Below are 57,671 nucleotides of genomic sequence, written 5' to 3' on the forward strand. Positions count from 1 at the left end.
GCAGATTACCCGAATATTAAAGCGCTGGGCGTTGGATTGCCGGGTGTGGTGGTGAAAGGCACCGTCGCGACCTGCGATATCACGGTGTTTGCCGGTGTTGCCATCGAACAACAACTGCGTGACCGTTTTGGCCTGTACGTGCAAGTCGATAACGACATGAACTATACCGCCTGGGGTTTTTACCGCAGCAGTTGTGCCGGCGTCACTGCGCCGGTTGCCTATGTATTTAAGCCGGATGTCCCTTGTCTCGGATGCGGGATGGTGATTAACGGACAGGTATTACAGGGCGCAAGCCAGTTTGCCGGTGAAGTTTCCAACCTGCCGTTTGAGCATCTGAACACGCTGCCGGTGGCGGAGGAGATGGCAAAAGTGATTGTCTCGCTGACGGCGATTATCAACCCGGTCACCATTGCACTCTCCGGCCCTAAAATCAGCGAAGCGCTGATCCCGCAACTGACGGTACTCTGCCAGCAGTATATTCCCGCGCAACATATGCCTGAACTGACTTACCGCCCCTCCATGCGTAAGGATTATCTGCAAGGCATCACCGAACTGACCCTGCATAATTACAATCTGTACGTCGCTTTCGGTGAGTAATCCGTATTGACTTTTTTTTGCCCTCACCTCTATACTCGCCACTTATTAAAAGTCTTTTAATAATTAATTTTCTGCCGGGGGAACCTGATGTCACTGTCATCTGAAATGGAAAGTGTAAACGCGCATGCCGGAAGTCCTGCCCGACGTGTCGCCACGCGGGCTATATTTTTTGTTACCGGCATGGCGATGGGGTTGTGGGCGGCGCTGGTGCCTTACGCGCAGTTGCGTACGCATTCCGAAGCGGGTGATCTCGGATTACTGTTGCTGTGCCTGGGCGCGGGGTCACTGTTGTCGATGCTGGGTTCCGGTCGGATTATTGGCCGCTTCGGTTGCCGGGCAGTGATTGTGGCCGCCGTGGTGCTGTATTGCCTGATGTTGCCGTTGCTGGCGGTATTCAGTGATATCGGGTTGCTGGCGCTGAGTCTGTTTATTTTCGGCATGGGAATTGGTCTGGCTGATGTTGCGGTCAATGTGCAGGGAACGCTGGTTGAACAGGCAGCGGATAAACCGCTGATGTCTGGCTTTCATTGCCTGTGGAGCGTCGGCGGTATTGCCGGGGCCGGTGGCGGCGCGTTACTGCTCAGTGCCGGTATTTCGCCGCTCGGCAGCACGTTTTTTGCCGTGGCGCTGGTTGTCATCGTGACTGCCTGGTCTTTCCGCGGCATGTTACCGTTTGGCGCGCATGAGGAAGAAGGGGCTGAGGGCAAACCCAAAGCGAGGCCGAATTTTCGCCTTGCGCTGATGGCCGTGATGGCGATGATCTGTTTTATGGCTGAAGGAGCGGTGCTCGACTGGGGTGGCGTATTTCTGACTCGTGAGCGCGGCCTGGCGCTGGAACATGCAGGCTGGGGCTTTGCGGTGTTTGCTGTCGCGATGTCGCTGATGCGCCTGACCGGCGATGCCATTGTCAGCGCGCTGGGACGCAAAAGAATTCTGGTGGTGGGCGGTGTGCTGGGGATCGCCGGTTACCTGATGGTGGTGCTGTTACCGGGCTGGATCCTGCCGTTATGCGGGTTTGCGCTGGTCGGTATCGGTGCGGCCAATATCGTACCAGTACTGATTACCCTCGCAGGCCAGGAGAAAGTGATGCCGGTGAATATGTCTGTGGCGATGGTTGCCACACTTGGGTATCTCGGTGTGCTCGGTGGCCCGGCAGTCATTGGCTTTATCGCCCATTTATCCAGTTTATATGTGGCATTTTCGGCGGTAGCTGCCGCGTTTCTTATCATCACGTTTGGCGCATACAAACTGAAGTATTGATTGTTTTCAAAGATCAAGGTTTTATAACTGAGTAGCAAATTTGCCCGCTGGCGCCTCAACCCCGTCAGCCTTCTTTTACTGTTAATGATAAAAATCCGACCCTGCAAGGAGCTGTGATGGCCGTAAAACTTATTGCCGTAGACATGGATGGAACCTTTCTGAACCCGCAACATGAATACAATAAAATCCGTTTTCGCGAGCAATATCAGCAACTGCTGGCGCGCGATATCAAATTTGTGGTGGCCAGTGGTAATCAGTATTACCAGCTTAAATCTTTCTTCGATGACATCGATGAACAGATTGCCTATGTGGCGGAAGGTGGGGGTTATGTCGTCGACAAAAAAGAAGAAGTTTATTGCGGCAAACTCGAACCTGAACAGGTCGCTGACGTACTGCACTGGATCAGCCGGACACCGGGCATTAACACCATCGTTTGCGGCAGAAAGGGCGCGTATGTACTGAACGGCACCGATGAAGCCTTTATCAGCCGGATGCGTCGTTACTATCACCGCCTGAGCAAAGTGAGCGATTATGCCGAAATCAACGACACGATTTTCAAATTCGCGCTTAGCTATAGGGAGGATGACGTTTATCCGCTTATGGGCGAAATTACCCGCCATCTGGGCAATATTGTTGCGCCGGTTACCAGCGGGCACGGTTCGGTGGATCTGATCATCAGCGGAAATCACAAAGCCTGCGGCCTGCAAAAAATCCAGAAAATCTACGGTATCCGGGATGAGGAAGTGCTGGCCTTCGGTGATAGCGGAAATGATCTCGAAATGCTCAGCTATTGCGGATTTGGTTTTGCGATGGAAAACGCCTCGGCAGCGGCCAAAGCTGCCGCAAAATACACGGCACCATCAAACAGCGATGAGGGTGTGCTGAACATTATCGATGATGTGCTTAATGACCGTGCGCCGTTTGCCTGAACGACGAAAGACTGAAGAAAAGTGAACTGAAACAAAAGGCTGCCAGAGAACGGGCAGCCTTTTTAATTGTGCAAAAACTTAAGGTACGTAATCCGGAGGAACATCGTTGTTTCCCGGCGGGGCCGGATAGTAGTCCGGTGGCACCTCTGACTGTGCCTGAGGTTGCGCACTGTAACCATAGCTGGCATCGACCGGCACTTTATTGCCTTTGGCGTACATGCACTGGGTGTAGACGGTATCGTACTGATCCTGCAAATTACCGCTGCTGGCACCTGCGCCGTTACTGCCCATCGCGCTGCCAATCAACAAACCACTGCCTGCGCCAACCAGCGCGCCCGCTCCGGCCTGATGAGACGCCGCGCCTAGCAGCGCACCCGCCGCTGCACCTACAACGGTGCCTGCCGCGGCGGTATTGACTGCGTTATTGTTGGCTGTTTGTGCGCCGCCGTTAACACTGTTGTAGGCGTCATTCCGGCAGGCCATTTCATCCATACGGAATTGCTGATAATCCTTACCGGTGCCGGGTAACACCATCACATCGGGCCGGGTGGGAGGAGAAACGCAGCCGGAAAGCGCTGCAGTCAGGGCGATAACCGCCAGCGGAGTGAACCTGTTCATGAAATTATCGCCTGTTAACGCGGTGCGGAATCACCTACAACCACCTTCATCCAGCCGCGCGGACAGCGCTGCACATGCGGATAGTAGCCCGCAGGATTTTGGCAGTAATAGGCATAGTCAGGAGTTTTCTCAACATATGTCTGCGGTTGTGCTGGTGTAACGTAGACCACCGGCGGCGGCCCGTAATACACCGGAGGCGGTGGTGGTCCCCAGGGGATGCCGACGATAATGCGCGGTCCACCGTATCCACCGTGATAGTAGCCGTGACCATAATAACCATGCCCGTAATAGCCATAGGCAAACGATGCAAAGCTGGCAGACATCAGCACGCCAGCGGTCAGCATCAACAACAACCTTTTCATAACAACCTCGACGCGCAATGATCGGATACAGGGAATGGCTTAAATGCCACCATTCCTGAGCGTAACGATACGCCCAAGTGTGGGAAAAGGTTGGCGGGAGATCAGGGTGAATCTGACAAGGTAACGCCAGCAATTGTGAGCAAAAAATTCACGGGAAAAGATTACTTTACGAACATCGGAGAGGGCGTGGGAATATCGGGGAAAACCGCCCGGTTCTGTTAAAAAACCAACCCGGCGGCGGATGAGATGCGGCGTTAAATCAGGATTTTTTCTCTGCCGTAAAGCGTCTGAACGCTTCAAGCGTTTCATCGCTGACGTGATGCTCAACACCTTCTGCATCGAGGCGCGCGGTTTCGAGGCTGATCCCAAGGGCAATAAAGAACGCTTCTACGACGTTATGACGCTCGCGGTTTTCCGCTGCCAGCCGCTCACCTTCAGGCGTAAGGAAGGTTCCGCGATAGGGTAACTGATGAACCAGCCCGGCATTGGCCAGCCGTTTGAGCGTTTTTGCGACGGTAGGCTGAGAAACCCCCAGCCGCGCGGCCAAATCGACCTGACGCGCTTCGCCAAATTCGTGGATTAAGTCTGAAATCAGCTCAACGTAATCGTCCATTAATTCCCGGCGATGTGCCTCGCGCACCTGTAAAAAACCCTGAGCGTGTTCTTCCACATCCAGTAATGGATTTATTTTTTTTTCTTTCACTACGCCTGCCTCTTTCTTGCTCAACGGTTTTTACCGTTGCCGCGTACACCACGGCAACTCACGCATTGTAAACCAAGTACACACATCTACCAATTTCTGAAAACTTTGCCTTGGCTATGGAGTATAGCCTGTGCTATACCTGAATAATAAACCGCCGGTTAATGCGCAGAGTGACAGGAGAAATTTCATGGAAAAAGGACAAAGCATTTTAAAATTATTCAGCTATTCGCCGTTTCGTTTGCGACTGATGCTGGTCGGGATGATCGTGGCGCTGATCACCGGAAACGTGCAGGCGGCCGAAAAAGACAAAAAGAAGTTTAAAGTCGTCACCACTTTCACAGTGATCCAGGATATCGCGCAGAACGTTGCCGGTGATGCGGCAACGGTAGAATCCATCACCAAACCCGGCGCAGAAATTCACGATTACCAGCCGACGCCGCGCGACATCGTGAAAACCCAGTCGGCGGATCTCATTTTGTGGAACGGTTTTAACCTTGAACGCTGGTTTGGTCGTTTTTTTGCCAACATCAGGAATGTGCCTTCTGCGACAGTGACGGACGGCATCGCGCCTCTGCCTATTCAGGAAGGACCGTATGTCGGCAATCCAAACCCTCATGCCTGGATGTCCGCGAAAAATGCGCTGGTTTACGTCGAAAATATCCGCGCCGCGCTGGTGAAATATGACCCTGAAAACGCCGCCGTTTATGACCGCAATGCTAAAAATTATGCCGAAAAAATCAGCCTGCTCGATGCGCCGCTGCGTGAGCGTCTGGCGAAAATCCCGGAAGGACAGCGCTGGCTGGTGACCAGCGAAGGCGCGTTCAGTTATCTGGCGAAAGATTATGGATTGAAAGAAGCCTACCTGTGGCCGATCAACGCGGAAGAACAGGGTACGCCGCAGCAGGTGAAAAAAATCATCGATCTGGTGCGTCAGCAAAATATCCCGGTGGTATTCAGCGAAAGCACAATCTCGGACAAACCGGCGAAGCAGGTCAGTAAAGAGACGGGCGCGAAATATGGCGGCGTGTTGTATGTCGATTCACTGTCTGCCGCTGACGGGCCGGTGCCGACTTACATTGATTTGCTGAAAGTCACGGTGAGTACCATCGCAGAAGGGTTCGGACAATGAGTGACACCAGGCTGCATCTCAAGGTTGATGATATTTCGGTGACCTACAACAACGGGCATACCGCGATTGAGAATGCCTCGTTCACGCTGCACGGCGGCTCGATTTGCGCACTGCTGGGCGTGAACGGCAGCGGTAAATCCACGCTGTTTAAAACCATTATGGGGATTATCCGTCCGACGCACGGGCGGGTGACACTTGATGGTCTCAATGTCGCCAAAGCACTGAAACAAAATCTGATCGCGTATGTGCCGCAGTCGGAAGAGGTGGACTGGAATTTCCCGGTGCTGGTGCGCGATGTGGTGATGATGGGGCGCTATGGCAAAATGTCGTTTCTGCGCATTCCCTCACAGGAAGATAAAAAACAGGTTGCTTCCGCGCTGGCGCGTGTTGGGCTGACGGAGCTGGCCCACCGCCAGATTGGCGAGCTTTCCGGCGGTCAGAAAAAACGCGTTTTCCTGGCGCGTGCGCTGGCACAACAGGGGCGGGTGATGTTGCTTGATGAACCGTTTACCGGCGTGGATATCAAAACTGAAAACGCCATTATCGAATTGCTGCGACAACTGCGCGAGGAAGGACATCTGATTCTGGTGTCGACGCACAACATCGCCAGCGTGCCCGATTTTTGTGATCGCGTGGTGCTGATTAACCGCACGGTGATGGCTTCCGGTCCGCTGGAAACTACCTTTACCCATCAGAATCTTGAAAATACCTTTGGCGGTGCGCTGCGTAATATCGGCTATCTGGTGCCACAAGAACCGGTGAGGCGGGCGGTATGACCGAACTGTTGCTTGAGCCGTTTCAGTACAACTATATGGTGAAAGCCATCTGGGTGAGTGCGGGGGTCGGTGCAGTGTGTGCCTTTTTATCGGCGTATCTGATGCTCAAAGGCTGGTCACTGATGGGCGATGCGTTGTCGCATTCGGTAGTGCCCGGTGTCGCAGGCGCTTACGCGCTGGGCTTTCCCTACGCGATCGGCGCATTCGGGACTGGTATTCTGGCCGCACTTTGCATGACACTGTTGCGTCACTTCACCAAACTGCGGGAAGACGCGATTATCGGTTTCGTGTTCTCCACGTTCTTTGCCCTTGGCCTGTTACTGGTGTCGCTTAACCCGACATCCGTTAACGTGCAGTCGATTCTGTTCGGCAATATTTTAGGGATTGATGACGCCGATATTTTACAGGTACAAATTATTGTCGGCGTTTCGCTGCTGGTGCTGTGTCTTATCTGGCGTGACCTGCTGGCGGTATTTTTCGACGAAGCGCATGCGGTTTCGGTCGGCCTTTCGCCGCTGTGGCTGAAAGTGATTTTCTTCACTATTTTCAGCGCGTGCAGCGTAGCGGCGTTACAAACTGTCGGCGCAATTTTAGTGATCGCAATGGTCATCACACCCGGCGCAACGGCCTATCTGCTGTCAGACCGTTTTTCACATCTGCTCATTATTTCTGTGATCATCGGTGCAGTGACCAGTGCAGCGGGGGCATGGCTGAGTTATTTCCTCGATGGTGCAACCGGCGGGGTGATTGTTTGTCTGCAAACCACCGTCTTCCTGCTGGCGTTCTTGTTCGCGCCGAAACATGGCTGGCTGGTGAATCATTTCCGCATTAAAAACCGGAGCCGCGCATGATGTCCTGGTTTGATGTGCTGATGGAGCCGCTGAGCTTCGATTTTATGCAACGTGCTCTGCTGACCGCTGCGGCCACCAGTATCGTCTGCGCAATGTTTTCCTGTTTTCTGGTACTCAAAGGCTGGTCGCTGATGGGGGACGCCATTTCTCATGCGGTCCTTCCGGGCGTAGTGCTGGCCTATCTGGCAGGAATCCCGCTGGTGATTGGCGCGTTCGGTTCCGGCCTGTTTTGCGCGGTCGCGACGGGTTTCATCAAAGAACATTGCCGGGTGAAAGAAGATTCGGTAATGGGGATCGTATTCTCCGGTATGTTTGCCGGTGGTCTGGTGCTGTTCTCGCGGGTGAATACCGAGCAGCATCTCAGCCACATTTTGTTTGGCAACGTGCTGGGTGTGACCGACAGTGAAATGTTGCAAACCCTGATCATCGCCGCTGTCGTGACGCTGGCGATTATCCTCAAATTTAAAGACCTGATGCTGTTTTGTTTTGATCCTGTACAGGCGAAAGTCATCGGGCTGCCGGTACGTTTTTATCACTATGCGTTGTTGTGTATGCTGGCACTGACCATCGTCGCAGCGTTACAGGCTGTCGGTGTGGTGCTGGTGGTGGCGATGCTGATTACGCCGGGCATTACGGCGTTTCTGCTGTGTAAGACGTTGACGAAGATGCTGGTGGTTTCCGTGACGACGTCACTTTTTGCAGCCATCTCAGGCACTTTTATCAGCTTCTATATTGATGCTGCGACCGGGCCGACAATCGTTCTGGTGCAGGCGGCCATTTTCCTGCTGGCGCTGACGGCGAATTTACTGCGCAAATCGATTAAGCCGCGTCAGGCCGCACCGAATACTTAGTACCGGCGCGTCAGGACGCCGTATTCCCTTTTTGAGCGATTCTGATGACGCCGCTGGCTACCTGCCGCATAAAAGCCTACCATCGATCAGCAACACACGGGTTTATTGAAGTTCAATGAAGTAAGAGTTAAGGATTGTTATGAGCGAAGTTGCAAGTTCCATCAGTGTTGGCGATAGCTTTACTGTCAAGAACGGCTCAACCCATGAAGTCACTGGCTTTGTGAAGAAAGGCGAAAGAATTTACCCGACGATCAAAACTGATCACGGCGATTCGAACTTCACCTTCATCAAAGAAATTGTTTCAGTGAATAAAGCGTAACGTTAACGACCTTCTCTATGATCGCGGCCTGTTTGTATTAAGCAAAGAGCAGGCTGCGTGATGTGATTGCCTTCAGAAATCCTTCCTGCCTCACCTCTGTCTTTGCTATACCCTATGTCTTTTGATGCACCAGCTCTGTCCGACGGACAAAACGGGTGGAAATCATTTAACGATATACCGGCAGTAAATTTACGCTCGACAGAATGTGCACTACCGCATTCAGTACGCCAAACAACAGCACCAGCACAATCATTTTATTGCCGCCCCATACACGGTAGAGCGGGCTGCCGAAGCGCTGGCGTGATGCCCGTGCCATCAGTGCCGGAACAATCACCGCCCAGACCGTGGCGGCGAGACCGGCAAAACCAATCGCGTAAATAAAACCATCCGGGTAGATCACACCACCAATGATTGGCGGCACAAAAGTGATCAGTGCGGTTTTAAATCGACCGGTACGGCTGTCGTCGAATTTGAAAAGGTCAGCCAGATAGTCGAATAATCCGAGCGTCACGCCCAGGAATGAACAGGCCACGGCGAAGTTGGAGAAAATGGTCAGCAGCAAATCCAGCCCCGCACTGTTGAGGATCTGACTCAGCGATTGCACCAGCACATCAATATTGCCACCACGTTCGGCGATGCCAATAAACGCCGTGCGTGGAATGTTACCCATCGTGCCCAGCATCCAGATGACATACAGCCCGAGCGCCATAAGGGTACCCAGCAACAGGCATTTTTTGATGATCTGCGGGTTCTTGCCGTAATATTTCATCAGGCTCGGTACGTTACCGTGATAGCCAAACGAGGCGAGACAAAACGGCAGCGTCGCCAGCACATACGGTGTGTAACTCGGGTTCAGCTCCACGCTGTTAAGCAAATTTACCGGTTTGATGTGCCACAGTAAGCTGCCAAATGTCAGGAAGAAGGCGATGATTTTGGCACCCAGCACAATTGCGGTCATGCGACTCACGGCGCGGGTGCTGAGCCAGACAATAAACGCAACTGCCAGTGCGGTCAGCAGGCCGCCGAGGCGGGGAGAAAAGCTCACTGCCATTTCGCGCAGCGTATGTTGAATAACCGAACCGCTGGCAGAAATATAAGCGTAAGTCAGGATATACAGCACGAACGCGATGGTCATGCCATTCAGCCGGTTCCAGTTTTTCCCCAGCAAATCGCCGGTGACGGTATTAAAACTCGACCCTACAGGATAGTTAAGATTCGCTTCGAGGATCATCAGGCCGGAGTGCAGCATACAAAACCAGGTAAAAATCAATGCGGCAACTGACCAGAAAAACCAGGCTCCGGACATCACCACTGGCAAAGAAAACATCCCTGCGCCGATGATAGTTCCACCGATAATCATTGCGCCACCCAATACAGAATGCTGCGGAGCGGTCACGGAAAGCGTCGCCATAGTGCGGATCCTCGCGTGGCTTTTATCACGATTCGTTAAGTGAATTGCTGTAAAAGATTTGATATGAAAATTGTCCGAAAATCGCGCGTTTATGCTGCGGTCAGGGCCATGAGCGCAGCAATATAGTGGATTTGAGCACTGATGTACACTGTTGAACTAGCTTGCTGGTACAAAAGTAGTTGTTATCACGTTCAGCGGGGCGGGGAGGCAGGAGATGTGCACGCAGGATTATTTTTATTCGACTTTTTGGTTACTTGCCTTATCAATATCTTTGGTATAGGTCACAGATTTCATTATGTTTTCTAATATGGCATAGATTAAAAAACCTGTTCGTAAATACAGGGTTGACACACGATTTATAACGAGTAGATTAGAACTCAGCACCAGAGAGAAATGGGATGAAAATTTTATTTCGCGGTGCATTTAGCAGGTTGATAAACTTGCAAGTAATGAGATGCGATAAAGGCCACGAAGTATTTTAGTTTGGGTGATTCAACACCGGATTGTCATTTAAAATCCGTGAGATGATGCTTTAAGGCCATGCAGTAAAGCTGTAAAATCGCATGATGTGGAAGAAAACGCGATGATGTAACGCCTTGTTAGTCAGAGTAATGTTCGCGATTTGGGTACGTTAAGTCTGAAATCGAGAATATCGCGACGAGAGTAAGGTCACGCATCAAAGAGTATATATCGCGAGGGTGATGTACTCATTTATTCCGACTGAAAACCGGTATAAGTGAAATTAACAGGATACCGATGTTATTCCACAAAATTATAGGAGGATAGCGTTACCTGGCTTCAAAATATATCCTGTGAAAATATGTGCATCTTTAGAAGTTGTAATATGTAATTAAGTTGATGAATGTTAAATATTAATTTGGTAGTACCTTAAAAGCCCCGGTTTAACGACTGGGGCTTTTATATTTTAACTGCCAGATTTTAATTACTTTCCGCTAATCGCCCCTTCCAGAATGGCTTCCGCACCCAGACAAACGAGGAAACACACCAGGGTGGTTTCTTTTTTTGCCGAGGCGGCAGGCAATGCACTTTCCTCATCACTGATCGCATCACCTTTTGACAGGCTGACGTCCGCAATGCTGATTTCGCCATCCATGACATACAACCACTGTGCAAATCCCGGATGTGCCGGAATTTCCGTGGTGGTATTTTCATCCATGCGGATGTCATAAACATATACTGCCTGACGAATTTCCAATGGGGATTCAATCCCTTCCGGCGCGGCCAGCAGCGTCCATTCGTTTTGCTTTACGCCGTCCGGACGTTCCATGAACTGCACACGACTCTCGAGATTTGCTTTGCGCGGACGAATGAAAATCTGCAACATTTCGGCGGGCACCAGCGGTGTGGATTCTTCATGCCAGAAGCTTTCTCCGGCATTCATCATCATCAGCTTTTTCGGTGAGAGCGATATCCGATGACCGGCAGAATCTTCGTGCACCATCGAACCGCGCCACATATAGCTGAAGATTTCATCGTTGTTATGCTCATGCATTTTCACCAGCGTACCCAGTTCCAGGTTGGCATGATCGATAACACTGAGCGGTCCGAATGCATCATCGCTATTTTCGGGCAGAATTTTCCCGGGGCGCATGCGGCGGATACGGAACGGGCCGTATTCGAAGGTGGTTTTAGGCTCAGCACGTAAAACGTTAAACATAATTTCTCCGGCAGGAACAGCAATGCGTTGTGTAAGTAAAAATCAATATACAGTTTCTTAACATATGTCTTTAAAGCAGATCCAGCAACGCATTCAGTTCATCAATCTTTTGTTGCCACTGGCGTTGCAATTCCGGTTTCTGATGCTTTGGTTTGCGCGCCAGGTCGTCTTCCAGCTTGTTTTCCAGCGCCATCAGTGTCGCCAGCAAGCGTTCCTCTTCAGTTTCCTGAATCACCACGCTTTCCAGCCTCACGTCCGACACCGGCGCGTCGGCACGAGGAACCGTGCCTGCCAGAATCGCATACACCGGCGCGGGGGAATGCCATTCTTCCAGACGCTGCTGGTCTATCAGCCAGAAGCGATTGCAGCTTTGCTCGATCAGCGTCCTGTCATGGGAAACCATCAGCACTGCGCCGCTGAAGGTTTTCAGCGTTTCCGCCAGCTCCTCTTTACCTTCCAGATCCAGATGGTTGGTCGGCTCATCAAGTAACAAAAGGGAATAGTTCGCCAGCGTCAGGCCGATAAACAGCAGCCGTGAACGTTCGCCACCGCTGAGCGTGCTCACTTTTTGCTGATGACGGATATACGGAAATCCCGCGCCAATCAGCGCCATTTTTCGCTGTTCTTCGGTCAGCGGCGCGAAATGCGCCAGGGCATCAGAAAGCGAATCGTTATCCTGCAATTGATGTTGGTTCTGATCGTAATAACCCATTCGCACGCGCGGGTGGAAAATCACGCCTTTGACCGTCGTTTCCGGGCAGATAAACGCCTGCCACAAACTGTGCAGAAGGGATGATTTACCGCAACCGTTACGCCCGACCAGCGCGATACGATCGCCGCTCTTCACCCGCATTTCATCAAGGGTGAACAGCACCGGGGCATCAGGCGCCGGTCGCACCTGTAAATCAGCCAGCGCCAGCACGCGATCCGCCGCCAGCGCTTCGCCGTTCAGGCGAAGTTTCCACTGATTGCCTGCGGTGACATCAGTTTGATCTTCCTTCATGCGCACCACGTGTTTTTCCATTTGCTTGGCCTTGCGCGCCAGTCCCTCATTGTCGTAAACGCTGCCCCAGACGGCCAGCCGTTTGGCGCTCAGTGTCACGCGGTCAATTTCCTTTTGCTCCGCTTTACGACGCAGTGCGTCGGCAATGTCTTTTTCTTCCAGCGCCTGACGTGCCTGGGTACAAGGCAGGCGGATAAATTGCAGCGTTTTATCGCGCAGGATCCAGGTTGAGTTGGTTACGCTGTCCAGCAGACTGCGGTCATGGGAAACCAGCACAAAGCTGCCCGCCCAGTTTTTCAGAAACTGCTCCAGCCACAGTAATGTCGGCAGATCCAGATGATTGCTTGGCTCATCGAGCAGCAGTAAATCCGGCTGGTGGATCAGCGCCCGCGCCAGCAGCAGACGGGTATGCTGGCCGCCACTGAGCGTACCCGCCGTCAGTTCCCAGGCATTTTCATCAAAACCCAGGTCCGAAAGCAGCACCTGCGCCTGCCAGGGTTCGGGCTGATGAAGGCTGCCGGGCAGATGACCGAGCACCGATTCCAGCAGGGTACAATCATTGAGTTCTGCGGGAAGATGCTGTTCGACGCGCGCCATCAGGCATTGATTCGCCAGTGTCACGGTGCCGGAGGAGGCCGCCAGTTCACCGCTGAGGATTTTCAGCAAGGTGCTTTTGCCGCAGCCGTTATGGCCGATGAGACCAATGCGGTCGCCTTTTTTCAGGCCGAAGGAAATCTCAGCCAGCAACGGGCCGAAGGCGTTATCGAAAGATAAAGATTGTGCGGATAATAAAGTCGTCATGAATGCTTACTCAGGTTTTCAGGCACAAAGATGCCTGTCGTCAGAAAAGCCGACGATAACCGGTAAGCCGGAGGGAAGTTCTCAGGTTGTCAGTTAGCTTCGCTCAAGCAGGTTATCGCGGCACGGTGCCGGAAATGCCTGAGCAGTGACGATCGCTAAGGACGAGTGAAATTAAAAAAACTTCACGGGTCAGCATGGCAATCCTCCTTATATAACGTTGGTGAATGAATGAGCTGATTATATTGGGGATTATTGAATTATTCCAGTCAGAGCAACTCGTTAAAACGCATAACGCCATCCCAGCCGTCTACTCATGAGAGGGACGGCGCTGATTTGCGTGTCGTGATGCGATTAAGCTTCAACGACTTCATTTTCCAGCTTCTGCCTTTTTCGCAGGCCGGGGAACCAGGTCATCCACAATCCGACCACGATCAGCGTGCCGACACCGCCGATGGCTGCGGCGGGAACTGCGCCAACCCAGGCGGCCAGCAGACCGGATTCAAATTCACCGAGCTGATTCGAGGTGTTGATGAAGATGGAGTTCACGGCGCTGACACGACCGCGCATGTCATCCGGTGTATCAAGCTGTACCAGCGCACCGCGGATCACCATGCTGATCATATCGAAACCGCCGAGAGCAAACAGCGCCAGCATCGATAACCAGAGCGAAGTGGAAAACGCGAAAACCAGTGTGGCGGCACCGAAACCGGCGACGGCGGCGAACATAATTTTTCCGACATTACGGTTGAGTGCGCGGTGGCTCAGCCAGAACCCGACGATCAGACCGCCGACCGCCGGTGCGCCACGTAGCAAGCCTAATCCCCACGGACCGGTATGCAGAATGTCGTGAGCGAAAATGGGTAGCAGGGCGGTTGCGCCACCGAGTAAAACCGCGAACAAGTCGAGCGAAATCACGCCCAGCACGTCCGGGCGGGCGCGGATAAAACCAATGCCTGCGAACAGCGTTTTGAAGGTTGCTGGTACACGATGTGGCTGTGCCTGTTCATAGCGTAAACGGCTGACCATTACGATAGATAACAGATACAGACAGGCGCACACGGCGTACGCCACACCCGCGCCCGCGACATACAGAAAGCCACCCAGCGCCGGGCCAACCATCGACGCGGCCTGTCCGGAAACGCTGGTGGCGGCCATTGCGCGGGCCAGCAAATTCGGTGGCACCAGCGCGGGCAACATCGACTGTAAGGAAGGGGCTTCCATCGCTTTGGCAGTCGAAATCACGAAAATCAGTCCGAGCACGACCACTTCATTGACGTGATGTGTCAGCGTCAGATAAGCCAGCGAGCCAATCGCCACCCATTCGGCGATTTGCCCGAGCAGTACCACGCGGCGGCGGTCAAACTGATCGGCAACGTGGCCTGCCACCAGCGCAAGCGCGACGGAAGGTAAAAACTGCACCAACCCGATCAGCCCGAGATCAAACGCCCTGCCGGTGATCGAATAAATCTGCCAGCTCACCACGATGGAAAGCATCTGGAAACCAAAGCTGGACGCTGCACGGGCGATCCAGAAAGCGACAAACGAGCGGTGCCGTAACAGTGAGTCTGAATTACCGGAAGCAGCAGACATGACAAATCCCTGAAAAATGAAAGATGCCGTGTCTGTGGTTTTTGAAAACTCGTTAGCCCGGCAATTATTGTGGATACAAATTATTAACAAACAATCCGAGTTGTATGTTTATCATAAAAAGTTCAGCAAATCTTCATCTCACATTGTGAAGAAACTATGCAGGTGACGGGCTAAGACTTCCGGTTGTTCCTCCGGAATGAAATGGCCGCTGTGAGGGATGATGATGCCGGTGACATTTTCAGCGAAAGCGCGCAGGGGAACGGCCATATCCGGGATCGAACCCTGATCGGCGCTGACCGCCAGTACCGGCATTTTTAATTTTCCGGCACGGTTAAGTGTGCGGTTCTGTTCCGCAGATTCAGTAACCGAACGATAATACGCCAGCCCGGCGCGCAGGCCGCCGCTTTTGAGGAACACCCGCAGATACTCGCTGATATCGTCATCTGTGAAGGCATCCGGCGCAGCGGTTTTCCGGCGCAAAAACCAGTCGAGATACACACGTTCGTTACCGGCGATCAGCGCTTCAGGCAAATCAGGCAATGTGTGGAAGGCAAAATGCCAGGTTTTCCACGATTTGTCCGGTGTGACCGGCAGCACGTCCGGCAAGGTGATTCCGGGGATCCCCGCATCCAGCAGCGCCAGATGTTGTACTTCCTCGCCATACATCGCCGCGCAGGGATAAGCGACCCACGCGCCGACGTCATGCGCTGCCAGCGAGTAACGCTTATGCCCGAGAAGCTGCATTAACCCGTGGATTTTCTGCGCCAGACTTTGTGTGTCGTAACCGGTCTGCGGGCGATCCGAATCACCCTGACCGGGCAGGTCTGGTGCCACCAGCCAGAAATCCTGTGCCAGCGCGTTCATCACATTACGCCATGCGTACCAGGTTTGCGGAAAACCCGCCAGCAACAGCAAGACTTTGCCTTGCGGATTACCGCCGCTGACGTAATGCATCCTCACGCCTTCGACCGTGGCGTAGCGATGGGTAAAACCGCAAAGGATGGGGTCAGCCACTGCAAAAGGTTCGGCAGTAACAACAACAGAAGGGGTCATCTCGTTCATAGCCAATCTCCGTTATAGTCATATTTAGGAAATAATCATTCCCTAAATGAGAAAAAATTTTTAATCGAGAATTTTAAGCGCCAGTTCCAGCGTGGTTTCGCTGGCGTGATGGTTTTCGACTTTACCGGCGACACGCATGCCCAAAACAATCCATAACATCAGGGATGACGCGGCCTGCGCATCGATATCCGGGGTGACAGAACCGTCTTGCTGGCCCTGTTCAATGAGGGAGGTCAGGAACAATTTATTGCGCATAATAGCCTGACGCACCAGTGCGGCGAGTTCCTCATCCAGCGTGAGTAATTCGACGGTGCTGCCGACGACCAGACACCCGCGGCGGCCTTCAATTTCATGAGAAGAACGCAGGTAAAAGCGCAGCACTTCGGCAATGCGTTCGCGGCCGGTGGAGATGCGTTCAATTTGCTGGCGTAACTGGGTATTTCGCCGCGAGGTGTAACGTTCAAATACGTTGAGAAACAGGGTCCTTTTATCGCTGAAGGCTTTGTAAATACTGCCTGCAGTAAGGTTCATGGCCTGACTCAGATCGCTGATGGACGCCGCATGAAAGCCTTTTTCGCGAAATACCGTCATGGCGTTATCCAGTGCAAGTTCAGTATCGAATTCACGCGGACGACCGCGATCCTTCGGTGAAGGGAATGCCATAAAAAATGCCACCATTAGGAAACGTTTATTTCCTAATGGTGGCATTAACACAAAAACTGATCAAGCCCTTTGTCAGCTCACTTCATATTTACCAGCGCAGTTCACGGCCTGAATATTCAACAAAGTGATGGCCACCTTTGCCGCGCCAGGCTTCGAACTGATCAACGATGCCGATGGCGCTTTCGGCCACGGTCAGCGTGGCATTTTCACCGCCCATATCGGTCTGTACCCAGCCCGGATGCACGGAAAGCAGCGTCAGTTCTTGTTTTTCAATCTGTGCCTGCAACCCGCGGGTCAGCATATTCAGCGCAGCTTTACTGGCGGAATAAAGCGGATAAGTTGCCACGTCATTCTCATTGAGACTCGACAGCTCAGAGGTCATCAGCGCCAGCACACCGGTACGGTGGTTCAGGAAAGGCAGTAATTCACTGGCGCAACGCACAGGGGAAATGGCGTTAGTCAAAAATAGCTGAATAATTTCTTCGTCGCTGGCCTGATCAATATCCTGATGATCCGGACCAAATACGCCTGCATTCACAAAAATCAGATCAAAATGGCTTTCGGACAGCGCGTCTTTCACCGCTTCCCGCGCTTCGGATTTATTGATGTCCAGTTTTACCCATTCAACAGCCGCCGGTGTTTTGGCCGGAACGGCATCACGTGTTGTGGCGGTAACCTGCCAGCCGCGTTTTGCGAGTACATCCACCACACCCAAACCGATACCGCGTGATGCGCCGATGATCAATGCTTTCTTAGAGTCAGTCATATTCATCCTTTTATAATCAAAGCGTTAACGTCAATTTATTGTTTTCATTTAATGCGCGAAATCTCTTCAGTGTTACGGGCAGTATGAGTCAGCAAGGCGGCTGCAACAATGGGCTGGAGTCTGATTTTGGCCGCCGGACTGATAGATAACCGGGACGCGCCGGCGGAGGCCTGATGATGGACGGGGACTTTATGGACTGCTGAAAGGCGGCTTCAATCACCTGTGAGCCCAGTGACTATGGCGCGATTGTGGTTGAAGGCGTGGTAACGTTCATTGTTAACGATGCTGGCAACCAGGTGTTTGATGACACACTGTACATCTTAAAAAGATGCCCGCGACAGGCGGGCAATAAACATCAGTTTTGAAATTTGATCGGGTAGAACCAGATAAGCATAGCGGAGTAATAATTATCCAATCAAAAGGATAACTGCCCATAAATAGCTGTGTTCGCTGCATGAGGTCAGTATTGGGACGCAAAAAAGCCCTCGCGAACGAAGGCCAGTGAATCATCACTAAATATTTAGTTTTGGAACGAGAGCGATGCTCCCGAAAACATACTAGCCGCTCCCGGGAATTTGGCTTAATGAAATGGGTTTAGTAATTAAAGAAAATTCACTGCCGTTTTGAGCAATTCAGATGAGAATGGGATGAAATTCATGCATTGCGCAAACTTTATCCAATTATTTCAGTTATTATGTTAAATCTGATGTTCAGGTTTACTGTTTACTGGAGTAATTATGCAAGGTAAGAATTCGGCTTTTGGAGAAGGGTGCAGGATGGTAGGCGAATGCTGCTTAATGTTTGCTCAGGCGGGGGAAGACTTTAGCGCGGGACGCATAGTCTTATGCCTCAAGCGCGCGCAGGACGAGGCTATAGACACAAATGGCAGACCCAACGTTGCTTTACAACTCGCGATACGACGGCTTCAGGGCTGGTAACGTTAAACATAAAATAACCGCCTGGTGACGGTGCTTTTTCAAATTCTCAAACGAGATACAGCCCTTCTTAACTTAATTGCAGGTGCATCTGAAGTAATAGAGACCTGTCTGCAAAAAACGCCTCACATTTATTGATGTTCTTTCAGCCGCCAGGCATTGCAGCTCCGCTAACAAAGAACCACACCATAAAACCGACAGCACCTGCCAGTACAATGATTGGCGGTATGAATTTCATTTTCATCTTATCGTTACTCTAATTAGTCAAATTTCCCGACATGGGCGCGCTTCATACCTTAATAAACTCAACCTCGAGGCTGATTGAAATCGCCCATAAGGAAGAGTGCCGTACCATCCTGTACCCGGGAAAAAAGATAATGATAGTTTGGGTGCCAGGAGTGGCATTGCACTTTACAGATCAGGCTGACATCAGTCATCCGCATTTTTCCATATATTTTGCAACATCGCATGATTCACGTTTCTATCCCCTGGCATTCCCCCAATCACAAACAAGCTATCCTGGCTGCCGCCCGGCATGTGCGCGGGTTATCACGGTCGCCAGAAATTGAATGTAATGTTTGAAAAATCCCAATCGGCTATTTGCAGCAAATTTTGTGATTTACAACAGACTTTCACGTTGCCAGCCTCTCGGTGAATGAGTACCGTTGTTCTTTTGAACGGACCGGCAAAGGTGAATAAAGCATGATCGCCATAAAATGGGTAAGTCTCGGGTTTGTTCTGGTTTTACTGCTGTCTTTCGGATACAGCTACGCGAAAGCGACACAAACACGGACAGAACCTGCAGGCCAGAGCTGGTCAACGGCACGACGGACTTCAGCCGGTATTGCGCCGGATCCTGCCAGACTGAAAAGTATCGCTATTATCCAGATTTATGCTGCACCGACTTATGGCTGGCGCGGGCTGGTGGCGGTGCATCCGTGGATAATTTACAAACGTGAAGGGGAAACAGAGTTCACCCGTTATGACGTGATCAGCTGGGGCAGCACCAACGTAGTACGCCGCGATTATGCTATTCCAGATGGGTATTGGTTTGGCTCGCAGCCCCGTATACTGGTTGATCACCGCGGCGCGCAGGCGCAGATTATGATCCCCAAAATAGAAGCGGCGATCAAAAGTTACCCGTATCCGCATACCTATCACGCGTGGCCGGGGCCAAACAGCAATACGTTTATCGCCCACATCGGCCGTGAAGTGCCGGATCTGCAGCTTGATCTTCCTTCCAATGCGATCGGCAAAGATTACCGCGGCATTACCAATCCGATCGGTTTACCGCCATCCGGGCGCGGCGTGCAGGTTTCTTTGCTGGGACTGCTGGGTGTGACGCTGGGCGTGGAAGAGGGCATTGAAGTCAATGTGCTGGGGCTGAACCTGGGCATTGATGTGAAGAATCCGGCGTTGCGTTTGCCGTTTGTCGGGCGGGTAGGCTTTGATAATCCGGGGAAAGCGGAGCTTTAACGATGTCAGTGCGCAACAGGCCGGTACGAGGTACCGGCCATACACATCAGAACGACGAATGTTTATAAGACCGGTATTCCGGTTTCCAGAATTCGCTGGTGAGACGACTCTGTAACTCATCTTCTGAAACTTCCGGTGCCACGCCTTCCCGTTGCGCGACGCGCGCCACTTCGGCGGCAATGATTTTAGACACATGCTGAATATCGGCAATAGCCGGTAATAATGACCCTTTTCCGGTGGTTGCCAGCGGAGAAAGGCTGGCCAGCGCCTGACTGGCAGCCAGCAACATGCTATCGGTCACGCGGCGCGCTCCCGACGCCAGAATGCCTAACCCCAGCCCGGGGAAAATATACGCGTTGTTACATTGCGGGATCGGGTACGTGTGATCCTGATAATGTACCGGTGCGAACGGGCTGCCTGTCGCCATCAGCGCGGCACCTTCGGTCCAGGCGATCACGTCCTGAGGACGGGCTTCTGCACGGGAAGTCGGGTTAGAGAGCGGCATGATGATTGGATGATGGCAGTTGTGATGCATCTCGCGGATGATCTCTTCGGTAAACAGCCCCGGTTGCCCGGAAACGCCAATCAGAATGGTTGGTTTGGAATGATGCACCACGTCCTGCAACGAGATATTCTGGCTGTCCGCATTCCAGTGGCTGATTTTGTTTTTACTTGTCACCAGTTTGCGCTGGAAATCGAGCAAATTCGGCATGTCATCTGTCAGCAGGCCAAACCGATCCACCATAAAGACCTGACTGCGCGCTTCGTCTTCGGAAGCACCTTCTGCCACCATTTGCGCGATGATTTTCTCAGCGATACCGCAACCGGCAGAGCCTGCGCCGAGGAAGGTGACCCGCTGGTCGCGTAGCCGGGTGCCTGCGGCATGACTGGCGGCAATCAGACAGCCCAGCGTGACCGCCGCGGTGCCCTGAATATCATCATTGAAACAGCACAACTCCTCGCGGTAGCGCTCCAGAAGTGGCATAGCATTGGTTTGCGCGAAGTCTTCGAACTGAAGCAGGACATCCGGCCAGCGGGTTTTTACCGCCTGAATGAACATATCCATGAATTCATTGTATTCGCCGTCGGTAATGCGCGGGTGGCGCCAGCCCATGTACAGCGGATCGTCGAGGCGCTGGGCGTTATTCGTTCCGACATCAAGCATGATCGGCAGCGTGTTGGCCGGGTTGATCCCACCGCAGGAGGTATAAAGCGAAAGCTTGCCGATAGGAATGCCCATGCCGCCAATCCCCTGATCACCGAGTCCCAGAATGCGCTCGCCGTCGGTGACAACGATCACCCGGATGTCATTTTTGGAGAAGTTTTGCAGCATTTCATCGATATGCTCGCGATCAGGATAAGAGATGAACAGGCCACGGGCACGGCGGTATATATCGGAGAAGTGTTCGCAGGCCTCGCCGACCGTCGGGGTGTAGATAATCGGCAGCATTTCTTCCAGATGTGAATTCACCAGATTGTAGAAAAGGGTTTCGTTGGTGTCCTGAATATTGCGCAGGTAGACATGCTTGGAGATATCACGTTTGAAATCAGAGAATTGAGAATAAGCGCGGTCAGTCTGTTCGTTGATAGTTTCAACCTGATTGGGCAGCAGTCCGTTAAGATTGAGCGCCAGACGTTCATCACGGCTGAAGGCCGAGCCTTTATTGAGCAGCGGGTTTTCGAGTAATAATGAACCTGTGTAGTGGGTGTAGAGCGGGCGTTTTTTTAACATCATTAAGCCTTAGAACATTTGAACTCAGTTAATTTCCGGTACGTTATTTTCCGTTGCCGGATCCCTCACAGTAAAATCCTATAACCGGTCGAATTAGTGTATGAACTACCAAAATAAAACCAATGGCCATAGCAGCCTGAATAAGATGATTGTTTATTATTTGTTTTTTATAACACGACACAGGCACTGATTCCGGTTACTTAAATTACAAAAACGTTTTAATACTTTTTTAGTGATGAGTTCTGCATAATGTTTTTGAATGTTTTTGAATGTTTCCGGATGGTTCAAGTTGAGTAAATAAATTATATGATGTTTAAGTGAAATTAATGGTTTAATTATAACTCATTGTATTTTATGTAATTTCTTATTAAGTAATTATTGTTATTATTGCCATAAAGGCAGATGTGACATGGGTCACAATGATGTTGGTTTTTAAATAATATAACTAACCGCCATTTTGTTCCTTCAATTATCTCATCAACAATAATAAAGAAAAGGTCATATTATGCCGACATTACTCTTATCCTCATTATTTCCTTTAGTGTTTATTATGGTATTAGGCTGGCTGAGCGGAAAACTGGGTTATATGAAACGTGACGATGCTACGGTATTAGCCACGGTAGTGATCCGTTTCGCGCTGCCATTACATCTTTTTATCGGTGCATTACATACTGATCCGGCCAAGATTCAGAATTTATCGTTTATGGCAGTGTTGGTGATTGGCCTGATGGGCTCTTATTTGTTGACGTTGTGCATCTCGCGCTGGTTTTTCCGCCATGACATCAAAACCAGCGCCATTCAGTCGCTGGTTTGCGCGTTCCCGGATATGGCTTACTTTGGCGCGCCTGTACTGGCGGTGCTTATCGGGCCGGAAGGTTTTCTGGGGGTGCTGGTCGGTAATCTTATCACCAGCGTGCTGATGATCCCGCTGACGATTGTGTTGATCCGCATGGGTGACAAAAACAGCGATTTGGCTCAACAGGGCAGCCTCGGCAAGATGATCCTGAATAATCTGTTCAAAGCCGTACGCAATCCGATTGTCTGGATCCCGGTGCTGGGTGTGGTGATGAGTCTGGCCGGCATTAAAATTCCGGAACTGCTGTCTTCGTCGGTGGAAATGATGGGTAAAACCGCAGGCGGGATTTCGCTGTTCGCGCTGGGTCTGCTGTTCTTCGGCGAGCGCCCGACGCTGAATATTCATACGGTCACTAACATCGGCATGAAAAACCTGATCCAGCCCGCGATTATGGCCGCTGCCGGTCTGGCATTTGGGCTGAGCCATACGCTGATGCAGCAGGTGGTGATCATCGGCGCAACGCCTTCCGCCATTGCTGCAGGCATGTTCGCCGTGCGCAGCGACACCTATGTGGAATCCGCGTCTTCCTCAATACTCATCGGCACTGCACTGGGCATAGTGACAGAAGGTCTCGTGATTTACATGATGTCGTAAATGCGCTGATTTGCGACATGTTACCCATAAAAAAGGCCCGCCATTTCTGGCAGGCCTTTTGTCTTTCAGCAGGCGTTTATTTCACACACTTCGCGCAGGTATTTGCATGAATTTGCTGGAAGAAATCGTTGCCTTTGTCATCCACCAGAATGAATGCCGGGAAGTTTTCGACTTCGATTTTCCAGATGGCTTCCATTCCTAATTCAGGATATTCCACGCATTCCAGGCTCTTGATGCTTTGCTGCGCCAGCACCGCTGCCGGGCCACCGATACTGCCGAGATAGAAACCGCCGTGTTTATGGCAGGCGTCGGTCACCTGCTGGCTGCGGTTACCTTTGGCCAGCATGATCATGCTGCCGCCGTTGGATTGCAGAAGATCCACGTAAGAATCCATGCGTCCTGCGGTGGTCGGGCCGAGAGAACCAGAAGCGTATCCTTCCGGGGTTTTCGCCGGGCCTGCGTAGTAGATCGGGTGATCTTTGATGTATTGCGGCAAGCCTTCGCCGTTATCCAGACGCTCTTTCAGTTTGGCGTGTGCGATGTCACGACCAACGATAATCGTACCGCTCAGGGAAAGACGGGTAGATACCGGATATTCAGAAAGTTGCGCCAGGATTTCAGGCATCGGACGATTCAGGTCAACTTTCACCACACCCGCTTCGCCTTGCTCACGCAGGGCTTCAGGGATGTACTGGCCCGGATTGTCTTCCAGTTTTTCGATCCAGATACCGTCACGATTGATTTTGGCTTTGATATTACGGTCTGCGGAGCAGGAAACGCCCATCCCGACCGGACAGGATGCACCGTGACGCGGCAGACGTACTACGCGGATATCGTGGGCAAAGTATTTGCCGCCGAACTGCGCGCCGAGACCAAGATTGTTGGCTTCCACCAGCAGTTCCTGTTCCAGATTGACGTCGCGGAATGCCTGACCGTGTTCGTTACCTTCCGTTGGCAGACCGTCATAGTAATGGGTGGACGCCAGTTTTACGGTTTTCAGCGTTGCTTCAGCAGACGTACCGCCAATCACGAACGCGATATGGTACGGCGGACAGGCTGCCGTGCCCAGCGTGCGCATTTTCTCAACCAGGTAATCTTTCAGCTTCGCCGGGGTAATCAGCGCTTTGGTTTCCTGATACAGGTAGGTTTTGTTGGCAGAACCGCCGCCTTTGGCGATGCACAGGAATTTGTACTCATCACCATCGACACTGTAGAGGTCGATTTGTGCAGGCAGGTTGGTGCCGGTGTTTACCTCTTTGTACATATCCAGTGCGGCATTCTGGGAATAGCGCAGGTTATCCTCGATGAAAGTGTTATACACACCCTGAGACAGGCTGGCTTCGTCGCCGCCGCCGGTCCATACGCGCTGCCCTTTTTTACCCATGATGATTGCGGTGCCGGTGTCCTGACAGGTCGGCAGAATGCCTTTGGCCGCAATTTCAGAATTACGCAGGAATTGCAGCGCAACGTATTTGTCGTTTTCGCTGGATTCCGGGTCATGAAGAATGGAAGCCACTTGTTGCTGATGTGCCGGGCGCAGCATGAAAGAGGCATCGTGGAACGCCTGTTGCGCGAGAAGCGTTAACGCCTGCGGTTCCACTTTTAACACTTCTTCGCCGTCGAAGGTGCTGACGGAGACATGTTCTTTGGTCAGCAGATAATATTCGGTGTCATCTTTGGAAACGGGGAAGGGATTTTGATAATAGAACGGTTTGTTCGACATTGTTTTCTCACTTTTTCCGTTTTTGCCGCCACGGGTGGGACTGTTGACGCGGTATAGCAGGGGTGTTCGGGGCGACGTTTATATTCGTTCTGTATGTTGCCAGCCAAATACACAGGCTGGCAACGGGGTTTATATGTTTTCTTTCAGTAAATGCTCTGTTAATGCTTTGTGGGTGATTTTATCGCCACAATCAGAACATCATCATCATCCACGGATAACCGATGACCAGTAAGGCAATCAGGAAGATGGCTCCGAAGATAGTGCCGAGACGCCAGTAATCTTTGGTTGGCAGATAACCGCTGCCGTAATAAATCGGGCTTGGGCCGGTACCGTAAGGTGTGATGATCCCCATAACACCCAGAGACGTCACCATCAGCAAACAGAATACCTGCATGTTAATGCCAGGGATTGCCGCGCCGATGGTCAGCATAGCCGGTAACAGGGCGGTGGTGTGCGCCGTGGTGCTGGCGAAAAGGTAATGCAGCAGGTAGAACGCCAGCAGCAGGGCAATTGTCGCCGCGCCCGGGGAGATACCGCCCATCAGTGCTGCGCCTTCTTTACCCAGCCAGGCGATGAAACCGGTGCGGGATAAGCCGTCAGCCAGCGCTACCAGCGTGGCGAACCAGGCGAAGGTATTCCAGGCCGGTTTGTTGCTGGTGATGTCGTTCCAGTTCAGAACGCCGGTCCACAGCATCAGTACCACGACCAGCAAAGCAGCCATGGCCGGTTCGATAAAGCTCGCAGCGAAAATCCACATCGCCAGCGCACAGCAGACGAACACCAGCAGCAGGATTTCGTGACGGGACATTCTGCCCAGTTTTGCCAGTTCTGCGGTTGCCCAGCGCGGCACTTCGTCATTGATTTTCACTTCCGGCGGGTAGAACCAGTACGCCAGCAGCGGCATAGTCAACAGAAGCAGCAGACCGACCGGCAGGAAGGCGATGAACCAGGTGCCCCACGAAATGTTGATACCGGTTACGCTGTTCACGATACCCAGCGCCAGCAGGTTAGGCGCCAGTGCAGAGAGAAACATCGAACTGGTGATACAGGCTGCGGTGATCGCCACCCACATCAGGTAAGAACCGATTTTACGTGCGCTCGGGTCGTTCGGTTTTGAGCCATACAACGGCGGCAGATTGGCAATGATCGGGTAGATCGTGCCGCCGCTGCGCGCGGTGTTGGACGGTGTGAAGGGTGCCAGTAACAGATCAGCAAAGGTGATGGCATAACCGAGCGTCAGGCTGCGGCGGCCAAGATACTTCACCAGAATCAGCGCCAGACGGCGGCCGAACTGGGTTTTATCGTAGCCGGCGGCAAACATGAACGCGCCGAAGATTAACCATACCGTGGAGTTGCCAAAACCACTGACCGCCCATTTGAAGGACTGTGCTGCGGTTTTGAACTTAGGATCCGCCAGCTCAGCCGGGCTGAAAAGCAACCACTGGCTGAAAAGGGCGATGACCACCACACCGGTTAAGCCGATAACGGCCCCCGGCAATGGCTCGAAGATCAGACCGATAATGACGCCCACAAAGATGGCGAAGAAGTGCCAGGCATGAGGTTCCAGACCGGCAGGTACAGGAACGAGCAGCAACAGCACGGACACCAGCACGGGAAGTACCATAAAGATCCAGCGATTTTTTTTGCCGGATTCGGCTTTTTTCGCTGGTTCTTTCACCGCAGTTTTTGATATTTCGCTCATAATATTTATCTTAGGTAGTTAGGAATATTGTGATGATGCATAGGTAAGATGTCGTTTGGTTTTTTTAGTTACTTAATCTTTTTTTTAATTATTCAATAGTGGCATGTTAATTGCCTCGTTATTGTTATTTTTGTTAAGTGCTTACTATTCCCCGTAAGAGGGAGGAAATGTTTATATAATGCGTTTTCTCTATTTTTAACTGTTGATCTTGATCAACAAAATACGGTGCTGAATTCTTTTTTAAATCGGATGAAACCGTTATGCAGAGCCTGCCTGATTAATTAAAGGGCAATTTGTGACGGGGGTATCTTTCGGGGTAACGGAAAGCAAAAAATGGAGTAGGGCAAAATGAGAGTCATTCACAGCCACATTGCCTCATCAGGCGATCCGCCACCTCTTGCCAGCGGGCGGGTTCCGTGATCTGCCGAAGGGAAAAGCCCGGAGGATGTAATAATCATCTCATCAGTTAAATACAAATAAGATTGTAGTTTGCATTAATGTGATTATTTAATTTAACAGTTAACATAATTTTAATATAACAGGTGTTAAGTTAATAGATAAATAGTTAATTAACTAATGTAATAAGTTTTGGAAGTAAAAATAAACTTATATTAATGGCATGACATCGGCATTGAAATAAAAACAACGAATAATAAATCAATACTCCATTGCGCTTATCTAAAATAGCGCGCCGATAACGAATTCAGAATTTAAAACCTTAAAGTTTGGAGTAATTATTATGAGCACCAACCACCTGTTATTAAGTCCGTTCACTCTGCCCAATGGTACTGAGTTGAAAAACCGCATTCTGATGGCGCCAATGACCACCTGCACCGGCTTTTACGACGGCACCGTCACCAGCGAGCTGGTTGAATATTACCGCGCCCGTGCTGGCAGCATCGGCACCGTGATTGTTGAATGCTGTTTTGTCGATGATAAAGGTCTGGCATTCCCCGGCGCTATCGGTATCGATAACGACAGCAAAATCGACGGTCTGGCAAAAATCGCCGCAGCCGTGAAATCTCAGGGCTCAAAAGCCCTTTTGCAGATTTATCACGGTGGCCGCATGAGCGAGCCAAAACTGATTGGTGGCCAGCAGCCGGTCGCGCCAAGCGCACTGGCGGCACCACGTGACGGTGCCGCCACACCGGTGGCACTGACGGCAGATGAAGTTGACGGCATGATCACCAAATTCGGTGAAGGCGTGCGTCGTGCGATTGAAGCCGGTTTTGACGGCGTGGAAATCCACGGCGCGAACACCTATCTGATCCAGCAATTCTTCTCGCCGAATTCCAACCAGCGTGACGACAAATGGGGCGGCAGCCGCGAAAACCGCGCCCGCTTCCCGCTGGCTGTTCTCGATATCACCCATGAGATGGCGAAGAAATACGCCGATTCCTCTTTCGTCATCGGCTATCGTTTCTCACCAGAAGAGCTGGAAGAACCGGGGATCCGTTTTGCCGACACGATGTATCTGCTGGAACAGCTTGCTGCCCGCGGGCTGGATTACCTGCATTTCTCCCTCGGTTACTCGCTGCGTCCTTCCATTGTTGATACCACGGATCCGACGCCACTGATCGACAAATATGTCGCGATGCGTTCCGACACACTGGCCAAAATTCCGGTGATGGGCGTGGGCGGTATCGTGAATAAATCCGATGCGGAAATGGCGCTTGAACACGGCTATGACATGATCGCCATCGGTAAAGCCTGCATCGCTTATCCGGACTGGACTGACCGTATCGCAGCCGATCAGAAACTCGACCTGTTTATTGACAGCACACAACGCGAAGCCCTGACCATTCCTGAACCGCTGTGGCGTTTCTCGCTGGTGGACGCGATGATCCGCGACATGAGCATGACCTCGAAGAAATTCAAAGCCGGTGTGTTCCGGGAAAAAGTGCAGGATCCTGCGCATGAACTGGCCGTTAACGTCAGTCTGGAAACCGACCGCATTACGGATATCGCGCTGGAAGCGGGCGCGGACACAGATGTGGAATTCACCACCAGCTTTGAAATTATCCGCAGCCGTATTCTCGACGCTAACAGCCCGCACGTCGATGCGGTGACCGGCGCAACGGAACAGAGTGAAGCGGTGAAAAAAGCCGTTTCCAAAGCCATCGCCAAATCCTGCAAAGCGCAGTTGCTGGAAGAGGGCGGCAGCCTGAATGAACCACAAAACTACGACGTTGTGGTCGTCGGCAGCGGCGGTGCCGGTCTGGCGGCAGCGATTCAGGCCTGTGACGAAGGGGCGAAAGTCCTGATCGTCGAGAAAATGTCGACCATCGGCGGTAACACCATTAAAGCGTCGGTCGGTATGAACGCCGCGGAAACCCGTTTCCAAAAACTGAAAGGCATCGAAGACAGCAAAGAGCTGTTCTATCAGGAAACCCTGAAAGGCGGTCAGTTCAAAAACAATACTGTGCTGCTGAAAGAGTTCATCGAACGTGCGCCGCAGGCGGTGGAATGGCTGGCCGATCACCATATTGAACTGAGCGACATCACCATTACCGGCGGGATGAGCATCGACCGCACGCACCGTCCGGCGGACCGCAGTGCAGTGGGCGGCTTCCTGATCAGCGGTCTGGTGAAGAATCTTAACAAACGTAATATCGACGTGATGCTCGATACGTCGGTCACTGAAATCCGTTATGCCGATGGTGCGGTACAGGGCGTGCAGTTGCTCAATGACGACAATGAAGTGCTGATGATTAATGCCAAAAGCGTGATCGTCGCCACCGGCGGTTTCAGCGCCAACCGCGAAATGGTGGTGAAATATCGCCCTGAACTGGACGGTTTCGTGACCACCAACCACAAAGGCGCCACCGGTAGCGGCATCGCCATTCTGCGGAATATTGGCGCAGGCACGGTGGATATGGGCGAAATTCAGATCCACCCGACAGTTGAACAAACCACGTCTTATCTGATTTCAGAAGCCATTCGTGGCGGCGGGGCGATTCTGGTCAGCCAGGCGGGAAAACGCTTCTTCAACGAAATGGAAACCCGCGACAAAGTGTCGGCGAACATCATCGCATTGCCGGAGAAATTTGCTTACGTGGTGTTTGACGAGCAGGTGCGCCTGAACAATAAAGCGGCTGATGAATACATTGCGAAAGGGTTTGTTATCAGCGGCAGTTCACCACGTGATCTGGCGGCGAAACTGGAAATGAACTCCGATGCCTTCCTGGCAACGCTGGAAAGTTACAACGTCGCCGTGGATAAACAGCACGACACGGAGTTTGGCCGTAAAACTGCGCTGCGTCACCCGATCAATCAGGGGCCGTTCTATGCTATCCGTATCGCACCCGGCGTGCATCACACCATGGGTGGCGTAACCATCAACACCGAAACCTGCGTGCTGGACGCGCAGCAACAGGTGCTCGGCGGCGCATTTGCGGCGGGTGAAGTGGTTGGCGGTATCCACGGCGGCAACCGTATCGGCGGTAATGCCGTTGCAGATATCATTATCTTCGGTATCCTTGCAGGGCAAAACGCCGCGAAATTCGCGATGCGGTAACCGTTTATCACGCAGGGTATTACAATGACGCCAGACGATCGTGTTTATGCTTATTCCGCTGTTTTGATGGGTTCACCCATTCTTCTCAAGCTGTTTGAACATAACGAAAGTCTGGCGTCTGGCGTTTTCAGGCTGATCAAATTGCAGGAAAACACCTTCACGGTGAACCGCGCGCACTCCGATATTATGGCGATTAACCATGCCGCAGGACGTGACCCTGTCACCGTCAGCGAACCGGTCTATGCATTAATCCGCCGTGCGAAAGCCATCAGTTGCCTGCCGGACAGCCATTTCAATTTCACCATCGGCCCGCTGGTCAAGCGCTGGAAAATCGGCTTCAACGGTCACACCATCCCGGCGGCTCAGGATATCAAGACATTGCTGGCGCTGACCGATCCTGAAGACGTGATCCTCGATGAACAAACCCGTTCAGTGTTTCTGCAAAAAGCCGGAATGGAAATCGACCTCGGGGCGATTGCCAAAGGTTATATCGCCGATGTCGTGCGGGATTACCTGCGGGAACAACAGGTTGAGAACGCATTAATCAATCTGGGCGGTAACGTACAAACGCTGGGTTCCGGTGCGGAAGGGGCGTGGGCGATTGGGCTGAAAAAACCGTTTTCTGACCCGGACGCGCTGATCGGTGTGATCAACGTCATCGGCAAATCGGTGGTGACGTCCGGTATTTACGAGCGTTATTTCGAACTGGACGGTCACTGTTATCATCATATCCTTGACCCGAAAACCGGTTATCCGCTGGATAACGAACTGCTCAGCGTGACCATTATTTCTGAGGATTCAATAGACGGGGATATCTGGACAACGTTGCTGTACGGGATGGGCGTGGAGAAGAGTCTGGCATATATGTCGCAGATTCCGCACATCGAGGCGATTTTCGTCACCCGCGACGGGCGGATTATCTTGTCATCTCAGCGGCAGTTTACCTTCATGCCACTGGATGACTGTTATCGTCTGGTGACTTACTGACAGTACTGCTTCAGCAACGAGTAGTGATCGGCCTGCAGACGGTAACGATATACCGGCCTGCCCGTGACGCCGTAATGAATGCTGGTGAACAAAATGTTCATCTGTGCCAGCCAGATCAGGTATTTACGACAAGACACCCGCGAAATATTCACTGACGTTGCCAGTTCATCCGTGGAAAATTCCATTGTCGGATGGGCATCAATCCACTGACACAAGGTGCGTAATGTCTGCAGCGTTAAGCCTTTCGGCAACTTTTTGGTGTCCGCCGCCGCAGTATTGTTGCCGTGGATCAGCCGGTCAACGTCTGACTGTTCGTAATACTGCTGATTATCCATCAGTGTTTTCTTCTGCTGCCAGCCGGTCAGTGCTTCCTCGAAACGGGAAAACTGGAACGGTTTGATCAGATAATCCACCACGCCATAATTAAGCGATTTTTTGATGGTTTCTGCATCTGCAGCCGAAGAAATGACAATGACGTCGACAGGCCGTCGGGCGTTACGCAGTTCAGGCAGCAAATCCAGCCCGTTATCCTGCTGCATATAGACGTCGAGCAAAATCAGGTCGATAGACAGTTCTGAATTCAGTACCAGATCTTTCGCCTGTTGCAGCGTCGACGCGGTGCCGCAGCACGCGAAGCCGTCAATCTGGCCGACATAACATCGGTTCAGCTCTGCCACCATGGCATCATCATCAACTATCAGTACATTGATCAAGAATTTGTCCTCTCGGCATCCCAGGGAAGTTGTACAAAAAATTGAGTGTAAACATCAGGTTCCGATTCTACAGTAATCGTTCCGCCGAGGCTTTCCACTTGCTGTTTAGCAAGAAAAAGTCCCATGCCCCGCTGATCGCCTTTCGACGACACACCCTTTTCGAATATTGCGTCAATATTTTCCGGCTGAATGCCCGGCCCGTCATCACTGACGATGCAGGCCAGCGAACCATTCTGATAGTGCAGCAAGACGCTGACTTCACCATCAGGCTGATCGCCAAGCGCATCCAGCGCATTTTCAATCAGATTGCCCAGCACGGTAATCAGTGCTGCCACCTGATCTTCATTATTATTATCCGGCAGCAGACTGTCATCGCTGAGCGTTAACAGATGCCGGGTGTCCGATGCGCGGTTCATCTTGCTGAGCAGGAAACCGGCAATTACCGGAGACTTTATTTTCAGCAACAGTGAACCGATTTCCGCCTGATAGTTATTGGCCGTTTTGAGAATGTAATCCTCAAGCTGAGCATAACTTTTCATGTGCAGTAATCCGAGGATCACATGCAGTTTGTTCATGAATTCATGCGAACGTTCACGCAACGAATCTGCATAGTTTACCATGCCGCTCAGGCGCTGCATTAACTGGCTGACTTCGGTTTTATCCCTGAATGTGCATATCGCGCCAATGATGACGCCGTTGTTGCGTACCGGTACGGTGTTGCTCAGCAGCAAACGCCCCTTGAAGTTGATTTCTTCGTCACGGCGCGGCACGCCGGTATTGAGCACATCGCGAAGGTTGGCGATAAGTGGCAGGGAATCGGCGTCCGGCGTTACGTCGATGGCGGTTTCACGGAAAGTCTGCCGCGCCGTCTGGTTGATCAGCGTGACATGCGCCTGATCGTCGACGGCTATCACCCCTTCTTTGATCGACTGCAACATCGCCTGACGTTGTTCAAACAGTGTCGAAATTTCATAAGGTTCCAGCCCGAACAAAATACGTTTGAGCAATTTCACCAGACAGTAAGTGCCCAGCGCGCCGACCATCAGGCCGAAAAGCACCGTCCACAGAATACTCCAGCGACTTTTATTGATTTGCTCAGTGACTTTGACCAGCGAAATCCCGATGGCAACCACACCGATTTGCTTATGGTGGTCATCATAGACCGGCGTGAATACGCGCAGCGCTTTGTCGAGCGTACCTTTGTTGATGGAGACATTTTCGTTGCCGAGCAGCGCCGGATTAATGTCATCGCCGATAAAATGATGACTGATCACATCCGCATTCGGATGCGAATAACGGATGCCATCCATATTGGTGACCACAATAAAGAGCAGGTCATTACGTTTTTGCACTGCGCTGGCGATGGGCTGAATAATATTACTGTCAGGAGGCAGCAGCAGAGCGCGTTTTGTTTCGGGCAAATCTGCCATGGTTCTGGCGACGGCCAGGGCCTTTTCTTTCACACCATCGCGGGTGGTGTCGCTCACCTGAACAAAATAGAGCATATGGACAACCAGCAAAACAGACGCAATCACGGCGCTTATCATCAGGCTGACTGACGTGCTGAGTTTCATGGGGTGCTTGCGCACGGAATGGCGTTGCTGCGAGTCGCTCATGGGAGCCCCGGAGAGAATAGAGCCAAATGCTCATTGATAATTTTGATGGTTCGCGTTGTTCATCCGGTGGTATGGCGTAGAACTCTGCGTGAACCATCCCTGTTCACGCGTAATGATATGTTTATTTGCTTGATACTTCCGCTATTTATTACTTTCGAAAGTGCGATTTACGGTGCGGGAACCTCAATAAAAAAGGCCCGAATCTCTTCAGGCCTTATCTTTGCAATCCTGATGACAGATTACTGGAAGTAAATATCGCCGTTTTCGGCTTTGAGGATCTTCCCGTCGGTGTCGGTGATCAGCGCGTAGCTGCCGCCGATGTAAGTCCAGTGGCTGCCCGCATCGGGTGCAGGCAGGTGACGTTCCTGCCAGCCGACGATTTCATAGGGTTTGGTGCGGTACAGCGCAGGCACCTGATCGCCGATGGAATACAATTTGGAATCATCGTAGAACGATTTGATTTCATGTGAGTTTGACGCGGCAAATGCCGTGTTAGCCAGAGGTAACAACGATGAAACAACCAGGGCTGATAACATAACAATTTTAGAATGACGCATAGATTATCCCGTTAAAACCATCAACTTAATGCCTGCCTCGGTGATATGCCGCCAGTCCGTTGTATGAGCAGTAAAGCCGAAGCCTGTGCTTTTTCTGTAGGGCAGGATAATAACGAGAAAGTGAGCGCAGGCTGGGAGGTTTTTTTGTGTCGAAATGCAAATGGCGCAACAGCCAGCCCGGTCATGATGACATTTAAGGCTGTGCCGTTGCTGATATGACTTCAGAACCGTCCGATGATTTCAACCAGCCTGTCTGTATGTTCTATGGTTAAGGTTCATTCTTTTTCTACATGCGTTTTGTAGATTCATTTTAAAAATAAGGAGTGTTTATGAACAACAAAACAATCCCGACTTCCCTGAATGAACCTCACGTTGATGCGTATCCGACGCCGCCGTTTGAGCATCAGAAGCAGCCGTTTCCGGGGCTGGCCAGCAAAATGCACCCGGTACCCGATCATGGCGAAAAAACCTACAAAGGCAGTGCCCGGCTGGAAGGCCGTAAAGCGCTGATCACTGGCGGTGACTCCGGCATTGGTCGTGCGGTGGCGATTGCCTTCGCCCGCGAAGGTGCGCAGGTCGCCATCAATTATCTGCCGGACGAAGAGCCCGATGCCAAAGAAGTGGTCGATCTGTTATGGGCCGAAGGGCGGAAAGTGATCGCCATTCCGGGCGATATCCGTGACGAGAAATTCTGCCAGCAACTGGTGAAAGAGGCCGAAGAGAAACTCGGCGGGCTGGATCTGCTGGTCAATAACGCCGGTCGTCAGCAGTTCTGTGATTCGATTAAGGATCTGACCACTGAAGCGTTTGACGCCACGTTCAAAACTAACGTGTATGCGATGTTCTGGATAACCAAAGCGGCGCTGGAATTCATTCCTCGCGGCGGTTCGATCATTAATACCACCTCCGTGCAGGCGTTTTTACCGAGCGATAACTTGCTCGATTATTCATCAACCAAAGCCTCGATCATGGCCTTCACCAAAGGGCTGGCTAAACAGCTCGCGGAGGACGGCATCCGCGTGAACGGCGTTGCACCGGGGCCATACTGGACGCCGTTGCAGATTTCAGGCGGTCAGCCGCAGGAAAAAATTGAGTCATTTGGTGAGCAGGCTCCCCTGAAACGTCCGGGGCAACCCGCGGAAATCGCCGCGATATACGTGACGCTGGCCTCAAACGACAACAGCTATTCCTCAGGACAAATCTGGTGTTCTGATGGGGGAACCGGCACGGTATAAGCCACCTTCAGCAACGCCAAAGCCCGTCATTGACGGGCTTTTTTATTCAGGCATTTTCCCGCGCATCGGTACGTCATAAATAATTACGTTGCTAATGAATTAGTCATAACCCGTCATCTTTACTCATCTTTTACAGGTACCAGATAACCACTGCTTTTATTCTTCGTGTCTGTGTGATTGCCCGCGCTCTGCATGCGGGCTTTTTTTTGCCTTAAAATGCTTTGATAGATATCGATTTCATAATAAGCAATCAGATTATTCCAATTATGCTATATTTGAAGGAATCATTTTCTTTTTTGTGCAGAGTGCATCACATGCCGGATATCAAAATTGTTTGCGAGCAATGCGGGGCAGATCGTTTCATTGCCGCAGTGAACTCGCCCCTGGCAGAAACCGTACATTCTCTGATTTGTGCCGTTTGCCAACACCCGGTGCGGGTGGAAGAAGTTGTTATCTTCAGGGACGGTATGTACATCAGCGGTTCCTATGACACTTTCCTGACCGAACCTGGCAAATTGCATAATTTTATTCTCTGAATATTCAGCGTTCGTTTTGCCTTACTGGCAATAAACATTGAAGCGCAAACAGACAAAGATATCACCATGATTAATGTCAGCCCGCCCAGTTGCCCCCGGCCCATGCCTGCTCCTGCAAATAACGACGAGATAAACAGCAGGACTGGTGTCCGGTGTTTCCCCGTTACCATTTTTAGTGCCAGTTCAGTATCACAGGTCGTCTGGCCTACACGCCGTCCTGCAACTTTCTGATTTTATTCGCGGATTTCAGAGACTGATTGAGATCCTGAATGCGCTTCATGGTTTTCAGGGTCCGCGATGCGGTAGCTGAGGCAAGGGATAAAATCAGCATTTCCAGACAGACCAGTACCGTGCCATGGAGCGGCATGCGGCCATTTTCACCACCGCGCGGAACATTGATGACAATATCAGCTTGCTTTGCAAAAAAAGAATCACTGGCGTTGGTCAGTAAAATGAGAGGGATATTCAGACGCTTTGCTTCCTGTATTGCCGTTCTGCCCTCACGATGAGCACTTTTCTGCGCCATCATGATCAGAACATCACCGCGTTGCAGGTTTATGAGCTGTTCCGCCAGCGCAATGCCTGAGCGGTTAAGTGATACTGCCGGAATGCCAATCCGGCTAAAAAGCCGTGTGCTGTAGTCCGCTAAAATGCCTGAAGCGTTCAGACCAAACACCGCCACCTGGCGCGCATTAATCAGCAGCGCGATAGCTTCAGAAATGGCCTGCCGGTTAGCGGGCTCCGCCAGCGTATCGCAGGCACGTTTATGCCCGTCGAGAACGAAGTTGATACCCGAATTGATATCGCTGGCCAGTTCGCTGACCGTCGTGCTCATCTTCTCTTCCGAGTTCACCGCCGTACCAAACCAGGCTTCCAGCGTCTTTTTCATGTCGCGTAATCCGGCGAAACCGAGTGCCTGAACGGCGCGTACTACAGTAGCATCCGAAACTTCTGTCGCGGCTGCAATATCCATTGCCGTGGCTTCTAGCGCCGATTCACGGTTGTTGTGGATATAAGACACTACCGCCTGCAAGCCGGGAGACAGTGAGGGCGCCCGGGCGCGGTAGCGTTCACCGAAAACATCAATACGTCTTTTTACCGGAATGGCAGCCATGTAATTTTACCGATCCTTTTAGTTTTGAAAGGCTTACCGGTGAATGCAAAGCATTCACACTGTGGGTTTATTTTAACAATGTAGCGTTTTTAGCAGCAAAAATATTCAAATTCTTCTGTGCTGAACCGGAACCCTGTGCGGCTGAAACGTCGGGTTTCAATAAAAATTATTTAAAAACAGTTTGTTAAGTTCTGCTGAAAGCAAGATGCCTGCCGTAAAGTCATGATTTCTTCCTGTAGCAAAATTCTGAAACATATCATTTACTACTACATATCTGCATGTTGGAATGATTATCAATTGCATTACGGGGAAGTGCGTTATATTTAACACCGGGTTGATTGAAATGAATAATAAAAAACTGTTTGATTTTAAAAGAAAAGGCCATCCGGCGATTCTTGCTGCTATTTATGGCGTTGCGATGCTGGCGCCTGTTACGGGGTATTCAGCCGCAGACAGCGACACGCTGACCATCACCGGAAATGAGGCGAATGATCAGGGATACAGCGCAGGCACCAGTTCTGTTGCCAGTAAAACGCCCACACCGCGTCTTAACGAGGCACAATCGGTCAGCGTCGTGACCCGACAACAACTTGACGATTATCAGGCCACAAGTCTTTCTGATGCGATGCGTTTTGTCAGCGGTGTCAGTGAGGGGAATACACTCGCGGGCACGGAAGATGGATTTGTCCGGCGTGGTTTTGGTTCCAACTCTGATGGTTCCATTTATCGCGACGGCGTCCGCAGCAGTCAGGGTCTCAATTTTGATGCCACCACCGAGCGGGTTGAAGTGCTGAAAGGTTCCGCGTCATTACTCTACGGGATCCAAAACCCCGGGGGTGTCATCAACCTGGTCAGTAAAAAACCGCAGTATGACTGGCACACCAAAGTCAGCGGACGTTACGCCAGTGAAGGTGGCGGAGCAGGGACAGTGGATGTTACCGGCCCGCTGGGTAATGGTTTTGCTTTTCGCATGATTGCGGAAAAACAGGATCAGGATTACTGGCGTAATTTTGGCAGTGATAAACACACCCTGATTTCGCCTTCACTGCAATGGTACGGCGAAAAGGCCAGTTTCCTGATCAGCTATTCTGATTACCGCTACGACATTCCATACGATCGCGGAACCGCTTTTATTAACGGTAAACCGATCGATATCGGCTATAAGGACCGGCTGGATGACAAGTCAAACCGCGCCTGGGGTCATAATAAAACGCTGAACGCCCATTATGACTGGCAGTTCAGCGATGACTGGAGCACCCGCCTGACGCTGGGATGGAACCAGCGCCGCTACAATAATGACGAAGTCAGGGTGACAGCGGTTAACGCGACAACCGGCGCCGTGACGCGCAGGGCGGATGCCAATCGCGGTTTTAATCACAAGACCAAATATGTTTCCTGGGATCTGCTGGGTTCACAGGACATTCTGGGTATGAATCATGATCTTGTGCTGGGCACTGATTATGAGATGAACCAGACTTATCGTGCGCATCAATACCAGGGCAAAGCCAACAGCAGTTTCAACTTTATGGATCCGCAATACGACATTCTCTCCCCGGTCGCCGACAGCACGACTGAGAATACGGCTAACGGCAATAACCTGAACCGGATACACAGTCGTTCGGTGTATGCCAAAGACAGCATTTCACTGACACCGGACTGGATTGCGGTGCTTGGCGGCCGTTATCAACATTATGAGCAACGAGCCTCAAAAGGCTTTGACCCCGTCGTTCAGACGCTTGATTCCGAAGGGAATAAGTTTTTACCTCAGGCCGGTCTGATTTATAAAGTCACGCCAGAGGTGTCTCTTTACAGCAGCGTCAGCAAATCCTTTACGCCCTCAACGGATGTAGACGATGACGGCAATGTAGGAAAACCTGAACAGGGCACGACCTGGGAAGTGGGCAGTAAATGGCAGATTACGCCACGCATGTTTGCCAGCGTGGCGCTGTACCGTATCGATGAGCGGGACATGTCACTGAGCATTAACGGCGAAACACGCGCCATTGATAAAGCACGTTCCAGCGGGGCGGAATTTGAGCTTAATGGCGAGATCCTTCCTGACTGGGAAGTCAGTGCCAATTACAGCTATGACAAAGCCGAAATTGTGGATGACGGTGAAAACTCTGCGAATAACGGCAACCGTTTGCAGAATGCGCCGCGCCATTCGGGCGCGCTCTATCTGAGCCATAATCTGGTGATTAACGGCCTGCCGGGTGATTTCCGTGTTGGCGGCGGGGCGCGTTATGTCGGCACCCGTGCGGGAGACCCGGAGAACAGTTTCACGTTACCTGATTATGTTGTGGCTGACAGTTTTGTTGCGTGGAACAACCGTCTGTTCGGGGAGAAGACGCAGCTGAAACTCAACCTGAATAACCTGTTTAACAAACATTATTACACGTCCAGCGGCGGTAACCTGCGCGTGCGCGAAGGTGAAACCCGTAATCTTATGGTGCAGGCAAGTGTTGAATTCTGATCTGCGGTTGACGCCGCGAGCGCGTAGATATTCTGTTATGACGGTGCTGTTTATGTTGTTGCTGACGGGCTTTGGCGTACAGGCCCGCACAGTGATCGATATCGACGGTAATCATGTGGACATTCCCGATAATCCGCAACGTATCGTGCTGGGCGAAAGCCGGATGCTTTATACGCTGGCCCTTCTGGAAACGGGTGATCCTGTCAGACGGATTGTCGGCTGGCCACTCGATCTGAAGAAGTATGACAGCCAGACCTGGGACATTTTTGCGCAGCGTTTTCCGCATATATTGACGATTCCGTCGCTGGGGTTGGGGGGAACAAATGATATGAACCCTGAAAAGGTACTGGCGCTGAAACCAGATCTGGTGATCCTGCCCAGCCTTGCTCGCTATGACGATGCCGATTTGCGTCTTAAAGAAATGCTCAACGCTGCGCATATCCCGATAGTGAAAATCGATCTTCGTGTCCATCTGCTGAAAAATACTACGCGCAGTGTGAGTATTCTGGGCGAGGTGCTTAACCAGACTGCACGCGCCCAGGCATTTAATCACTTTTACGATACTCATATGCAGGTTATCCATGATCGTCTGGCCGCTTATTCCGGCCACAAACCGACGGTGCTGCTTCAGTTACATCTTGGACGTCGCAATGAATGTTGCGTGACTGCAGTGAAAGGCAGTCTTGGTGAACTGCTGAATTTTGCCGGAGGGGATAATATCGCCAGCAAAACGGTGCAGGGCGTCTTTGGCCAGCTGAATGAAGAAACGGTTATCATGGCGCAACCTGAGGTTTATTTCGCCACGGGTGCAGGTTCTCCGGAGGATCAGAATGATTTGAAACTGGGGCCCGCCATATCACCGGAAATGGCACAACAAAGTTTGCGGGAACTGACTGCCAGGCAGAATGGATTGCGTGAACTTAAAGCGTTGCATAACGGCCGCACCGGGATGATATGGCACAATTTCTACCTCAGCCCGTGGCATGTTGCCGCGACCGAGTTCATGGCAAAAACCCTTTATCCCGATGCGTTTGCGGATATCGAACCTGAGCAGACATTAAAACAGATCTTTCATGACTATCTGCCAATCCCCTATACCGGCACATATTTTGCCAACGGCAGCCGGTGAAGGTGAGTTGTTCTGAATGCATATTTTATCCTGAGGGGCTTTTTTCTTCGTAAATTCACCTGCCATGTCCGGTTTTTGCCGCTATAAAATCTGTAAAAGTGGACATTAGTCGACTTTTCCTCTAAAACTTCTGCGGTTAATGCCAGACAATACCGGTATTCGGCAATCAAATAATAAGCGCTGAATGCTTAAGAGCGGCTGCAAGACAGCCGCCGGGCAAGGGTATTCACAACGATTACGACAGACTTTCTCTGGAGAATTTATGCATTCCTCTGTTAATAAAAACGAAAGCCGGACCTTCTTCGGCCATCCTTATCCGCTCGGTTCATTGTTCTTCACTGAAATGTGGGAGCGGTTCTCGTTTTATGGCATCCGTCCTTTACTGATCCTGTTTATGGCGGCGACGGTTTACGACGGCGGTATGGGGCTTGCGCGTGAAAACGCATCAGCTATCGTCGGTATATTTGCTGGCTGTATGTATCTGGCGGCGCTGCCGGGCGGCTGGCTGGCAGATAACTGGCTCGGGCAGCAGAGGGCGGTCTGGTACGGATCGATTCTGATTGCGCTCGGCCACCTGTCGATTGCGCTTTCCGCTTTCATGGGCGACAGCCTGTTCTTTATCGGCCTGATGTTTATTGTTCTCGGCTCCGGCCTGTTCAAAACGTGCATCTCGGTCATGGTGGGCACGCTGTATAAAAAAGGTGATGCGCGTCGTGACGGCGGTTTCTCACTGTTTTATATGGGCATTAACATGGGGTCGTTTATCGCGCCGCTGATTTCCGGCTGGCTGATAAAAACGCATGGCTGGCATTGGGGCTTTGGTATCGGGGGGATCGGTATGCTGGTGGCGCTGATTATCTTCCGCCTGTACGCCGTGCCAGCCATGAAACGTTACGACAGCGAAGTGGGACTGGATTCCACCTGGAACAGTCCGGTTGCTAAGAAAAACGGTGTGGGTGTCTGGCTGCTGGCGCTGGCCGCCTGTGTGGCAATCATCGTTGCGCTGATCTCGCAGGGCGTGATCGTCATTAACCCGGTTGCCGTCGCCAGCGTGCTGGTGTATGTGATTGCGGCGTCCGTTGCGCTCTATTTTATCTATCTGTTCCTGTTTGCCGGACTGAACCGGAAAGAGCGCGCCCGACTGCTGGTGTGCTTTATTTTGCTGGTCTCGGCTGCTTTCTTCTGGTCTGCGTTTGAGCAGAAGCCGACCTCGTTCAACCTGTTCGCCAACGACTACACCAACCGCATGATCGGTGATTTTGAAATTCCTGCCGTCTGGTTCCAGTCCATCAATGCGTTGTTTATCATCCTGCTGGCACCGGTATTCAGCTGGGCATGGCCGTTGCTGGCGCGTAAAAACGTGCGCCCGAGCAGTATCACCAAGTTCATCATCGGCATTTTATGCGCGGCGGCGGGCTTCGGGATCATGATGATGGCTGCCCAGAACGTGCTGAACAGCGGCGGGGCAGGTGTATCGCCATTATGGCTTGTGGGCAGCATTCTGATGCTGACGCTCGGTGAGCTGTGCCTGAGTCCGATTGGTCTGGCGACCATGACGTTGCTGGCGCCGGAAAGAATGCGCGGTCAGATGATGGGCCTGTGGTTCTGTGCCAGTGCGCTGGGGAATCTGGCGGCCGGTTTGATTGGCGGACACGTAAAAGCCGATCAGCTTGATATGCTGCCTGACCTGTTCGCCCGTTGCTCCATTGCGTTGCTGATCTGCGCTGCGGTGCTGTTCGTCCTTATCATTCCGGTTCGCAGAATGCTGGAAAACGCCCAGTCTAAGACAGAACAAAAACCGGTGTCACATGCCTGATGGCGGGTAAGGTGTTTGTCGAATACCGCTAAGAATCAATAAGGCCGGTCTGATGACCGGCCTTATTTTTTAGATTTTCGTTATACGTTTGCCGTTTTCATCAATAACCGCTTCACCGTCTTCCTTGGTGAACGCGCCACGTTGCGCATCAGGCAAGATCGCTAATACCTCCTCAGAAGGGCGGCATAACCTGGTGCCCAGCGGCGTGACAACCACCGGCCGGTTGATCAGAATCGGGTACTGCAACATGAAGTCGATCAGTTGATCGTCGCTGAAATGATTGTCTGCCAGTTTTAATTGCTCATACGGCTCGACATTTTTGCGTAACAACGCCCGCACGGGAATGCCCATATCCGCAATCAGTTTTACCAGTTCTTCACGGGCCGGTGGGGTTTCAAGATAAAAAATCACGGTGGGCTCAGCGCCGCTGTTGCGGATCAGCTCAAGGGTATTGCGCGATGTGCCACAGGCCGGGTTGTGATAAATAGTGATATTGCTCATCAGGGGGTTCTCTTTTTCAATCTTAGTGTGAGGTCAGGCGTTAAACATCCGTTACAGCGCCACAGACAACCGCAGCGCTAAAGCTGCCAGCGTGACAAACAGCACAGGCAGGGTCATGACAATACCCACCCGGAAGTAATATCCCCAGGTAATCGTCATATTCTTCTGTGACAACACATGCAACCATAACAATGTTGCCAGGCTGCCAATCGGGGTGATTTTTGGCCCCAGATCGCTGCCGATCACGTTGGCATAAATCATCGCCTCTTTAATGACTCCCGTGGCTGTGCTGCCATCAATAGACAGCGCCCCGATCAGCACGGTCGGCATATTGTTCATGATGGAAGAGAGGAAGGCGGTGATAAAGCCGGTTCCCAGCGTAGAGGCCCATAAACCCTGTTCTGCCAGCTGATTCAGCACGGCAGACAGGGCGTGCGTCAGCCCGGCATTACGTAAACCATACACCACCAGATACATACCCAGCGAGAAAATGACGATTTGCCACGGCGCGCCGCGCAGCACTTTGCCGGTATTAATGATGTGACCTTTCCTGGCGATAATATAAAGGATCAGTGCGCCGACAGCGGCGACCAGACTGACCGGTACGCCGAGGGGTTCAAGACCAAAGAAACCCGCCAGCAGAAGGATCAGAACCAGCCAGCCTGCTTTGAAGGTGCTGGCATCGCGGACAGCCTCAGCAGGCTGTTTCAGCAGAGAAATATCGTAAACCGGCGGGATGTCTTTGCGGAAAAACAGGTGCAGCATGACCAGTGTTGTCGCAATGGCTGCCAGATTAACCGGGCCCATGACGGACGCATATTCCGTGAAGCCCAGGTTGAAGAAATCAGCCGAGACAATATTCACCAGATTTGAGACGATCAGCGGCAGGCTGGCAACATCCGCGATAAACCCGGCTGCCATGACAAAGGCTAATGTCGCGCCGCGACTGAAACCCAGAGCCAGCAGCATCGCCATGACAATTGGCGTCAGAATCAGTGCGGCACCATCATTGGCGAACAGGGCAGCGACCATCGCGCCCAGTAAAATAATCCAGGTAAATAACAGACGCCCGCGTCCGTTTCCCCAGCGTGCAACATGCAGTGCCGCCCACTCGAAGAAACCCGATTCATCCAGCAGCAGGCTGATAATGATAACGGCAATAAAAGTGGCCGTTGCATTCCAGACTATTTGCCAGACAACCGGAATATCACCCGGATGAACGACCCCCGTCAGTAATGCCAGACCCGCGCCCAGCATGGCGCTCCAGCCAATGCCCAGCCCGCGGGGCTGCCAGATAACCAGAATCAGGGTGAGTAAAAAAATAGTACCTGCCAGCAACATGATCGACTCCGTACATATTTGTTATAGTGAATGTGTTTATGGTTTTAACATGAAACCGGTGACTTATTATTCAGCTTGCGGCGTATGTTTTCGCGGTCACAGTTCCATGCAGAATCGATAATCGCCGCTGACCATGCAGGCATTTGTGGTGAGAGGCGGTAATGTACCCATTTTCCTTCCCGGCGGTCTGTGACCAGTCCGGCTTCACGTAACAGCGCGATGTGACGGGAAATCTTAGGTTGTGATTCCGCCGTTGCGGCACAGATATCGCAAACGCAAAGCTCTCCTGATTCCCTGAGAAGCATCACAATAGTCGAGCGCGTTTCGTCGGCAAGCAGTTTAAAAAGCTGCGCAGGCTGTAACATATTGAGTCCCGTTGTGGAGTAATAAAACATATGCTAATACATATATGATGGCTTTCAAAGCACAGATTTCAGAAGTGAACTCAGGGAAATATGGCGCCTGCTTTTAGGTGCGCATAATCATGATTATGTTAAATTGAATATCAGATTCCAGAAATCGGAATCCTGGCAGGTTTGCAGATTGCGCTGACGTCAGCGCTAAGTGCATGAGTGATTGACTTTAATTTCAATAATAAGAAAATGTTTCTTTTCGCGCGACGACCAGACATCACCGGAGTTTATCATCGCTTTTTCCCGTCATTTTCCTTGCGTCACCGCCGTCAAACACCCTGGTGCCGTTGTGGCTTTTGCGCTGTTACTGGTGGCTGGCTGTGCCTCGACACCGCCAAAATCACTGGTGACGCCGCTGCCGCCGGTGGCGAAGCACCCTCTTCCTGGTCAACCTGTGCAGAGTCATGAACCCGTGCGCGGCGTCTGGCTGGCGACCGTTTCCCGCCTCGACTGGCCACCGGTTAATTCGGTGAATGCCAGCAGTGCGTCTTTGCGCATCAGCCAGCAGCAGCAAGCGCTGACTGCCAAGCTGGATAAGCTTAAAAGTCTGGGCATCAATACGGTTTTCTTCCAGGTAAAACCTGACGGTACTGCGTTCTGGCCTTCAAAAATTTTGCCGTGGTCAGATATGCTGACGGGTAAAATTGGTCAGGATCCGGGTTATGACCCGTTGCAGTTTATGCTCGATGAAGCGCACAAGCGCGGGATGAAAGTCCATGCGTGGTTTAACCCTTACCGTGTGTCGGTGAACACCAAACCTTCGACTGTGGCGGAACTGAATCAGACATTGCCACTGCACCCTGCCAGCGTGTTTGTGCTGCACCACGACTGGATCCGAACCTCCGGGGATCGTTTCGTGGTGGACCCTGGTATTCCTGAGGCGCGCGACTGGATCACCAGCATCGTGGCGGAAGTGGTGGCGCGTTATCCTGTCGATGGTGTGCAGTTTGATGATTATTTTTATTCCGAATCACCGGGTTCCTCGCTGGATGACAGCCTGACGTTCCGGAAGTACGGTCAGGGTTACGCTTCAAAAGCCGACTGGCGGCGTCACAATACCCAGATGCTGATTGAGCAGGTTTCACGCACCATAAAACAGCTGAAACCGGGTGTGGAATTTGGCGTCAGTCCGGCGGGTGTCTGGCGTAACGTGTCGCATGATCCGGCAGGTTCACAAACTTCCGGCGCAGCGGCTTACGATGAAGCCTATGCGGATACCCGCCTGTGGGTGCAACAAGGTTTGCTCGATTATATTGCACCGCAACTGTACTGGCCATTCTCCCGCAAGGCGGCGCGTTATGACGTGCTGGCAAACTGGTGGGCAAATGTGGTCAAGCCCACACATACGCGGCTCTACATTGGTGTGGCGTTGTATAAAGTGGGTGAACCGTCCAAAAATGAACCGGACTGGATGGTCAGCGGCGGCGTGCCGGAGCTGAAGAAACAGCTCGATATGAATGAATCCGTACCGCAAATTAACGGCACGATTTTGTTCCGCGAAAACTACCTCAACCAGCCGCAGACACTGGACGCGGTCCGTTACCTGAAAAGCCGCTGGGGAAGCTGAAATAAGACAGTAAGGCACCGCCTGAACACGCAGGCGGTGCCTTTTTTTTATTACGCGTTAAACCTTCATATCAGAACGTGTAATTTGCGCTGACCGAGACATTGCGCGGTTCACCGTAAACGGCGTAATCGCTGAGCCACGAGTAGTACGTGCGGTCAAACAGGTTGTTGATGTTGGCCTGCACGGACAGCTGTTTTGTCACCTGATAACGCGTGAACAGGTCCACCAGCGCGGTGCTGCCCTGCGATACACGATGCGTTTCGCCGTCCGGCCCGGTGGCATCCTGGAAGGTGCGGTTCTGCCAGTTTACACCGCCGCCGACGGTCAGATCCGGCATCATCGGTAGCTGGTAGCGGCTGAACAATTTCAGCTGGGTCTGCGGCATATTGCTGTTGAGACGGCTGCCGGTTTCGTCTTTCGCCACATAACGCGTCGCACCAAAGGTCATTTGCAGGTTGTCGGTCACCGCGCCGTTGATCTCAAACTCAGCGCCTTTGCTGACGGTGCCGCTGACCGCGACATACGCCTGCTCGCTGGAGCCGTTAACGTGATTGCTGCCATCTTCCTGTGCCACGTTATCCTGTTCGATACGGAATACTGCCATTGTGGCGGTAAGACGACCGTCCATCCACGCGGATTTAAGCCCGGTTTCGTAATTTTTCCCGGTGGTTGGGGACAGATAGTGGCCGTTAATATCGCGGTCAGTTTGCGGCTGGAAGATGGACGTATAACTGGCGTATGCCGACCAGGTGTCGTTGATGTCATACACCAGACCGCCGTATGGCGTGATGTTGTTCTTGCTCATGCTGCCGCTGCTGCCATTGGTGCTCCATTGGGTATAACGTGCGCCAACGATCAGCGAAAGCGGATCCGCCAGTGAGAAGCGGGTGGCGAAATAACCGGCTTTCTGGCGGATGACATCGTCCGCATTCAGATACCAGTCTCCCCACTCCGGCTCGCTGACATTGCCGTTCCAGCTGTTGCCAAAACTGCCAATTGTGTCGCTGTCGAGGGAACCGTCTGCGCTGTAAGTCTGGTTGTGCTGGCGGCTGTAGCTGACGCCAGCCACCATCTGGTGCTGACGGCCAAACAGTTCAAACGGCCCGGTGGCGTAAGTGTCGAGGGAATCCACTTTGCGCGTGCCACGGTCTTTACTGCCAAAACCGCTGAGACCAGTGCCTGTGGAGTGATCCGGGAAATCCATCAGATACAGCAATTTATCATTAAACGTTTGCTCGCCATGTGTGCCGTTTACACGGAACGTCCAGCCGTTATCAAAGTCATGTTTAACGTTGGCGAACACTTTACGCGACTGAATGGCATAATTCGTCCAGTCGGCGGAAGTGTTGGTACTGCGGTCATAATGCGTGCGCGAGCCGTCTGTGTACCAGGTTGGCAGGCCGCCCCAGGTCGGGTTGCCGGTGTTATTTTCCTGATAATCGTAACCGAGCGACACGGTGGTGTTATCGGTCACATCGGCATCCACCACGCCGTAGAAGAATTTTTTACGCTTGTGATAGCGATCCAGCCAGCTGTCCTGATCCTGATAACCGGCTACCACGCGCCCGCGCACCGAACCTTCCTGATTCAGCGGGCCGGAAGCATCGAGCACGTAACGCTGTTTATTCCAGCTGCCGTAACTGGCGCTGATATCGCCGGTGAATTCTTTGCTGTCGGCGTGTTTACGCACCATGTTGACAGAGGCGGCCGGATTGCCCGCCCCGGTCATCAGGCCTGTGGCGCCACGCACCACTTCGATGCGGTCATAAATTGCGGTGTCTTCGGCGGCATCACCAAAATTCCAGGTGTCGCTGACGGACGTTGGAATGTCGTCGTAGGTGTAATTATTGATGTAAAAACCGCGGGAGAAATAAGATACGCGTTCGCTGTCGATAACTTCCGTCGAGATGCCGGTGGTGTTATTCAGCACGTCGCCCACCGACTGAAGGTTCTGATCCTGCATGCGCTGTTTGGTTATCACACTGACCGACTGCGGAATATCGCGCGGCGTCAGGTTCATTTTGGTGCCCGCAGTGGTGGTTTTAACCGCGTAATCCTGCCCGTCGCTGGCAGCGGCGGTCGCCGAACCCTCAATCACCATATCCTGCTGCGAGCCGGATGCGGCGGTATTCGCGGTGCCTGTCGTCCCACTGCCGGTTTCAGCGGCCTGCGCCGGATTCACCAGAACAAAAATCGCCAGCGCCAGTGTGGAAACCGTAAATGTTTTTCTTACCTTTAACGCACCCTGCTGCACGTCATATACCCTGCCATTCAAAGACATAACACATTCCCATAGCAATTTTTTTAAGGGCGAGTCTGTTTCTATTTATTGTTTTAACCAGAACAGCTCGAAATGAGAATGTGAATAGTAATTATTAACATTAACCCTGTCGCGCAGAGGATTCATCTTAATAAGTAACAAATTATGAATGCAAAAAATTCAGAGGAAAATAAGAACCCGGCGAAGAACTTCACCGGGTTTAATGGCGAGGCAAATTGTTTTACGTCCGCACCAAAGCCCGCGACTTATCCAGCAGGAAAGGCCGCAGGTAACCGACAGTATTGGAAAGCAGAATCACGTCTTCGGAAAGGCGAATACTCAGCACGTCCGTCAGGTATTTTTTACGGGTGACCATACGCTGCCAGACCTCCGGGAACTGCGTTTCCAGCTCTTTTCGCAGTGATTCATCTGCCAGCCCTACCGTATCTTCGATGCTGCTGCCACCATAGCCGGGTAATGACGGAATAATATCAATCTGAAACAACATGCCACTTTCAAACGGGATCACTGAGCCACCGTATACCGGAGAACACAGCCACTCCTCATCTGCAACCAGATGACCGGGATTGAGATGCCAGTGATAGATGCTCTGTGGCAGCGTTTGCTCAACAAGCTGATAAAGCTCGCCGCCGGTCAGCCCGATGCGCAGTGCTTCAAGCCAGGTTACAACCGTGTGGTAATAGGGTATCGCGAGCCGCTGCAACCAGTCCGAAACCTCTTCCGGTAATTCATTTTCCGCCGCCACCACATACGCCGCACGGCTGGTGAGGCCTCCTTTGTATCCGGCGGTGAGCGAAAACTTATCGCCATGCCGGATAGTTTTGTCGGAAGGATACAGATTCGCATGGGCGAAACGCTCACCCGTCGCGGCAATCATAATCACGTTCCCGTGCTGGCCTTCTCCTGCCAGTAACTGACCGATTTCTTTTTCTGATTTGCCGGGTGCAATCGTATCCAGCGCCGCAAGCACCTGAGTGGAGGCCAGGTTGGCGCCGTATTCATAAAACGCCACTTCATTAGTGGTATTAATCCGCCGCGCACCATTTTCTGGCGAGGTAAACAGACCGGTGACGTTTACCACATCTCCAGCCACGCCTGCGGCCTTTCGGACTGCGTCGAGGATAAACGCGGGCACATCAAAGGTGGTTTTATCCGTGACAGGGTCACATCTGAACAGTTTCCAGCCTGCGATGCCAACGTGCTGCGCGTCAGTAATACCGGCAGATTTAAGCAAATCGTGCAGCGGCTGATGATGTTTCATCGGCTGGTTGGGCAGGGAAAACACCGGCGCATGCAGGCAGCGACCGGCGTTGCGCGCATGGGGAACCAGTTTCAGACTTTCATTCCCCATAACATAAGTCAGCTCACCGGTCGCGCGCACCACCAGCAAGGCTTCTTCAAAGCGCGGGATAAAACCCGCAAGATATTCGAAATTGCCGCCGTGTTCTTTGTCAGCATAAATCACCAGACTGTCGAGCTGATGTTGTTGCATCGCGTGAAGGATATGACGCAGGCGTGACGCCATGGTTTCATCGGATAATACCGGGGTGGAAATGTGAGGGTAAGTCGCGGGAGCCGGGAGGGTTTTCAGTGAATACTCATGTTCAGCTTTCATTGCGTGTCCTTTTGCATGGCGGGGGAAAGAGGATTATGCCTCAAACGGCTTCTTAAGGCCGCATTCACCGGACAGGGAACTCTGCTAAATTTAAGGTAATTCCCTGCTGTTGCTGCCTGACGAGGTTAATAACGATGGTTACCGAGAGTGATAAGGGCAAAGACCTCAGTCAGGCTACCGCTGAGCTATTCGCCGAGCTTATTCCCTATCTCCAGTTCCGTACTGTCCCCGCGGGCTCGCGCTTCCATCTGTATGAGAAGGGGGAATTTTATTGTTATTTCATTCGCAAAGGCTGGTTTAAAACCTTTCATAACGACGAACCTGTGCTGATAGGCACGTTGTCAGTGCCGGGCATCATTGGTATTGGCGGTGCGGTGCCCTCAGAGGCCAGAATGTTTATTCAGGCGCAGGATGAATCTGAGATTGCCGTCTCCACCGTGGCGGAGATGCATGCCCTGATTGATCGTCTGGAGTTATGGGAGCCAATGGCAAAGCACTTTTTCAGGATGACCAACAATCTCTATGTCAAAAGCACAATGCTGACGGCACCGACATCCTATGAAATTCTGCGCCACCAGCTCATGGAACTCATGAAAGAACCGCCGGAAATACGCGAAAATATTCCTGCTGCCCATTACATTCAGCTTAAAACGCACCTTTCACGCAGCACGATCATGAAAGTGCTTTCACAATTGAAACAGGGGGGATATGTGAGGCTGCACAACGGTATTCTGAAAGAAGTGATCCGTTTGCCACTGAAATACTGAGCGTGGTATCAGGGGGGAAGAAAGCGTGCCGTTACGCACGCTGTTCTCTCCGTTACGCGGCTTTTACCGCACGGACTTTTTTGGCAGTGGCAGGTTTTTCGGCAACATTTTCTTCGGCAGCATTTTCTTCAACAGCCACGTTTTCTGCGACCACTTCTTCTGCTTCTGCTTCTGCTGGCGTTTCAGCGGCGGGCTGGTGTGCGATTTCTGCTTCCGGCAATTTGCTGGTGCGCAGAATATGCTGGACGGTGTCTTTCTGCTCGGCGAGGTGAAGTGCAATGTTTTCCGCCAGTGCTTCATCCATCCCGATATTGCTCTGTAACAGCCATTCAGTAAAAGCATCCGCCATGTCCAGCATCTTGTCGTAAGCGTCTGCTTCTTTCTTATTGGCAAAAGTCATTTTCTCTTCACCTTTTCTGACCACAACAAATTTTGTTTCAACAGCCATGATTCGCTCCTTATACTGTAATTATATACAGCATACCAATAATCAGTGCAGGATACATCATCCGGCCTGATTTTTATAGTGCGGCGCGTCAAAGGCCGGGCACATACCCTGGCAACTATAACGCGGGTGAATTTCTCAGCGTGAGCCGGTAAGGTAGAAAACGACCTGTTTTCAACGAACTTGTGAGGTTCCCGTGACAAACCTGAAAGCTGTATGCAACTGGACCAAAGACACTTATCTGATCACTACCGATTTTCAAAAACTGGATATTCCGGCAATTCACGCCTACCTGACCCGGTCAAGCTGGGCGCCGGGCATTGACGAACAGACAGTTCGCGCTGGCGCAGAAAACAGCCTGAACTTCGGGTTGTTCGACGACGGAAAACAGATCGGTTACGCCCGCTTTATCACGGACTACGCCACCTTTGCTTACCTGTGTGATGTCTATGTGCTGGAAGATTATCAGGGGAAAAATCTGGGCGCATGGCTGATCGAATGTGTGCAGTCGCATCCGGTCACAGCAAAACTTCGCCGGATGGCACTCTTTACTTCTACCGCGCCGTGGTTGTATCAAAAGTTTGGTTACACACCGGTTAACGAACCTGACTACACCTGGGTCATCACCCGGCCAGGAATTTACCTGAACAAAGACGGGTAGTTCAGGCTTTCCTGAACGCAGGGCTGGAAACAGAAACTGAATTCTGGCCAGGGTCTTTCGCATTGGTGAACTCATCGCCGTCGGCCTGATGGCGCGGGCCACATTCCGGACCGTTCTATATACAGGCAGCGGCTTTGAGATTTTCAGTCACCATCCGCACAAAGTTATCGCGAATGACATCTTCATTCCGGGCGTCCCATGCAATCCCCACCTGCCAGCGCGTCGCAGGGCCGGTGAGCGGAAGTATTTTCAGCTCCGGCGGCGCAATATGCACGACGCTTTCGGGTAGCAATGCCACGCCGATGCCGGCCGCTACCAGTGCGACAATAGTCTGGATATCCTCCGCCAGTTGAACCGATGAAACATGAAACAGATTCTCCTGTAAAAAACGGTCTGTCTGCGCATTCAGCCCCCCCGCCCGCTCAGTATACAAACGCAGTAACGGACGGTTCCTGAGCCGTTCACTCATATCCTCGCCGTTATCTTCAGACACTACCAGCACCAGTTTATCCTCAAACAGCGCGTGGTAACGGAGCGGTGCAGGCGGCGGGACACGCACAAAACCAATGTGCAGTTCCCCGCGTTGCAGCATGTCGTATTGCTGCGCGGAAGGCAGATCTTCCAGCGTGATATCCACGCCGGGATACGCTGCGCGGAATTTCGCAATACATTGTGGCGCCAGGATGAAACTCGACAGGCCGAATCCGGCCGCCAGCAGCCCTTCTCCCCCCTTTTCAACCTGGCTGGCATGTTGCATAAACGCGGCCATTTGTCGCAATACTTTCTCCGCTTCCGGCAAAAGCCGCTGGCCTGCGGCTGTCAGCGCACTGCCGTGTCGTCCGCGGGCAAAAAGCGCCACGTTCAGCGTCGATTCCAGCAGATTGATCTGTTTGGTGAGTGCCGGTTGTGAAACGGAAAGCGCCTGCGCTGCCTGCGCATAATTCCCTTTTTCAGCCAGTGTGACAAAAGCCCTGAGCAAACGTGTGTTCACTTTATGTATTCCATTGGGTTATCAGATTTGGAAATCATTTCATTATAAAGTTATCAGTCGCATTGCTCTAATACCAGCGTCAACCGAAATCCCTGAAGACGTATGGAGAAGATCATGTCGGACCCCAAAACACTCAAAGCAGCGGTCATTCAATTTCAGCATCAGGCGGGTAACAAAAAATATAACCTGTTAATTATGGAGCGTTTTATCGAAAAAGCGGCTATTGAAGGCGTCAATATTTTGGCCTTTCCGGAAATGTGTATCACCGGTTACTGGCACGTGCCCAAACTCGATGCTGCTGGCGTTCAGGCACTGGCGGAGCCAGCCGACACCGGCCCCTCTGTTGCGCTGATCCGCTCGCTGGCCGTGAAACATCAGATGCTGATTGGCGCCGGATTTATCGAACGTGCCGCTGACGGGCGTCTGTATAATGCCTACGCCGCCTGCATGCCTGACGGTTCGGTACACATCCACCGCAAAATGCACGCCTTTGAACATGAGGCTTTCAGTTGCGGCGACAGCTATACCGTGTTCGGGACCCCCTGGGGCGTGAAGGTCGGGATCCTCATCTGCTGGGACAACAATCTGGTGGAAAATGCCCGTGCCACCGCCCTGCTGGGTGCAGATATTTTACTGGCACCGCATCAGACAGGCGGCACACATTCACGCAGCCCGCACGGCATGAAACCGATACCGCTGGCATTGTGGCAGCAGCGTGCTGAACGCAAAGAAGAGATTACCGCAGCGTTTAAAGGTCCCAGCGGCCGGGAATGGCTGATGCGCTGGTTGCCCTCACGCGCTCACGATAACGGCATGTTTATTTTGTTCAGTAACGGCGTCGGTGCCGATGATGATGAAGTACGCACCGGTAACGCGATGATCCTCGACCCTTATGGCCGGATCGTCGATGAAACCTGGGCTGCTGCGGATGCGATGGTCAGCGCGGATCTGGATTTATCGCTGATCCCGATGAGTACCGGCAGGCGCTGGATGGCAGGCCGCAGACCCGATTTGTATCATATTCTGACTGAATATCAGGGCTATGAGCGGGATGCAATGACGGCACGTTTTTCTGAGGAATTACCGGGGATCCCAAAACGCTAAATCACCGTGGATTGATGAAGCGAAAAAGGCTCCTTGCGGAGCCTTATTTCTGATCCAACAGCGATGTGCCGTATGAATTATCGATGGTACACAGCCAGCGACCGTCCGGTTCATGGCGGAAAACATAGGTGGCACGGCGGGTAGTGGTCACCTTTCCGCCCTGTCCGTCGGGGAAATGCAGCACCGTTTCCATGATCACCAGCGCATCCTCTGCCCCTTCAATCACCTGCATTTCGCCCTGTTCTACCACCAGCTGATCCTGAAAATAATCCGAGATGGCGATAAAGGCTTTGCGGATGTCGGTTTTGCCGCGGGCAATCATGCCCGGTTTAATTACCAGCGCCGCCTCTTCGGCATAATGCGCCATCAGTGCGTCAAAATCCCTGACGGATATGGCTTTGTCACAAGCTTCGATAACCTGGCGGATCGGGTGTGTACTCATCCGTTAATGTCCTTTTGCTGAGTTCCAGAGTAAAGAGATGGCCGCCAGAAATAACATGATGTCGATCAGGCGATTGAAGGATGTCTCTGACATCTTAATAACAAATTTTTTGCCAATAAGCATCCCTGTCGTCAGTGTGCCACCCACCAGCAAGCCGCTCAAAAACACCGGCCACGGCATTGCACCAATCACGCTGAACGCTGAAGCTTTGGCGAAATAAATCGCGAACGAGGCGGCAGCCTCGGTGGAAAGCAGCGCGCCTTTCACCAGCCCGTAACCGGCGAAAACCGGAATGGTCAGCGGGCCGGTTGAAAATACCACACCGGTCAGAAACCCTGTCAGCGCGCCTGCCATCGCCAGTTGCGCACTGCTGAGGGTAAAAGCCCGGCAACGGGCGTAATGACGCAAAGGGATCAGCAACAAGAAGAACGCGCCGATACACATATTCGACAGCGTGGCGGGCATTTCCCACAGGGTATTTGCGCCGAGAACGGCGGCGGGGATGCCGGGCATGGCGTACAGCAAAAATGCCCGAATGTTGATGTCTTTGCGCCAGAGAAGCACGCGGGAGATATTGCCGACAATAGCGGCAATCGCCATCACCGGAATCGCAGTTTTCGGGCCGAAAGTATACGTCAGCGCCGGCAACAGCATGATGGAACCGCCGGTGCCGACAACGCCGCTGATCACACCCGCCAGTATGCCCGTCAGAGCAATCACCACATACATCACGTCACATTTCCTTTTCTCAGGGGGAATGCGGGCGATGATAGCGTTTAGGAAATGGCGTAACCCGTGATAAAAAGTCACATAATCGTGATTAAAAAGGAACGACCATGCATGCCCTTCCCCCGATAACGGCCCTCCGCGCCTTTCTTGTCGCCTGTCATGCCGGGAGTTTTACCGCCGCAGCGCAGGAGTTATGCATTACGCACGGCGCGGTAAGCCGCCATATTCAGGGGGTGGAAAAGTGGTTTGGGGTGAATTTATTTCGTAAAGAAGGCCAGCGGCGGGTGCCGACACCTTATGCGCTGACGCTGGCACGCGAGCTGGGCAGTGCGTTCGATACCCTGTCGGATATCGCCCTGCGCTACGGTAATGGCGGGCGGAATAACGTGTTCAATGTCAGCGTGCCAACCACCATGAGCCTGAAATGGCTGCTGCCTCGCCTTGATGATTTTTATACGCAATTTCCTGAGGCAAATCTGCAAATCTCTACGGCCAATACCGAGCAGTTACACATTGTGGGGCATTACGATTTGCTGATCCGTCGTGAAACCAGTGCCACGGAATATTCCGCGATCCCTTTTCTGGCTGATACCCATTGCCTGATGGCCTCCCCGGCGCTGCTCAAACGCTTTCCGCTGGAGACGCCGGAGGACGTGCTGAAATGTCCGCGCATTGAAACCCTCACCCGTCCCGGACACTGGAATTTATGGCTGGCGGCGGCAAGGCTGGAGAAACCGCCGGTCAGCGGCTTTCGCCGTTACGATCATTTTCACGTTTCGTTGCATGCGATGCTGGAAGGAATTGGCGTCGGGCTGGGGCCGGTCAGTACGTTGTCGGCGGAAATCCGTCGCGGGAATCTGATACCGCTGTTCCCGCAGATTACCGTCGCGCCCTGCCATTACCACGCCCTGACGCCAGTGGGCGTGCAGAAAACCCTGCTCCACCAGGCGTTTGAACGCTGGCTGGTGGCACAGGGTGAATGCGGGAATCAGTCGTAATTCTCACCATATAAACCAATCAACCGCCGCACGACGCCGTTGGTCCAGCCGAATCCGTCCTGCAGCGGATATTCCCCGCCGCCGCCTTCGCGGGATGTGTCGCCTGAAATGTGGTATTTCTCAATCAGTTTATGGTGTTGCTGATAATACTGATTCACGGTTTTCAGCCAGTTACGGGCAATTTCATCGCCCAGCACATCATTGCCGTATTGCTTAAAGCCCTGAATCGCCATCCATTGCAGCGGTGCCCAGCCGTTGGGTTTATCCCACTGTTGACCGGTTTCATATTCTGTCGCCATGATACCGCCGGGTGTGAGTAAGCGGGTACGCACGGCGTCTGACAGACGTTCGGCCTGATAATGGCTGGCAAGTCCGACATACAAAGGCACCACGCTGGCGGCAGAAAACAGCGCCATTTGCTGACGGTGCCAGTCGTAATCACGGAAACAACCTTCGTTGTCATCCCACAGATAACAGTTGATGGCCTCGCGGCGTGTTTCGGCTTTCCGGCGGAATAACGTTTCGGTGACTTTATCCCCTTTCAGTCCGGAAATATTGGCAATGGTACTTTCCAGCTTGTGCAGAAACGCATTCAGATCCACCGGGATAAATTGCGTGGTGCGGATGCTGGCGAGACGATGCCCGTCACGCAACCAGCGCGACGAATAATCCCAGCCGGATTCCGCGCCAGCGCGCAAATCGCGGTAAACCTCATTTGCCGGGCGGCTCGAAAGTTTTGCGGTTTCGACATCTTCGCGCCACGATTCATCGCGCGGTGTGTCCCTGTCATCCCAGTAACGGTTGAGCAGCGTGCCATCCGGCAGGCAAACCACATGCCGGTAAGCCTGATTCGGCGCCAGAGAATCCGCGCCGTCCATCCAGAACTCATATTCCATTTTCAGATGGTCAAGGTAACGCCGCGCACCGCGCACGCCGTCTTCCTCGAACAGTTCGACCATCAGCGCAAACACCGGTGGCTGGGAACGGCTGAGATAATACGTGCGGTTGCCGTTAGGAATATGGCCGTACATCTCGATAATCCAGGCGAAATTATCCGCCATGGTGCGCAACAGATCATTACGGCCACTTTCCGCCAGCCCTAACATCGAAAAGTAAGAATCCCAGTAATAGGTTTCACTGAAACGCCCGCCCGGCACCACATAGGCCTGGGGTAACGGCATCAGTGACGACCAGGGCACGTGGTCTTCCGGCTGGCGCGTGAGCACCGGCCACAGTTTGTCGATGTGCTCTTTCAGCGAATCGCCGGGGTCGGAGACGTATTCATCATCACGATGTTCCGGCAGCCAGAAATGCGCGTCCACAAATCGTTTCAGGTTGAAGCCCGGATGGTTTTTTATCCGCCGATAACGCAGCAATATGTCCAGCGGATCCATTTTCGGCGGGCAGTCGGGAAAGGTTTTGCTGTCCTCGAAAAGCCCTGAAGATTGCACACTGGTAAACAATTCCAGATAACGGTCGGCAGGCGTTAAGGCATCAGAAGGCGGCAAACCTTCGATCATCCCCGGCTCCGGTTCCGCATCCATCATCCGGTCAAGGATCAGTTCAATGGGCTCGAGCTCGCTCAGACGCGTCTCTTCGCTATCAGCGTTTTCGCTGTCAAACAGCGCGTTTTCATTCGTCTGGTAATTCGCATTTTGCATATGCAGCAAGCCTCTTGCTTAGAAAGTTTATGCGACAGCGTTGTTTTTTTCTCCCTGTGGCGAAATGGCGTATAA

Annotated in this window: 51 protein-coding genes (2 of these 51 running past the window's edge); 22 read left to right on the forward strand and 29 right to left on the reverse strand. The window is 52.2% G+C overall.

The genetic code is table 11. The annotated features are described in order from the left end of the window. The 3 genes from EX31_RS01050 to EX31_RS01060 all read left to right on the forward strand — a co-directional run. Window positions 1-597 carry the 3' portion of an ROK family protein gene (locus EX31_RS01050; protein WP_037032899.1) on the forward strand. It extends 402 nt beyond the left edge of the window, so 597 of the gene's 999 nt are visible here — the last part of the coding sequence; its start codon lies beyond the left edge, outside the window; its stop codon occupies window positions 595-597. Between the two features lie 87 nt (window positions 598-684). Beyond that, window positions 685-1,857, forward strand: coding sequence for an MFS transporter (locus EX31_RS01055; RefSeq protein WP_051930971.1), 1,173 nt, complete (start codon window positions 685-687; stop codon window positions 1,855-1,857). Between the two features lie 116 nt (window positions 1,858-1,973). Further along, window positions 1,974-2,786, forward strand: coding sequence for a Cof-type HAD-IIB family hydrolase (locus EX31_RS01060; protein ID WP_037032902.1), 813 nt, complete (start codon window positions 1,974-1,976; stop codon window positions 2,784-2,786). A 78-nt stretch (window positions 2,787-2,864) separates the two neighbouring features. On the opposite strand, the gene EX31_RS01065 is transcribed toward EX31_RS01060, so the two are convergent. The 3 genes from EX31_RS01065 to mntR form a co-directional block, all read right to left on the reverse strand. After that, a complete protein-coding gene (locus tag EX31_RS01065) occupies window positions 2,865-3,404 on the reverse strand; it encodes a glycine zipper family protein (protein WP_013578197.1) in 540 nt (179 codons plus the stop codon). Between the two features lie 14 nt (window positions 3,405-3,418). Beyond that, window positions 3,419-3,766: a hypothetical protein gene (locus EX31_RS01070; protein ID WP_013578198.1), complete on the reverse strand. Its 348-nt coding sequence runs from the start codon at window positions 3,764-3,766 to the stop codon at window positions 3,419-3,421. Between the two features lie 259 nt (window positions 3,767-4,025). After that, window positions 4,026-4,469, reverse strand: coding sequence for a manganese-binding transcriptional regulator MntR (gene mntR / locus EX31_RS01075; RefSeq protein ID WP_037032906.1), 444 nt, complete (start codon window positions 4,467-4,469; stop codon window positions 4,026-4,028). A 187-nt stretch (window positions 4,470-4,656) separates the two neighbouring features. On the opposite strand from mntR, the gene EX31_RS01080 reads away from it, so the two are divergent. From EX31_RS01080 to EX31_RS01100, 5 genes are all read left to right on the forward strand, one after another. After that, complete coding sequence (locus EX31_RS01080; RefSeq protein WP_037032908.1) at window positions 4,657-5,598, forward strand: metal ABC transporter substrate-binding protein; 942 nt, start codon at window positions 4,657-4,659, stop codon at window positions 5,596-5,598. Continuing rightward, complete coding sequence (locus tag EX31_RS01085) at window positions 5,595-6,374, forward strand: ATP-binding cassette domain-containing protein (protein WP_037032910.1); 780 nt, start codon at window positions 5,595-5,597, stop codon at window positions 6,372-6,374. The genes EX31_RS01080 and EX31_RS01085 overlap by 4 nt, the downstream gene beginning before the upstream one ends. Continuing rightward, entirely contained in the window at window positions 6,371-7,225 is an 855-nt protein-coding gene (locus EX31_RS01090) for a metal ABC transporter permease (RefSeq protein WP_013578202.1), read from the forward strand. The genes EX31_RS01085 and EX31_RS01090 overlap by 4 nt, the downstream gene beginning before the upstream one ends. Continuing rightward, entirely contained in the window at window positions 7,222-8,076 is an 855-nt protein-coding gene (locus EX31_RS01095; protein WP_014416695.1) for a metal ABC transporter permease, read from the forward strand. The genes EX31_RS01090 and EX31_RS01095 overlap by 4 nt, the downstream gene beginning before the upstream one ends. Before the next feature lie 139 nt (window positions 8,077-8,215). Next, complete coding sequence (locus tag EX31_RS01100) at window positions 8,216-8,395, forward strand: hypothetical protein (protein ID WP_013578204.1); 180 nt, start codon at window positions 8,216-8,218, stop codon at window positions 8,393-8,395. 166 nt (window positions 8,396-8,561) lie between these two features. On the opposite strand, the gene mtr is transcribed toward EX31_RS01100, so the two are convergent. The 8 genes from mtr to EX31_RS26530 form a co-directional block, all read right to left on the reverse strand. Beyond that, window positions 8,562-9,806 carry a tryptophan permease gene (mtr, locus tag EX31_RS01105; RefSeq protein ID WP_037032912.1) on the reverse strand — a complete coding sequence of 415 codons (1,245 nt, stop codon included), beginning with the start codon at window positions 9,804-9,806 and terminating at the stop codon, window positions 8,562-8,564. Window positions 9,807-10,749: 943 nt separating this feature from the next. Continuing rightward, window positions 10,750-11,484 carry a pirin family protein gene (locus EX31_RS01110; protein WP_014416696.1) on the reverse strand — a complete coding sequence of 245 codons (735 nt, stop codon included), beginning with the start codon at window positions 11,482-11,484 and terminating at the stop codon, window positions 10,750-10,752. Window positions 11,485-11,554: 70 nt separating this feature from the next. Continuing rightward, window positions 11,555-13,288 carry an ABC-F family ATP-binding cassette domain-containing protein gene (locus EX31_RS01115; RefSeq protein WP_037032915.1) on the reverse strand — a complete coding sequence of 578 codons (1,734 nt, stop codon included), beginning with the start codon at window positions 13,286-13,288 and terminating at the stop codon, window positions 11,555-11,557. 351 nt (window positions 13,289-13,639) lie between these two features. Then, on the reverse strand, window positions 13,640-14,878 hold the full coding sequence (locus EX31_RS01120) for an MFS transporter (RefSeq protein WP_013578276.1): 1,239 nt from the start codon (window positions 14,876-14,878) through the stop codon (window positions 13,640-13,642). Between the two features lie 138 nt (window positions 14,879-15,016). Continuing rightward, on the reverse strand, window positions 15,017-15,940 hold the full coding sequence (locus tag EX31_RS01125; protein WP_037032917.1) for an alpha/beta fold hydrolase: 924 nt from the start codon (window positions 15,938-15,940) through the stop codon (window positions 15,017-15,019). A gap of 60 nt (window positions 15,941-16,000) precedes the next feature. Next, window positions 16,001-16,603, reverse strand: a complete 603-nt coding sequence (locus EX31_RS01130; protein WP_231576010.1) for a TetR/AcrR family transcriptional regulator — start codon at window positions 16,601-16,603, stop codon at window positions 16,001-16,003. A gap of 88 nt (window positions 16,604-16,691) precedes the next feature. Beyond that, window positions 16,692-17,369 carry an SDR family oxidoreductase gene (locus EX31_RS01135; RefSeq protein WP_037032921.1) on the reverse strand — a complete coding sequence of 226 codons (678 nt, stop codon included), beginning with the start codon at window positions 17,367-17,369 and terminating at the stop codon, window positions 16,692-16,694. A gap of 1,364 nt (window positions 17,370-18,733) precedes the next feature. Beyond that, window positions 18,734-18,841, reverse strand: coding sequence for a DinI-like family protein (locus EX31_RS26530; protein WP_134705385.1), 108 nt, complete (start codon window positions 18,839-18,841; stop codon window positions 18,734-18,736). A gap of 165 nt (window positions 18,842-19,006) precedes the next feature. Between EX31_RS26530 and EX31_RS01145 the strand changes: the two genes are divergently transcribed. Further along, complete coding sequence (locus EX31_RS01145; RefSeq protein WP_013578282.1) at window positions 19,007-19,780, forward strand: DUF3750 domain-containing protein; 774 nt, start codon at window positions 19,007-19,009, stop codon at window positions 19,778-19,780. Window positions 19,781-19,826: 46 nt separating this feature from the next. On the opposite strand, the gene EX31_RS01150 is transcribed toward EX31_RS01145, so the two are convergent. After that, complete coding sequence (locus EX31_RS01150; RefSeq protein ID WP_156106950.1) at window positions 19,827-21,512, reverse strand: NAD-dependent malic enzyme; 1,686 nt, start codon at window positions 21,510-21,512, stop codon at window positions 19,827-19,829. Window positions 21,513-22,017: 505 nt separating this feature from the next. Here EX31_RS01150 and EX31_RS01155 point away from each other — a divergent pair. Beyond that, on the forward strand, window positions 22,018-22,962 hold the full coding sequence (locus EX31_RS01155) for an AEC family transporter (protein WP_037032926.1): 945 nt from the start codon (window positions 22,018-22,020) through the stop codon (window positions 22,960-22,962). A gap of 76 nt (window positions 22,963-23,038) precedes the next feature. Here the strand turns inward: EX31_RS01155 and fumA are convergent, their stop codons facing one another. Together fumA and EX31_RS01165 are read right to left on the reverse strand one after the other, a co-directional pair. Next, window positions 23,039-24,685, reverse strand: a complete 1,647-nt coding sequence (fumA, locus tag EX31_RS01160; protein ID WP_013578285.1) for a class I fumarate hydratase FumA — start codon at window positions 24,683-24,685, stop codon at window positions 23,039-23,041. Window positions 24,686-24,875: 190 nt separating this feature from the next. Then, window positions 24,876-26,387, reverse strand: a complete 1,512-nt coding sequence (locus EX31_RS01165; RefSeq protein ID WP_013578286.1) for an anion permease — start codon at window positions 26,385-26,387, stop codon at window positions 24,876-24,878. 739 nt (window positions 26,388-27,126) lie between these two features. Between EX31_RS01165 and EX31_RS01170 the strand changes: the two genes are divergently transcribed. Next, entirely contained in the window at window positions 27,127-29,904 is a 2,778-nt protein-coding gene (locus EX31_RS01170; RefSeq protein WP_037032930.1) for a flavocytochrome c, read from the forward strand. Between the two features lie 24 nt (window positions 29,905-29,928). Then, window positions 29,929-30,891, forward strand: coding sequence for an FAD:protein FMN transferase (locus EX31_RS01175; protein WP_037032931.1), 963 nt, complete (start codon window positions 29,929-29,931; stop codon window positions 30,889-30,891). On the opposite strand, the gene dcuR is transcribed toward EX31_RS01175, so the two are convergent. From dcuR to EX31_RS01190, 3 genes are all read right to left on the reverse strand, one after another. Beyond that, a complete protein-coding gene (gene dcuR, locus EX31_RS01180; RefSeq protein ID WP_014416701.1) occupies window positions 30,885-31,604 on the reverse strand; it encodes a two-component system response regulator DcuR in 720 nt (239 codons plus the stop codon). The genes EX31_RS01175 and dcuR overlap by 7 nt on opposite strands. After that, window positions 31,601-33,220 carry a sensor histidine kinase gene (locus EX31_RS01185; protein WP_037032932.1) on the reverse strand — a complete coding sequence of 540 codons (1,620 nt, stop codon included), beginning with the start codon at window positions 33,218-33,220 and terminating at the stop codon, window positions 31,601-31,603. Before EX31_RS01185 ends, dcuR begins: the two co-directional genes overlap by 4 nt. Before the next feature lie 239 nt (window positions 33,221-33,459). After that, window positions 33,460-33,777: an RcnB family protein gene (locus EX31_RS01190; RefSeq protein WP_013578291.1), complete on the reverse strand. Its 318-nt coding sequence runs from the start codon at window positions 33,775-33,777 to the stop codon at window positions 33,460-33,462. Window positions 33,778-34,106: 329 nt separating this feature from the next. On the opposite strand from EX31_RS01190, the gene EX31_RS01195 reads away from it, so the two are divergent. Together EX31_RS01195 and EX31_RS01200 are read left to right on the forward strand one after the other, a co-directional pair. Further along, on the forward strand, window positions 34,107-35,012 hold the full coding sequence (locus tag EX31_RS01195; protein ID WP_037032933.1) for an SDR family oxidoreductase: 906 nt from the start codon (window positions 34,107-34,109) through the stop codon (window positions 35,010-35,012). Between the two features lie 314 nt (window positions 35,013-35,326). After that, complete coding sequence (locus EX31_RS01200; RefSeq protein ID WP_013578293.1) at window positions 35,327-35,548, forward strand: hypothetical protein; 222 nt, start codon at window positions 35,327-35,329, stop codon at window positions 35,546-35,548. A 205-nt stretch (window positions 35,549-35,753) separates the two neighbouring features. Here the strand turns inward: EX31_RS01200 and EX31_RS01205 are convergent, their stop codons facing one another. Continuing rightward, a complete protein-coding gene (locus EX31_RS01205) occupies window positions 35,754-36,662 on the reverse strand; it encodes a MurR/RpiR family transcriptional regulator (protein WP_013578295.1) in 909 nt (302 codons plus the stop codon). A 343-nt stretch (window positions 36,663-37,005) separates the two neighbouring features. Here EX31_RS01205 and EX31_RS01210 point away from each other — a divergent pair, with 343 nt between their 5' ends. From EX31_RS01210 to EX31_RS01220, 3 genes are all read left to right on the forward strand, one after another. Next, complete coding sequence (locus tag EX31_RS01210) at window positions 37,006-39,135, forward strand: TonB-dependent siderophore receptor (RefSeq protein WP_037032934.1); 2,130 nt, start codon at window positions 37,006-37,008, stop codon at window positions 39,133-39,135. A gap of 37 nt (window positions 39,136-39,172) precedes the next feature. Then, window positions 39,173-40,264 carry an ABC transporter substrate-binding protein gene (locus EX31_RS01215; RefSeq protein WP_081925102.1) on the forward strand — a complete coding sequence of 364 codons (1,092 nt, stop codon included), beginning with the start codon at window positions 39,173-39,175 and terminating at the stop codon, window positions 40,262-40,264. 262 nt (window positions 40,265-40,526) lie between these two features. Further along, window positions 40,527-42,080 (forward strand): peptide MFS transporter, encoded by a 1,554-nt coding sequence (locus EX31_RS01220; protein WP_037032936.1) that lies wholly within the window; start codon window positions 40,527-40,529, stop codon window positions 42,078-42,080. A 69-nt stretch (window positions 42,081-42,149) separates the two neighbouring features. On the opposite strand, the gene arsC is transcribed toward EX31_RS01220, so the two are convergent. Genes arsC through EX31_RS01235 form a run of 3 tightly spaced genes read right to left on the reverse strand, consistent with a single transcriptional unit; the run spans window position 42,150 to window position 44,287 of the window. After that, entirely contained in the window at window positions 42,150-42,581 is a 432-nt protein-coding gene (gene arsC, locus EX31_RS01225) for a glutaredoxin-dependent arsenate reductase (protein ID WP_037032937.1), read from the reverse strand. A 51-nt stretch (window positions 42,582-42,632) separates the two neighbouring features. Next, window positions 42,633-43,922, reverse strand: coding sequence for an arsenic transporter (locus EX31_RS01230; protein WP_013578300.1), 1,290 nt, complete (start codon window positions 43,920-43,922; stop codon window positions 42,633-42,635). A gap of 44 nt (window positions 43,923-43,966) precedes the next feature. After that, window positions 43,967-44,287, reverse strand: a complete 321-nt coding sequence (locus EX31_RS01235; RefSeq protein ID WP_013578301.1) for a metalloregulator ArsR/SmtB family transcription factor — start codon at window positions 44,285-44,287, stop codon at window positions 43,967-43,969. 280 nt (window positions 44,288-44,567) lie between these two features. On the opposite strand from EX31_RS01235, the gene EX31_RS01240 reads away from it, so the two are divergent. Further along, window positions 44,568-45,902 (forward strand): glycoside hydrolase family 10-like protein, encoded by a 1,335-nt coding sequence (locus tag EX31_RS01240; RefSeq protein WP_051930986.1) that lies wholly within the window; start codon window positions 44,568-44,570, stop codon window positions 45,900-45,902. A gap of 70 nt (window positions 45,903-45,972) precedes the next feature. Here EX31_RS01240 and fhuE read toward each other — a convergent pair whose 3' ends face one another. Together fhuE and EX31_RS01250 are read right to left on the reverse strand one after the other, a co-directional pair. Then, entirely contained in the window at window positions 45,973-48,183 is a 2,211-nt protein-coding gene (gene fhuE / locus EX31_RS01245) for a ferric-rhodotorulic acid/ferric-coprogen receptor FhuE (protein ID WP_037032939.1), read from the reverse strand. A 220-nt stretch (window positions 48,184-48,403) separates the two neighbouring features. Then, entirely contained in the window at window positions 48,404-49,798 is a 1,395-nt protein-coding gene (locus EX31_RS01250; protein ID WP_037032941.1) for a M24 family metallopeptidase, read from the reverse strand. A gap of 134 nt (window positions 49,799-49,932) precedes the next feature. On the opposite strand from EX31_RS01250, the gene EX31_RS01255 reads away from it, so the two are divergent. Then, window positions 49,933-50,565, forward strand: coding sequence for a helix-turn-helix domain-containing protein (locus tag EX31_RS01255; RefSeq protein WP_037032943.1), 633 nt, complete (start codon window positions 49,933-49,935; stop codon window positions 50,563-50,565). A gap of 52 nt (window positions 50,566-50,617) precedes the next feature. On the opposite strand, the gene EX31_RS01260 is transcribed toward EX31_RS01255, so the two are convergent. Further along, window positions 50,618-51,013, reverse strand: coding sequence for a YebG family protein (locus EX31_RS01260; protein WP_037032944.1), 396 nt, complete (start codon window positions 51,011-51,013; stop codon window positions 50,618-50,620). 193 nt (window positions 51,014-51,206) lie between these two features. Between EX31_RS01260 and EX31_RS01265 the strand changes: the two genes are divergently transcribed. Beyond that, window positions 51,207-51,671 (forward strand): GNAT family N-acetyltransferase, encoded by a 465-nt coding sequence (locus EX31_RS01265; protein WP_013577712.1) that lies wholly within the window; start codon window positions 51,207-51,209, stop codon window positions 51,669-51,671. Window positions 51,672-51,786: 115 nt separating this feature from the next. Here the strand turns inward: EX31_RS01265 and EX31_RS01270 are convergent, their stop codons facing one another. Then, window positions 51,787-52,662, reverse strand: a complete 876-nt coding sequence (locus tag EX31_RS01270) for a LysR family transcriptional regulator (RefSeq protein WP_037032946.1) — start codon at window positions 52,660-52,662, stop codon at window positions 51,787-51,789. Between the two features lie 114 nt (window positions 52,663-52,776). On the opposite strand from EX31_RS01270, the gene EX31_RS01275 reads away from it, so the two are divergent. Further along, window positions 52,777-53,766, forward strand: a complete 990-nt coding sequence (locus tag EX31_RS01275) for a nitrilase family protein (RefSeq protein WP_037032948.1) — start codon at window positions 52,777-52,779, stop codon at window positions 53,764-53,766. Window positions 53,767-53,809: 43 nt separating this feature from the next. On the opposite strand, the gene EX31_RS01280 is transcribed toward EX31_RS01275, so the two are convergent. Both EX31_RS01280 and EX31_RS01285 read right to left on the reverse strand, forming a co-directional pair. After that, on the reverse strand, window positions 53,810-54,208 hold the full coding sequence (locus EX31_RS01280) for a YybH family protein (protein WP_037032950.1): 399 nt from the start codon (window positions 54,206-54,208) through the stop codon (window positions 53,810-53,812). A gap of 3 nt (window positions 54,209-54,211) precedes the next feature. Beyond that, window positions 54,212-54,937: a sulfite exporter TauE/SafE family protein gene (locus EX31_RS01285; protein WP_081925104.1), complete on the reverse strand. Its 726-nt coding sequence runs from the start codon at window positions 54,935-54,937 to the stop codon at window positions 54,212-54,214. A 107-nt stretch (window positions 54,938-55,044) separates the two neighbouring features. Here EX31_RS01285 and EX31_RS01290 point away from each other — a divergent pair, with 107 nt between their 5' ends. Further along, a complete protein-coding gene (locus EX31_RS01290) occupies window positions 55,045-55,935 on the forward strand; it encodes a LysR substrate-binding domain-containing protein (protein ID WP_037032953.1) in 891 nt (296 codons plus the stop codon). Here the strand turns inward: EX31_RS01290 and EX31_RS01295 are convergent. Next, window positions 55,926-57,596, reverse strand: a complete 1,671-nt coding sequence (locus EX31_RS01295; protein WP_013577718.1) for an alpha,alpha-trehalase — start codon at window positions 57,594-57,596, stop codon at window positions 55,926-55,928. The two genes, EX31_RS01290 and EX31_RS01295, sit on opposite strands and share 10 nt — an antisense overlap. A gap of 27 nt (window positions 57,597-57,623) precedes the next feature. Beyond that, window positions 57,624-57,671 carry the 3' end of an alpha,alpha-trehalose-phosphate synthase gene (otsA, locus tag EX31_RS01300; RefSeq protein ID WP_037032955.1) on the reverse strand. The gene runs 1,359 nt beyond the window's last position, so only the last 48 of its 1,407 coding nucleotides appear in the window; its start codon lies beyond the right edge, outside the window — the gene reads right to left on this strand; its stop codon occupies window positions 57,624-57,626.

The sequence above is a fragment of the Rahnella sp. WP5 genome (genome assembly GCF_000745615.1).
Taxonomy (GTDB): Bacteria; Pseudomonadota; Gammaproteobacteria; order Enterobacterales; family Enterobacteriaceae; genus Rahnella; species Rahnella aceris.

What these genes read in the sequence shown, in the direction of transcription:
- EX31_RS01055 (WP_051930971.1), top strand. Translation starts at nt 685, where the DNA reads ATGTCACTGTCATCTGAAATGGAAAGTGTAAACGCGCATGCCGGAAGT.
- EX31_RS01060 (WP_037032902.1), top strand. Translation starts at nt 1,974, where the DNA reads ATGGCCGTAAAACTTATTGCCGTAGACATGGATGGAACCTTTCTGAAC.
- EX31_RS01065 (WP_013578197.1), bottom strand. Translation starts at nt 3,404, where the DNA reads ATGAACAGGTTCACTCCGCTGGCGGTTATCGCCCTGACTGCAGCGCTT.
- EX31_RS01070 (WP_013578198.1), bottom strand. Translation starts at nt 3,766, where the DNA reads ATGAAAAGGTTGTTGTTGATGCTGACCGCTGGCGTGCTGATGTCTGCC.
- EX31_RS01080 (WP_037032908.1), top strand. Translation starts at nt 4,657, where the DNA reads ATGGAAAAAGGACAAAGCATTTTAAAATTATTCAGCTATTCGCCGTTT.
- EX31_RS01085 (WP_037032910.1), top strand. Translation starts at nt 5,595, where the DNA reads ATGAGTGACACCAGGCTGCATCTCAAGGTTGATGATATTTCGGTGACC.
- EX31_RS01090 (WP_013578202.1), top strand. Translation starts at nt 6,371, where the DNA reads ATGACCGAACTGTTGCTTGAGCCGTTTCAGTACAACTATATGGTGAAA.
- EX31_RS01095 (WP_014416695.1), top strand. Translation starts at nt 7,222, where the DNA reads ATGATGTCCTGGTTTGATGTGCTGATGGAGCCGCTGAGCTTCGATTTT.
- EX31_RS01100 (WP_013578204.1), top strand. Translation starts at nt 8,216, where the DNA reads ATGAGCGAAGTTGCAAGTTCCATCAGTGTTGGCGATAGCTTTACTGTC.
- mtr (WP_037032912.1), bottom strand. Translation starts at nt 9,806, where the DNA reads ATGGCGACGCTTTCCGTGACCGCTCCGCAGCATTCTGTATTGGGTGGC.
- EX31_RS01110 (WP_014416696.1), bottom strand. Translation starts at nt 11,484, where the DNA reads ATGTTTAACGTTTTACGTGCTGAGCCTAAAACCACCTTCGAATACGGC.
- EX31_RS01115 (WP_037032915.1), bottom strand. Translation starts at nt 13,288, where the DNA reads ATGACGACTTTATTATCCGCACAATCTTTATCTTTCGATAACGCCTTC.
- EX31_RS01120 (WP_013578276.1), bottom strand. Translation starts at nt 14,878, where the DNA reads ATGTCTGCTGCTTCCGGTAATTCAGACTCACTGTTACGGCACCGCTCG.
- EX31_RS01125 (WP_037032917.1), bottom strand. Translation starts at nt 15,940, where the DNA reads ATGAACGAGATGACCCCTTCTGTTGTTGTTACTGCCGAACCTTTTGCA.
- EX31_RS01130 (WP_231576010.1), bottom strand. Translation starts at nt 16,603, where the DNA reads ATGGCATTCCCTTCACCGAAGGATCGCGGTCGTCCGCGTGAATTCGAT.
- EX31_RS01135 (WP_037032921.1), bottom strand. Translation starts at nt 17,369, where the DNA reads ATGACTGACTCTAAGAAAGCATTGATCATCGGCGCATCACGCGGTATC.
- EX31_RS26530 (WP_134705385.1), bottom strand. Translation starts at nt 18,841, where the DNA reads ATGCCGGGCGGCAGCCAGGATAGCTTGTTTGTGATTGGGGGAATGCCA.
- EX31_RS01145 (WP_013578282.1), top strand. Translation starts at nt 19,007, where the DNA reads ATGATCGCCATAAAATGGGTAAGTCTCGGGTTTGTTCTGGTTTTACTG.
- EX31_RS01150 (WP_156106950.1), bottom strand. Translation starts at nt 21,512, where the DNA reads ATGTTAAAAAAACGCCCGCTCTACACCCACTACACAGGTTCATTATTA.
- EX31_RS01155 (WP_037032926.1), top strand. Translation starts at nt 22,018, where the DNA reads ATGCCGACATTACTCTTATCCTCATTATTTCCTTTAGTGTTTATTATG.
- fumA (WP_013578285.1), bottom strand. Translation starts at nt 24,685, where the DNA reads ATGTCGAACAAACCGTTCTATTATCAAAATCCCTTCCCCGTTTCCAAA.
- EX31_RS01165 (WP_013578286.1), bottom strand. Translation starts at nt 26,387, where the DNA reads ATGAGCGAAATATCAAAAACTGCGGTGAAAGAACCAGCGAAAAAAGCC.
- EX31_RS01170 (WP_037032930.1), top strand. Translation starts at nt 27,127, where the DNA reads ATGAGCACCAACCACCTGTTATTAAGTCCGTTCACTCTGCCCAATGGT.
- EX31_RS01175 (WP_037032931.1), top strand. Translation starts at nt 29,929, where the DNA reads ATGACGCCAGACGATCGTGTTTATGCTTATTCCGCTGTTTTGATGGGT.
- EX31_RS01185 (WP_037032932.1), bottom strand. Translation starts at nt 33,220, where the DNA reads ATGAGCGACTCGCAGCAACGCCATTCCGTGCGCAAGCACCCCATGAAA.
- EX31_RS01190 (WP_013578291.1), bottom strand. Translation starts at nt 33,777, where the DNA reads ATGCGTCATTCTAAAATTGTTATGTTATCAGCCCTGGTTGTTTCATCG.
- EX31_RS01195 (WP_037032933.1), top strand. Translation starts at nt 34,107, where the DNA reads ATGAACAACAAAACAATCCCGACTTCCCTGAATGAACCTCACGTTGAT.
- EX31_RS01200 (WP_013578293.1), top strand. Translation starts at nt 35,327, where the DNA reads ATGCCGGATATCAAAATTGTTTGCGAGCAATGCGGGGCAGATCGTTTC.
- EX31_RS01205 (WP_013578295.1), bottom strand. Translation starts at nt 36,662, where the DNA reads ATGGCTGCCATTCCGGTAAAAAGACGTATTGATGTTTTCGGTGAACGC.
- EX31_RS01210 (WP_037032934.1), top strand. Translation starts at nt 37,006, where the DNA reads ATGAATAATAAAAAACTGTTTGATTTTAAAAGAAAAGGCCATCCGGCG.
- EX31_RS01215 (WP_081925102.1), top strand. Translation starts at nt 39,173, where the DNA reads ATGACGGTGCTGTTTATGTTGTTGCTGACGGGCTTTGGCGTACAGGCC.
- EX31_RS01220 (WP_037032936.1), top strand. Translation starts at nt 40,527, where the DNA reads ATGCATTCCTCTGTTAATAAAAACGAAAGCCGGACCTTCTTCGGCCAT.
- arsC (WP_037032937.1), bottom strand. Translation starts at nt 42,581, where the DNA reads ATGAGCAATATCACTATTTATCACAACCCGGCCTGTGGCACATCGCGC.
- EX31_RS01230 (WP_013578300.1), bottom strand. Translation starts at nt 43,922, where the DNA reads ATGTTGCTGGCAGGTACTATTTTTTTACTCACCCTGATTCTGGTTATC.
- EX31_RS01235 (WP_013578301.1), bottom strand. Translation starts at nt 44,287, where the DNA reads ATGTTACAGCCTGCGCAGCTTTTTAAACTGCTTGCCGACGAAACGCGC.
- fhuE (WP_037032939.1), bottom strand. Translation starts at nt 48,183, where the DNA reads ATGTCTTTGAATGGCAGGGTATATGACGTGCAGCAGGGTGCGTTAAAG.
- EX31_RS01250 (WP_037032941.1), bottom strand. Translation starts at nt 49,798, where the DNA reads ATGAAAGCTGAACATGAGTATTCACTGAAAACCCTCCCGGCTCCCGCG.
- EX31_RS01255 (WP_037032943.1), top strand. Translation starts at nt 49,933, where the DNA reads ATGGTTACCGAGAGTGATAAGGGCAAAGACCTCAGTCAGGCTACCGCT.
- EX31_RS01260 (WP_037032944.1), bottom strand. Translation starts at nt 51,013, where the DNA reads ATGGCTGTTGAAACAAAATTTGTTGTGGTCAGAAAAGGTGAAGAGAAA.
- EX31_RS01275 (WP_037032948.1), top strand. Translation starts at nt 52,777, where the DNA reads ATGTCGGACCCCAAAACACTCAAAGCAGCGGTCATTCAATTTCAGCAT.
- EX31_RS01280 (WP_037032950.1), bottom strand. Translation starts at nt 54,208, where the DNA reads ATGAGTACACACCCGATCCGCCAGGTTATCGAAGCTTGTGACAAAGCC.
- EX31_RS01285 (WP_081925104.1), bottom strand. Translation starts at nt 54,937, where the DNA reads ATGTATGTGGTGATTGCTCTGACGGGCATACTGGCGGGTGTGATCAGC.
- EX31_RS01290 (WP_037032953.1), top strand. Translation starts at nt 55,045, where the DNA reads ATGCATGCCCTTCCCCCGATAACGGCCCTCCGCGCCTTTCTTGTCGCC.
- EX31_RS01295 (WP_013577718.1), bottom strand. Translation starts at nt 57,596, where the DNA reads ATGCAAAATGCGAATTACCAGACGAATGAAAACGCGCTGTTTGACAGC.